This is a genomic window from Hydrotalea sp. AMD, assembly GCF_004100315.1.
GTDB classification, from domain to species: domain Bacteria; phylum Bacteroidota; class Bacteroidia; order Chitinophagales; family Chitinophagaceae; genus Hydrotalea; species Hydrotalea flava.
The window spans coordinates 1-51466 of sequence record NZ_SCKY01000025.1 but is presented as its reverse complement, the minus strand read 5'-3'; the positions used below and the strand labels follow the sequence as shown (position 1 = coordinate 51466).

Genomic DNA, 51466 nt, shown 5'->3' with positions numbered 1-51466 from the left:
GGAGGACAAAGACAAAGAATTGCTATAGCCCGTGTTATATATAAAGATCCAAAAATTATTTTTTTTGATGAAGCGACTAATGCCTTAGATGCCAATAACGAAAAAGAAATTTTAGAAAACCTGCAAAGATTTTTTAAAAACAAAACTGTAATTATTGTTGCACATAGGCTAAGCACAGTTAAAAATGCAGATAAAATTATCGTATTAAATAAAGGTGAAATTGTTGAAGAAGGGAATCACGAAGCATTATCAGCTTTGAAAGGCTACTATTTTGAACTTGTAAAAAATCAGTTAGAACTTGGAAAATAATCAATCAAATTCTTTCCAAAATAACGGAAACAAAATTGAAGCTTACAACAATAAGCTTTTGGCTATTGAAGAAAATAATTCATTAATCGATGAAATTATATCAGAAAAACCATCATTTTTAGTTAGATGGGGAACACTTTTATTTCTTTTCATGTTAATTATATTTTTTATTATTTGTTGGTTTATCCAATATCCAGATGTTATAACAACACCAGCAAAGCTAACATCAATCAATGCACCTAAAACTATTGTTAGTTTAAGCAGTGGAAAACTGATTAAACTACTAAAAAAAGAGGAAAACTATGTTAAAAAGGGAGACATAATAGCTTATATTGAAGCAATAGGGAAACACGAGGAAGTTTTGTATGTGAAAAATGAAATAGAAGAGGCACTTACTGCAATTAATTCAAATGAATTTACCAAAGCAGTTCAATCCTTTAAAATTGATATGGAAAATCTTGGTGAATTACAAATTAGTTATCAAAATTTTGTGCAGTCAAATTTGAGTTTTAAAGCCTATTTACCTAATGGGTTTTATACAAAAAAATATGAAATGTTGGAAAAAGACCTGATTAATATAGAACGTTTACACAATATCTTATTAGACCAAAAAAAATTAATGGAACAAGATTTACAACTCTCCGAAAAAACTTTTCATGCAAATGAATCCCTGAAAAAAGAAAAAGTAATTTCTGATTTTGACTATCGTACTGAATCTAGTAAATTAATAAATAAACAACTAACACTACCTCAAATAAATTCAGCTATTGTTTCAAATGAGTCTTTAAAAATTGATAAACAAAAAGAGTTAGCAGAATTAAGCAATACAATTCAGCAACAAAAAATTTTATACCTACAAACATTAAATACGCTTAAAAGCCAGGTTGATGATTGGATAAAGAAATATATTTTAGTTGCTTCTGAAAATGGTATCTTATCTTTTGCATCATTGACTGAAGAAAATCAGCAAATACAAGCCGGACAAGTAATTTGTTACATTAACCACAATAATAGCAAGTATTATGCCATTATTAATATTCCACAAACAAATTTTGGGAAAGTAAAAACCCGGCAAAAGGTTTTATTGAAGTTAAATGCTTATCCCTATCAGGAATATGGTTATGTAGAGGGTAGAATCTCTTTTATTTCAGCCATTCCAACCGATAGTGGCTATATGGCGAAAGTAAATTTAGTAAATGGCTTAGCAACGAATTACCATGAGGCCTTGCAGTATAGAGAAGGTTTAACTGCACAAGCTTCTATTATAACAGCTGACAAACGCTTGTTACAACGTTTTTATGAAAATTTTTTTAAAATAATCAGTAGAAATTAAAATTGTAGGGCTTCCCCTACACATACTATTCAAAAATTGTTTATATTTTTATGTTACCTATTGCGCAAGGGTTGCCTGTAGAACTATCAGGTATATTGTTAACTTCAAAAATTTTAAAATTATGAAAAAATTGAGTCTCACAGATCTCAGAGGTAAACTCTCAAAAAATGAAATGAAACAAATTAAAGCTGGAAGCGGACCTAGAAAATGTGATGTTTGTTATGGTTATATGGTAGCTTGTTGCTATTCAACAAACAATTGCTGCTATGATAGCGCGGGTAGATGCTGCAGCAATTAATGAAATACAATACAGGTAGCGAAATAGTTAAGCTACCTGTATTTGTATACTATTTTTCAATATTGTCCGTCTAAAATTGTAAACTAATTGTTTAAACCCTTTAAAGAACCATATTTCAGTCGATTTCAAAAAAGGGGTACTCCCTCAAATTTTGAAACAATCATTTTTTAGCCTGTAATTCTTTACAGCAATTTTTATTTTAAGTTTTGCCGGACAAGAATGATTTTTAATCAAAAAATACAGATAACAAATTAACATAAAATGAAAATTTTTTATTATATTTTATTGATATTGATTAACCCTACGTTTTTGTTTGCACAAGTAAAATTCAAAATTGAGCTTGAAGCGCCAACATTTATAAATGATAAATTAATCATTTCACCTCAAATTATCAGAAAGGGGTATGAAGATTTTTATAAATACCATTTAGATACCAATCAATACATTAAGGATTTTGGAAAACAATTTGGCTTTGAACAGTCTGCCTATCAAATCATCATAAAAAACAAAAATTTACTGGAAGGTGAATTTCAATACCCTATCCCATTATCATTTCAATATTTTAACACCAAAACAAAACAGGTATATGTAACTTCTACATTTTTTTTAGATAGTGGTTTCCATAAAATACAATTACCAGATTGCTTTAATGCCTATGAAGTGAATATGCATTCATCGATTAACGATGAATATGCCCATTTTAAAAAATTATTTTCAGATTTATATATTCACATAAACAGAAATAACCTTGACAGTTTAACAGATTTACAAAAAAAAGAAGAGATAATTGGCAATTATATAAAATATAATACCAACTCATATGTTGCATTTTGGGAAATAGTTTATGATTATACGCTATATAATTTTAACCACATCTATTTAGATAACTTATCATTATTCTCTGATAATTTCAAAAAAACCGAACTTTTTAAAGCATTCGAAAAAAAGCTTAGAAACGAAGATTCAACGTTGATTGGCAAAAAGTTTCCTAATATAAATTTTGACGGAAAAAATATTTTAACAAAAAAATATTTTAACAACTATCTATTAACATTCATAGATTATTGGTCTACCACCTGCCTGCCATGTATTAAAGCAATGCCAACAATTGTTGCTATGTATCATCAATATAAAGACAAGGGTATACATTTCATTTCAGTTACTGACGAAAATAAACCGGAAAGAATAAAATTAGCAAAAAATATTTTAATTAAAAATAATGCAAAATGGCCAAATTATTTTGACTACAACAAAAATTTTCGAAATAAAATGAATGCCACCAGTTATCCATTACATTTTTTGATTGATAGAGATGGAAATATACTTTTTAGAAATTCAGGAAACTTAGAAGAAGTTAAGAAATTTATCAATAATTATTTGGAATAATTTCGAATACATCACCAATTATATTCAATGAAACAATTTATTATAACTTTATTGAATGCTTTATGCTGCTTTCAAACAAACATTGCCCAAAAAGCATTTACCATTCGGTATATATATACCTTATCGCCTGAACTAAAAGACTCTATGGCATTTGATATTTTAAAACCGGCCTATTCAGGTTTAATGACCACACCTGATCAATATTTTTAGAAAGACTATTACACAATATGTTACCATCGATAGCATAGCTGCCACTACTTGCAGTTATACTTGTACTGACACATGCAGTGGGTATATTTTTGATGGTAAGGGGCATTACTGTTTCATTATGCCCGGTGATTCTTTAACCATATATATAAAAAATAAGACAAACATATCGTCCCAACAATACAATTTCTATACCTAGCATTTATAATATGCAGGAAAACATGCCCCTGTATATGCCATTATTAATATTCCACAAACAAATTTTGGGAAAGTAAAAACCCGGCAAAAGGTTTTATTGAAGTTAAATGCTTATCCCTATCAGGAATATGGTTATGTAGAGGGTAGAATCTCTTTTATTTCAGCCATTCCAACCGATAGTGGCTATATGGCGAAAGTAAATTTAGTAAATGGCTTAGCAACGAATTACTATGAGGCCTTGCAGTATAGAGAAGGTTTAACTGCACAAGCTTCTATTATAACAGCTGACAAACGCTTGTTACAACGTTTTTATGAAAATTTTTTAAAAATTATCAATAGAAATTAAAATTGTAGGGCTTCCCCTACACATACTATTCAAAAATTGTTTATATTTTTATGTTACCTATTGCGCAAGGGTTGCCTGTAGAACTAACAGGCATATTTTTAACTTCAAAAATTTAAAATTATAAAAAAAATGAGTCTCACAGATCTGAAAGGTAAACTTTCAAAAAATGAAATGAAACAAATTAAAGGTGGAAGCAATGATGCATCAGGTTGTGCAGCAAATTGCATGGGTAGTTGCATGATTGGAAAGCTTGCAGGCACTTGACACTCAAGTCCGTCTACCGGAAAATGCTATTGTGTTTCAGTATATTAATGATTTAAATATTTGCCATAGTATGCAACAAATTGATACTGTGGCATTATATACCTTTGTAAAAGGTAAGTGTATTTTTCCCAAGTTGTTTGAATCAGTAACTGATATTTTCTCTAATCAGCTATACAACTAACCCATGAATTATGCAACTGAAGTTTAATTACCTATCAACAATTATATTATTCATCATGCTGTGGTTCATAAGTGTGAACAGCAGGGCACAAAATATGGATTCAGTTACCCTGAATATTGGCGACCCTGCACCGCCACTTCAAGTAAGTACATGGCTAAAAGGAACTCCGTTTCAAACTTTTGAAACCGGTAAGCTATATGCCATTGAATTTTGGGCAACTTGGTGTAAACCTTGTATAGCTGCTATGCCAAAATTAACTGCATTTGCCAGAAAACACAGGGGTGATATAGAAATTGTATCCATTGCTGTTTATGAAGCCAAAACACCTATAGAAAAAATAAAAAAAATTGTGGATAGCATGGGTAACCGTATGGATTATTCGGTAGCTGTAGATGAAGATGCACAAATTGAAAATAAATGGCTAAAAGCATGTGGTGATGGCAGTATTCCTAAAATTATGGTGGTGAACGGAAGAGGAGCAATTGCCTGGATTGGAGATCCGCAATATTTTGAGCAGGTGGCTACTAAAATCATCCACCAACAATGGAATATTCATCAGGCTCTATATGAAAGAAATATATCCTTTCATATAAAAAGACTAACCGATTCTCTTTACCATGAATTAAGAAATTTTATGGGCAATGAAGATATAGTGAATGAAAATAAAGATTTGAATATTCCACTCAGGAAAGAACAGCCCGACTCTATACTTGCTTATATCAATCATTTCATTGAGAAAGAACCGCAATTAAAATATGAACCGTTGGTGGTAGATTACACATTGTATGTACTGCTACAAACCAATGTTCCGGCTGCCTTAGAGTATGGGAAAAAAGCATTACAAAGTGCAAATGCAGCTGCTATTGCAAGTAGTATTGTGTACAATATTAAAAATTACAAAACGCCGAAAAAATTGCCAACAGCCATGTATGCATTGGGGGCAGAGGCCTATCAATTATACGTTCATCAGTTTCCTTATCCGGAATTAGCGTCCCTACCCAAATATTATGAAGAGATGGCAGAATGGTATTGGCGGGCAAAAAATAAAACAAAGTCCATAGCGTCAGCAGAGAAAGCCATTACATCTTTAAAAGAGCATCCTGATTTTTCACCTGCTGTTTTACATACTTATGAATCAAAGCTGGAATGGTATCAAAAAGCAGTGGTTCAGTAAAGTAACGGTATTCAATTAACAAATTATATTTAAAGTAAATGTAAAAAATTATACAATGGAATCGCTCAACGAATGTTTTGCTTTTGAACATGAATTGGGTGCACATCGGCTAATTCATACACGAAGTAAATAGCAAAAATTCTAAGGATTCCCTAATTGCCGTTTCCATAAAAAACGTATATTATTGTACTGCATTATTTATTGATCGTCCGGAAGGTAAATAGTAATGCATTCAATGGCCATTGAACCGATGTAATATTTTCTTACCGGAGAAAAAAGGAATATTCAATCACATTAAAAATATAAACAAATGAAACCATTAACTAAAGATGAAATGAAACAAATTGTGGGTGGTTATGAAACTGTTTGCCCGTATGTACCGGACCAACTAATCCGAGTATTTGCGGATCGAGCAAAAACTGCACCGCAGAAAACAACGTAGGATTAACTTGTAATGGCAATTTAATTCCTTGTCCAGGTATCAAGTAGTACTATTTTAAATAGGTGATTTAAGTCAACATTAAATAACCTATTTACATTTAAATTTTAAGAACATGAACTTGTATCATCAAAAATGGATAATGTTATGCATAAATTGCTTTTTAATTTATAGTTGCAGTTTGTGGAAGGTCAACTACGCTGTCGCACTAAAACAAGTGCAAATACCCTTTAATCAGTATAACATTCAAACAATTTATCATAGAGGCAACCCATGCAAGGATAAACTTTTATTAAATGAATTAGGTATTGACTCTGCCATTATTTTTACAGAAGTATATAATTTTTTTCCTAAATTAACTATTAATAAAAATTGGAATCAGCATTTACAAAAGCAGATTAAATATGAAATAGAAAAAAATGACTCAACCACTTTTGAAAAGTTACATATCTTATTAGGGAAAAAAATAAATGGAAATTATATTTTAGTAATTGACGCCAACAACAACCAGCAATTTACAGATGACAGAATAATTGACTTATCAGAAAACTATACAAGCCCACTCAATAACAATGTAAATTATTTTACCATACAAAAAATAATAACGCAAACAACAAACATCCCCAACCTTCATCCAATTTATGGTGCTGTTAATATAAAAATGTATGATCGGAATTTGCTACATACCATTATTTCATTGGGCTTCGGAATGGGCTATAGTGGCATATTTAAATATAAAAAAGAAAATTTGAATTTATTATTTGTGAGAGGTTGTTGCACTGACAGCTTTTTAAATACAGGTTATACTACCATCTATATCAACAATAAAAAATCTTTTACCAACCATTTTATTGGCGATACGCTATTACTTGGCCATAGGCATTTTTTAGTGAAATCATTTAATGACAATAAACCCGAAATAAAATTAAAACTATTACGAGGTAAAGTCAATAATAACACTGAGATACAACAAGATAGTGTACCTCAAAACAAAATAGCAGATGGCTCCATTTTTCACACCATGCAGCAGGTTTCCGCAAAAGATACCAAAGACAAAGTTATTTTTGCCAATTATTGGTTTGCTAATTGTCCCCCTTGTATTGCAGAATTTCCGGCATTGAACAAATTATATGCTACCCTACAGGGCAATAAAAACATTCAGTTTTTTTCATTTGCCAGCGAATCAGTAGATACCATAAAAGCATTTATTAAAAGATACCACATACAATTTCCTGTGTATGCTATTGATAGTACTCAAACGGATATTTTATTAAAAGGTATGCCCGTTTATCCAACCAATATTATTTACAATAAAAAAGGTGAAGAAATTTATTTAAAGCGTGGAGGTTCAACCATGCCAATTTATGCAGAGAAAAATATGATGGGAACAATTTTACCCTTGCTTTTAAAAGCCGCTGAAACCGATAGTATTGAAACAAAAAATGAATAATGCTATTGCAGTATTTCATTGCTAAATATTTTTCAGCGTATATAAATGGAGTAATATCAAAAAAAGCCATCCCTACAAATGCAATAACAATAAATAAGGGCAAAGCACCATTTCGGCACTTCGCCCTTGTTGAATAGAATGGTTGCCGTACAAGTGTGCGACGCAACGGAAGCTATATAGTAGTAATGCAGCCGGGTACAAAAACATTACCAGCCCAATATCCAGGCAAACATCAATGGGGCTACGATAGTGGCATCACTTTCTACAATAAACTTAGGCGTATGTATATCTAATTTACCCCATGTAATTTTTTCGTTGGGAACGGCACCGGAATAAGAACCGTAAGAGGTAGTAGAATCGCTGATTTGGCAGAAATAGCTCCAGAAGGGCACATCGTGCCATGCTAAATCCTGGTACATCATGGGTACCACACAAATAGGGAAATCGCCTGCAATACCCCCGCCAATTTGAAAGAACCCTACCCCTTTGCCGCTACTGTTTACGCGATACCATTGGCTTAATGTTACCATGTACTCAATACCGGTTTTCATAGTAGCTGCCTTTAGTTCGCCTTTTATTACATAACTGGCAAAAATATTGCCCATGGTACTATCTTCCCAACCGGGCACAACAATGGGAATATTTTTTTGTGCGGCTGCCAGCATCCAACTGTCTTTCGGATCAATTTCATAATACTGCTCTAATACGCCACTGAGCAGCATTTGATACATGTATTCGTGCGGAAAATAACGTTCGCCTTTTGCATCGGCATCTTTCCATAGTTTAAAAATATGTTGTTGTAAACGGCGGAAGGCTTCTTCTTCCGGTATGCAGGTATCGGTAACGCGGTTGTAATGGTTTTCAAGTAAATCCCATTCTTCCTGCGGACTTAAATCGCGGTAGTTGGGTACCCGTTTGTAATGGCTGTGTGCCACCAAGTTCATAATATCTTCCTCTAAATTAGCGCCGGTGCAACTAATTATCTGCACTTTATCCTGCCGAATCATTTCGGCCAATGAAATGCCCAATTCGGCAGTACTCATGGCGCCGGCTAAAGTAATCATCATTTTACCGCCTTCTAACATGTGCGCTTCGTATGCTTTGGCTGCATCCATTAAAGCGGCAGCATTAAAATGCCGGTAATGGTGTTCTATAAACTGAGAAACGGGTCCTTTTTGCATGATTTGTTATTTTGAGCGGCAAAAATAAATTTTTTGGGTGGTTTTAACTGCGATAATTTACCCGGTGTTGCAGTGTGTAATAAAATCATATACTTTTGGTAACCCTTACCCTACATGAATATGTTGATTAGTGTTATTATCCCGGTGTTTAATGAGGAATTGAATATTCCCATTATCAGCAACAGCATTGCTGCTATTTTTGAACAGCTCCCTTTTGAATATGAGATTATTTTTGTAAATGATGGCAGTGCGGATAATAGTTTACAAGCACTGAAGGAGGCAGAAAAAACAAACAAAAATATTTTCTATATTTCGTTTTCCAGAAACTTCGGGAAAGATAATGCCTTATTGGCCGGTTTTGATTATGCCAAAGGAGATGCGGTTATTACAATGGATGCCGATATGCAGCACCCGCCTGAATTGATTCCGAAATTAATTGAACTTTGGCAGCAAGGCAATGCCGTTGTATACACTTACCGGGAAGAAAAAAATGAACATGCCCAAAAAATGAATCAGCTCTCTTCAACCCTGTTTTACCGGTTAATCAATCATTTATCGGATGTGGAATTAGAAGATGGCATAGCAGATTATCGTTTGCTCGATAAAAAAGTAGTAGCCATTTTAAATAACCTGCACGAAGACAGGCCTTTTTTCAGGGGGTTGATAAAATGGGTGGGCTTTCAACAAACCGGAATACCCTATACCCCGCATGCCAGAGCAGCAGGCACCACCAAATACAACCATAAAGCATTGGTACGTTTGGCCTTACAAGGCTTAACCTCGTTTAGTGTAAAACCCTTAAACATTGCCATTTATTTGGGTTTTAGTTTTTCTGCTTTGTCTATTTGTTATGTACCCTATGTAGTATATAGTTTATGGTACGGCAAAGCCATATCGGGCTGGGCTTCTACTATTGTAACCATTGTTTTTTTTGGCGGCTTACAATTAATGATTTTAGGAATTATGGGAATTTATTTGGGTAAACTGTTTATACAAAGTAAACAAAGGCCTAAATATATTGTAGATGAAACGAATATTCGATAAATATGCAGGCAGAAATACAAAAAAATAAACATCCATATTTTGGGAAACCCTATCAATGGCTAACTGATACAAAGGTATCCATAGTGCTTTGGTTTGGATTATCGCTCACCTCCGTTATTATTCAGGCCATAGGCCATGACCGATTTAATAACTTTGTTATTTTTCGTTATGTATTTTTTCATACCCTGCAACAAACTAATTTATACCTTGAATATCCACAAACCTATGCCGATGTTAATTTATATGGCCCTTTTTTCAGCATTGTAATTGCGCCTTTTGCAGTATTACCCAAAATCTAGGGTGCTATTACATGGGTATTATTTAATACAGGAATTTTATATGTTGCCATTAGAAAATTGCCCATTCAAAAAACGGGTCAGAATTTAATACTAATTTTTTCTTCCGTTGAAATGTTGAATGCATCATCATGGGTACAAAGTAATGCTTTGATAGCTGCCTGCATTATTTTTGGTTTTTCTTTTATTTGGGAAGGGAAAGACAAATGGGGATTATTTTTTATTTTAATTGCCGTATTTATCAAAATTTATGGCATTGTTGGTTTTGCTTTCTTCTTTTTCAGTAAAAATAAAATGCGGTTTATACTTTGGAGTGTAATTTGGTCAGTAATATTTTTTATAGCACCCATGTTGATTGCACCACCACATTTTATTATAAAAAGTTATGCCGACTGGTATCATGGTTTGCAGAAAAAATCGGCTAAAAATATTCGGTTAGATATTCATAATGATTATCAGGACATTTCTGCAATGGGTATTTTACGCCGCTTATTTGGATTGAAATATTTGAAAGATATATGGGTATTGGTACCGGCGGCCCTATTGTTTGTATCGCAATACCTGCCATACCGTTATTTTAAAGATGCACGATTTGGTTTGTACTTATTGTGTTCGGTATTGTTGTTTCCGGTTATTTTTAGTACCGGCTCTGAATCGCCAACTTACATCATTGCATTTCCGGCAGTTTGCCTTTGGTATTGGTTACAACCCAAAAATATTTTCATTCATGTATTATTCATTACCGCATTCCTAATTACCAGTTTCTCCTATTCTGATATACTAACACCATGGTTTCGTGATCATATTGCAAGACCTTATGCCATTAAGGCATTGCCCAACGTTATCATTTGGTGTGTGATTGTAGCACAAATATTGACCCGACAATTTTTAAAAGTATCTACTTCCAAATTGTGGCAACCTAATAACTTTGCAGTATGAGGGATGAAAAATTTATTTTATTAAGTTTTGATGTGGAAGAGTTTGATATGCCCCTGGAATACGGACAGCCTATATCACCGGAAGAACAAATGAATGTTGGTAAAAAAGGGACCGATGTGCTCGAAACCATATTGCAGCAACACAATATTTCCTGTACATTATTTACCACTGCAAATTATGCCATCCATTTTCCGAAACAAATACAACAATTAGCCGGTACACAAGAAATTGCTTCGCATACTTTTTACCATAGTCGTTTTGAAGAGGCAGATTTATTATTATCGAAACAAAGATTAGCAGTCATTTCCGGGCAAACCATTGCCGGATTAAGAATGCCTAGAATGCAGCAGGTAAATATAGCTGCGTTAAAAGCTGCAGGTTACCTGTACGATGCTTCTGTAAACCCCACCTGGATTCCGGGAAGATACAACAACCGCCATTTACCGAGAACATGGTATACAGAACAACACATAGTGCGTATTCCTGCATCAGTTACACCCAACTTACGAATTCCTTTATTTTGGTTGGCATTTAAAAACATGCCGCTATCATTGTTTGTAAAATTTACCTTACAAACCTTGCGGCAAGACGGGTACGTTTCTTTATACCTGCATCCCTGGGAATTTACAGAACTATCCAACTATCAAATTCCGAACTACACCAAAAGATATTCAGGCAAAAGGCTCGAAGACAGATTACATCAGTTCATAGAAACAATGAAACAGGAAGGTCAGTTTATAACAATGCAACAATTTATGGATAAAAAATGCAGGCCAAAACTATAATCAGCCTGCTTTCATAAACACTATAAAGATAACCTTTTAAACTCACTTACATTTCCGTTAGGAGAAATTTCTAAAACAATATTTTCTCTATCAGTTAATAAAGAAACATAGTAATTTGTTTTCCCATTGGGTGTTTGCATCTCAATACAATCGGTTAATTTGTAAAGTGGGAAAGGGTATTTTAACCCAATAGCCATAATGGCACGTTGCGGTAATTTGTCGAACTGCAATTTTGCAGTTACAGCGGTTAATTCGCCGTAGTTATCGTAAAAAGCATTCATTTCTTTGCCATTTAAAATAAAGCTGGCTTTTACAAACTGATCAGTCACTTTCCAATCAACATTTTCAGCTTTTAAAAATTTATCCGTAAAATGGTTCAGCACAGTAAAGCTTACTTTAGAGGCAGGATCGGTGGCGGCTGTAGCTGCGATGGATACAGTTATCAGTGCCAGAGAAATTATTTTTTTCATTGTAATACAATTTTAAGGTTTCTAAAAAAATATTTTTGTTTGATAGGGCAAACCTACGCTGCCCCGAAAATGAAACGAAATAGTTTGTGATTGGTTACAGTAAACACCTGCTGTTTTGTATGAACGGTAATGCCGCTATTTTTAAATGAAATACTTTAATTACACAAAACACTGTATTCATAAATGTTTCAGCCAACATAATTTTTTTTGAAAAGCATTATTTTACTGTGATGAAAGTGTAAAAGAAATGATAAGGAGATGGATGAATGAAATGAAAAAAATGCACATGCAACAGCTATCATACTAAAGAAGTATACAATTCAGAAAACATTAAAAAACTTGTATATATATAAAAAGAAATGCTTATTTTTCATTGCTTTCATGATAATCGCCTTCGGTATTAATGGCCCAAATATTGTCTTTCGTAGTAATACCATTTCTAATATTTTCTACAGCAGTAATGGCCGTTAGCATAGAGTGATCCTGATTATTGTATTTGTGCATTCCATTCCGCCCAATTAAAAATAAGTTAGAAAAAGTATCGGTAAACTGCCGAATAGTATTGAATTGATGATAGGTACCAAAATAAGCAGGATAAGTTTTCGGCATACGAATAATGGTACTGTCAATTACATCATTCCGATCAATAATATCAATTTTATGTAACTCTTCAATAGCAAATTGAATAAAGCTGGCATCATCCATTTGCCAAAGTTTATCGCCTTCATTACAAAAATATTCTAAGCCTATCCATACTTTAGTTTCATCGGCGACCATGTAAGGCGACCAGTTATTAAAAATTTGCAGACGGCCAATTTTTACATCTCTTTCCTGAATATAAATCCAATTATCAGGCACTACATTGTTAATGGTAAGAATGCCTGTTTCGTTTTTAATTTTTAACCGGTTCAATAATAAGCCAACGGTAATAAAATCACGGTACTGTAATCCATCACTAATCTTTTTAACGTCAGCGGGTACTACGTTACCAATACCGGTAATCAGTTCTTTCACCGGCATGGTAGAGAAAAAATAATCACCGGTAATTGTTTTTGTTTCGCCGCTTACTGCATCAGTATAAGCAACAGATTTTACTAAACTATTTTCGGTATGTATAGCAACAACATTGGTGTTCTTCATAATAATACCGCCTTTTTCCTGCACTAAAGCAGCAACGATTTCCCACATTTGTCCGGGCCCGAGTTTGGGATACATGAATTGTTCGATTAAACTGGTAGAAACATTTTTTTGTTCAATAGATTGCTGTTTTTGAAATATCGATTTTATGGCATGCAATATGGCTTGTGAAACAGATAATTCTTTGATGCGTTGTGCACCCCAATCGGCTGCAATTGCACTGCAAGGCACACCCCAAACTTTTTCTGTATAATCTTTAAAAAATGTTTGATACAACTCCGTGCCAAACCTGCTGATAAAAAAATCTTCCAGTGTATGTACCTCTTTCAGTGGAAACAAGCGAATTTTTACATAACTAAAACCAATTTTAATGATGCGGATAATACCTAAATTAGAGAGCGTTTTTGCACTGAGCGTAATAGGATAATCGAAAAACTTACGCAGAAAAAAAATGCGGGATAAGCGTTTTCTAATCAGCATTACTCGATCTGTTTGTTCCGGATCGGGCCCATTGGGCGAAAGCATAACCGTAGTTTTTTTACGCTGATAAAAAATATCTTTTTGTATATCATCTTTTGCCGCAGCCCCCTGAATGGGTAAAATATTTTGCCACCATTGCATCACTACATCTGATTTTGAAAAGAACCGATGCCCGCCAATATCCATTCTGTTTCCTTTGTACACAACAGTTTTAGAAATACCACCCATATCGGTCGACTTTTCTAAAATGATGGGTTGAATATCTGTTTTGGTAACCAGTTCATAAGCGGCTGTTAAGCCTGCCGGACCTGCTCCGATAATGATTGCTATTTTAGGCATATAGGTTACAATAAATTCATTAATATGATTACAATTTTCCCGAAATTCAAAATTGCGTATAAAATGTCATCACAGTACAAAGCACTTCATTCTTAATAAAAAAATATTACTTAACAGATAGAAAAATTAATTTTTCTGTTATTAAAAATATATTATTTTACCATATAAATACCTGCTGATATGAAAAAGATGTCAATAAAACTATGTGCGCTATTATTGTTTGTTAGCCATATTCTGGTAGCACAAAGATCATCTGACTTTGAAAAATACCATTACAAGCCAAAGCTACAAAAAAACCGATTCGGATTTTTGTACAATCGAAAGATTGCGGCATTTGCAATGAAGTGGGAATAGCTGGCTTAATAAAAAATAATGAAATAAAAAATATATTAGAAGAAAAATGTGTTTTTTATCCTACTACTTCCATTCCATCCTACATTCAACCCGATACCAATGTGTTTTATTTTCCTAAATCATTTTTTGGAATGATTATTTTAAATAATGCCGGCAACATCATAACCGTAAATCATGGCACCCGCAATACCGATGGTTATTATACTTTACTCGCTTATAAAGTTTTAAACAACACACTGAACAATGGCAAAAATTTTAAGTGATGAAGCGAAAAAGAATGGAGCTTTCTTTGTAAAACAAACCATTCAAACAGCACCGGGTGGCCAGCGTATTGCCAACGAATTAAACAATGGAGCGTGGCAGGTTTACCGGTTTAGCAACGATCCTTATTTTTTTTGAAAAAAGCGCTGAAGTGGAGTCAGCAATCCATTGCCGCAGCATTATCGCCTGAAAATGCAGATACCCATGCTCATATTTTATACAAATTAGGCAAAACTAAAAAGCTATTACCTGGGAAAATACTGCTATTACTGAGGCACGTAAAAGAAATATTTCTGCCAAACAATTTGAAGCTGTTGTACAAAAAATGCAAAACAGCGAGGTTTTAAACGATTGAGCCCGGTTGATCGTTCATTGCACAATACAATATTACTGTAACTTTAGCCAAATGAATTATCTGGCACATGCATATTTATCATTTGGCCATCCGGATATATTGGCGGGCAATATGATGAGTGATTTTATTAAAGGAAATAAAAAAAATAATTTCCCTATACTGATACAACAGGGTATTAGGTTACATCGTTTAATTGATCAGTATACGGATGAACACCCCGCTACGCTGGCTGCCAAACAATTGTTTAAACCGCAGGTAGGCTTGTATGCCGGCTCATTTATGGATGTGGTGTATGATTATTTTTTGGCCAATGATGAACAGGTATTTGCAGCAGAACAGCAATTAGCGCATTTTAGTGAAACTGTTTATACCGTCTTGCAACAGTATGAATCGGTGTTTCCTGAAAAATTTACACCGGCCTTTCAACACATGCGAACGCATAACTGGCTATTGCATTACAGAAATAAACAGGGTATTGAAAGAACCTTTGAAGGATTGGTGCATCGGGCACAATATTTACAACCACCCATTGCTTTATTACCTGTATTGGAAAACAATAAGGCATTTTTCCAGGAAGCCTATCAACAGTTTTTTCCCGATGTAATTCAATTCGCATCTAAACAATTGGCCATACTTTTAAATGAGTTATAAAGTAATACTGTATTATTGCCCTCCATCATTCAATTTACCTTACGGCATAATCTTTGTTCATTCAACAAAACCCTGCATCTTCGTGCTATAAAAAATTATTCATCCACACATAAAAACAAAACAGTATGAATCGGTTCATTGTTTTTTTTGCCTGCATGCTATTATCGTTACCAATTTGGGCACAACAAAAGCCCACAGATTTAGACAAAAGCCCTATGGACATGAGCTATTGGCCGGATAGTTATCCTTTATTAAAAATGAATGGCAAAGTAAAAGACCTGCCCGTTGCAAGAATTATTTTCAGTCGCCCACAAAAAAACAACCGTACCATTTTTAACGGCATCGTAAAATATGGTGAAATGTGGCGTTTAGGCGCTAATGAAGCCACTGAAATTGAATTTTTTAAGAATGTAAAAATTGGCGGAAAAGTAGTGTCCAAAGGTCGTTACACTTTATACTGCATACCAGAAGCCGATAAATGGACATTAATTGTAAATAAAGACAATTACAGTTGGGGCAACTATACTTACGATATCAAGAAAGACGTAGTTCGTACCACCATTCCAGTAGAAAAATTAAGCAGCCCTATTGAAAATTTTACCATTTACTTTGAAGATGCAAAGAATGGTGCCAATTTAATTATGGAATGGGATGATGTAAAAGCAGCATTGCCCATTACCTTAGCTCCATAAAAAAAATTTGTTTATTGAACACTTACCTCAACCCAAACAGGTTGGGGTATTTTTTTATTATCCCGATTTTAAATACGCATTCGCCAACATTTTGCATCTTTGTTAAATGGCGGCCTAATAAAAGGCATGAAGCCTGTATTTTATTATTCAAAAATGCATATTGTATGGAATTAGCTACCACTTTTATTCATGCCGGGGCAGAACCCGATCCTTCTACCGGCGCTATTATGACACCTATTTACCAAACCTCTACCTTTGTGCAGGAAGCACCCGGTGTACACAAAGGTTTTGAATATGCCCGAAGCCAAAACCCCACTCGCTTTGCTTTAGAAAGTGCATTTGCTGCCATTGAGCAGGGCAAATATGGTCTTGCCTTTGGTAGTGGTGTTGCTGCAACCGATGCTGTTTTAAAATTATTACAACCCGGCGACGAAGTAATTGCAGCCAATGATATGTATGGAGGTACTTACCGGTTATTCACTAAAATATACCAGAAATTCGGCATTCGTTTTTTGTTTACCGATACTACTGTTCCTGAAAACGTACAGCAAGCCATTACCGATAAAACTAAATTAATATGGATAGAAACACCCACTAATCCATTAATGAACATTACCGATATTGCTGCCATTGCTTCTATTGCCAAAAAAGCAAATATTTTATTGTGTGTTGACAATACGTTTGCATCACCTTATTTACAAAACCCGCTTACTTTAGGGGCTGATATTGTAATGCACTCAGCCACCAAATATTTAAGCGGCCATAGCGATGTTATTCAGGGTTGTTTGGTCATGAATGATGAAACCCTGAGGGAACAGCTTTATTTCATCCAAAAATCATGCGGTGCCGTTCCCGGACCCATGGATTGTTTTTTGGTATTACGCGGTATAAAGACTTTACATGTACGTATGCAAAGGCATTGTGAAAACGGACAAGCTATTGCACATTTTTTACGCAATCATCCAAAAGTGGCACAGGTATATTGGTGTGGATTTGAAGACCATCAGGGTTATGCCACTGCATCGAAACAAATGCGTGGCTTTGGAGGCATGATGAGTTTTACTTTAAAAGATGATCGTATTGAAAATGCCAAACGGGTTCTTTCTTCTACCCATCTATTTTCATTGGCCGAAAGTTTAGGAGGAGTAGAAAGTTTAATCAACCATCCCGCCTCTATGACGCATGCTTCCATACCACGTGAAGAGCGCTTAAAAAACGGTTTAACCGATTCATTAATCCGTTTAAGCGTGGGTATTGAAGATGTAAAAGATTTAATAGAAGATTTAAATAAGGCTATTGGCTAATTTTTTTGGTTCATACAATAAATACAATATGCAAATTCTTATAGAAGTAATTGGATGGCTCGGTGCTTTACTGTTATTGGGCTCTTATTATATGAATATGAATGGCAAACTGGCTGCCGCATCTCCATTGTACATCTGGAGCAATATTGTGGGTGGCATTTGTTTTATCATCAATTCATCTTACCACCATGCCTTTCCATCTGTAATGGTGAATATTATTTGGATTGGCATTGCCATTGTGGCACTTATTAAAGCACAGCAACAAAAAAGGGGCACCGTTGGTAAATGATACCCCCTTCTTCAAATAAAAAAATTATTTCAACATAAAATCTTTTTCCAGCACATCTCTGGAATTACCGCCAACAAATACTTTAAAGGCGCCTGCTTCTATATGCACATTTCCTTCACCATCATAAAAAGCCAAATCTTTATCAGTTAAGGTAAAATGCAGCAATTTCTTTTCGCCGGGTTGTAAATACGCCCGTTGAAAAGCTTTTAATGCTTTAACCGGCTGTACAATAGAAGCGCTCATTTCACGAATGTATAATTGTGCAACCTCATATCCGGCTTTGTTGCCGGTATTGGCTACCTGCACTGATACCTGCAACGGACTATCCTTCTGTATAGTGTTGTTATTCAATTCCAAATTACTGTAAGCAAAATTAGTATAGCTTAAACCAAAGCCAAAAGGATACAATGGTTTATTGGGAATATCGCGGTAACGGCTCTTCCAACTCTGATCACCTGAATCGGGTAAAGGCCTACCGGTATTAAAATGATCGTAATACACCGGAATTTGCCCCACGGCATAAGGAAAGCTCATCACGGTTTTACCGGATGGATTATAATCGCCACTCAACACATCGGCAACGGCATGTCCGGTTTCTGTTCCCAGAATCCAGCAATATACAATGGCATTTACATAAGGCTGAATGGCAGTTAATACCAATGGCCTGCCTGCTGATACCAAGGCAACAACCGGCTTACCTGTTGCATGCAAAGCTTTTAACAATGCTACCTGCCCGTCTGAAATAACAGGGTTAGCCAATGAGCGGTCTTCACCGGCTAATTTTCCTGACAATCCTATATTTACTATAATTACGGCAGCATTTTTAGATGTTGCAACCGCTTCGTTGATTAATTGTTCATTGCTGCTGCCATCCGGCAAATAACCATCGCTGTAAGCTATATTGCTATGCTGATACCTTTCAGTAATGCCTTCATAAATATTTACTGCATCAGCAGCTTTTCCATTGGCAATCCAAAAATCAAACAAATCGGCTTTGCTTTTAGCATAGTAGCCAATTAATGCAATGGAAGAATGAGCAGTAGCGTCAATGGGTAATACGTTGTTTTCATTTTTCAACAATACAATTGAGGCATCGGCGGCTTTTCTGGCTTCATTGCGATGGGCTTCTGTAAATTCAGTTGCCTTTTCACGGGCTGCATCAGAAAATTTATAGGGGTCATCAAATAAACCCAATTTAAACTTATAGTATAAAACTCTGCGCACATCATCATCTACTTGTTGCATGCTGATTTTTCCTTCTTTTAATAATTCAGGTAAATAATCTACCACCACTTTCGATTCCATATCCATCATACTACCAGCGCTCAATGCTTTGTAAGCAGCATCTTTTCTATTGGCCGCATAGCCATGTGTAATCATTTCATCAAACGAGTTCCAATCGCTCACCACAATTCCTTTAAAACCCCATTTCTTTTCTAAAATATCGTGTACTAAATATTGATTACCGCTGGCAGGTACACCATCAAAAATATTAAATGCATTCATTAGGGTAGCAGCACCGGCATTTACACCTGCATGGTAAGGCGGCAGGTATTTATTCCATAATGCCACTCTTGAAACATCAACTGTATTGTATTCTCTTCCACCCTGCACTGCGCCATAAGCTGCAAAATGTTTTACACAGGCCATAATATGTTCTGCATCATTCAAATTGCCCTGTAATCCTTTTACCCTTGCTGCTGCTACTACACTGCCATAATAAGGATCTTCGCCTGCTCCCTCCATCACACGCCCCCATCTGGGATCGTTACTAATATCACACATCGGTGCAAAGGTCCAATGCAAACCGGCGGCGGCAGATTCTTTTGCAGCAACAGCTGCATCTTTCTCAATTTGCGCCACATCCCAACTGCAAGCTTCTGCTAAAGGAATGGGGAAAATAGTTTTATAACCATGTATAACATCAAAAGCAAATAACAATGGAATACCCAGTCTGCTTTGTTCTACCGCAATTTTTTGCAAAGCACGGGTTTCATTGGCGCCGGTAACATTTAAGAACGAACCTACTTTACCTTGCTTTGCCATTTCAATTTTAGCCTGTTGGCCGGGATCGTTGGCTGCCGGACCGGTAAAGATGCCGCCATTCAACTGATTCAACTGGCCGGCTTTCTCTAAGGGTGTCATCCGTTTCAACAAATCATTGATCCGGTCTTCAATGGGTGCTTTTGCATTTTTATATAAAGGCTGTTGTGCCTGTACTATTAACGCCACAAATAGCGCTACCGTTAGTATGGTTGTTTTTTTCATATGTGTATATTTATGGAATGATAGATACATTTTTATACAAACAGCCGCATCAGTACAAATAGCATTTTTTAAATAAATGAAAAATAGATTTAAATTTTTCTACAACACTTTATAAAAAGCTTTTGGCAGCTATGCCGATTGAATTAGGTTTGTGGCCTTAAAGTTACAATGCTTTCTGTGTTTACAAACTGCAATGGGTTAATTGGATAAAATAATACCTGAATTATGTCGAAAAAGTCAACATATTATTTGAAAGATTTTCTGGATAGCAAAGTGGCGATATACAACCGTCCCGATTTTATTCCAGGCGATCCCATTTCGATTCCACACAGATATACCCAAAAGCAGGATATAGAAATTGCAGGTTTGTTTGCCGCATTATTTTCATGGGGTAACCGAACCACCATTATTCAAAAATCAATAACATTGATGCAATTGATGGATGATGCCCCTTATGATTTTATCTTCAACCATCAACCCGCTGATTTAAAAAAATTAATGCAATTTCAATACCGCACATTTAATACTACCGATTTATTGTACACTATTTCATTTTTACAACAGCATTACCAACAATACCAAAGTTTAGAACCTGCTTTTAGCCAATGGGGACCAACTGTTGCAGACATGTTGAATGGATTTCATCATTATTTTTTTTCGATGGAAGATGCTCCTACCCGAACCCGAAAACACATTGCAGCACCCGAAAACAAATCGGCCTGTAAACGGCTAAATATGTATTTACGCTGGATGGTAAGGAAAGATAATATGGGCGTTGATTTTGGCATTTGGAAAGAATTGCAGCCTGCACAACTCATTTGCCCATTAGACTTGCATGTAGCCAGGGTTGCAAAAAGACTGAACATGATACACCGCAAACAAACCGACTGGTTAACCGCGATTGAGCTAACGGATTATTTACGCAATTTAGATGCCACCGATCCGGTAAAATATGATTTTGCACTCTTTGGTCTGGGTATCATTGAAAAATATTGATGTAAATTGCAGCATCTTATGCAGGAAAGTCCACAAAATATTGTTACCCGATTTTTGCAAAATAACAGCATTGCAGTTGAGCAGCATACCCCTGCCTTTCAGCAACTGCGAGATGCCATTCAATTTTTAATTGAATCTGATTTTTATGCCTTAGTGCAATTATTATACAGAATAGATGTAGATGAAAAATTATTAAGGCAAACCCTGCATGAACATCAGGAAAATGATGCTGCTGAACTGATTACCCAATTATTGATCGAACGGCAGGCTCAAAAAATTGCCTGGAGAAAAAAAATGAACCAAAACAAAAATATTAGTGAAGATGAGAAATGGTAGTTTGCAACAATGCATTGAATAAACCGGTGGCTATACAAAAACAATACACATGAAATTAATATCGTACTTACGGGATGGACAGGACCAATTGGCATTTTTAGTGCATAATTTTTTATATGATTGCGATGCAGTACATCCGGAATTACCGGGCAGTATGAATATGTTTCTGAATTACTGGGATGATATGTACCCCATTGCTCAAAAAGTAAATCAGGCTTTAACCATGGGAACCATGGGTGCCAACAATGGGGTACCGTTAGAAGGCATTCATTTATTAGCACCGATACCCTTCCCCACCAGTTGCAGAGATGGGTATGCTTTTCGTCAGCACGTGGCAGCTGCACGACGCAATAGAAATGTACCCATGATACCAGAGTTTGATCAGTATCCAATTTTTTATTTTACCAATCACCACAGCATACAAGGCCCCGGCACCATTTATTGCATGCCCGACCATTTTGAGCAATTGGATTTTGAATTAGAAGCAGCGGTTGTAATTTGCAGAAATGGAAGAAATATTGCAGCAGAAGTGGCCGATGAATATATTGGCGGTTTAATGGTGATGAATGATATGAGTGCCCGCAAACTGCAAATGGAAGAAATGCTGTTGAATCTGGGCCCTGCCAAAGGAAAAGATTTTTCTACTGTAATTGGCCCTTGTTTGGTAACCTTAGATGAATTAACCGCTTTTGAAATTCCACCCAAGCCGGGCCATACCGGTAAAAGCTGGAATTTAGGTATGAAATGCTGGGTAAATGGGGTTGAAGTGAGCAATGGCAATTTGGGTGATATGTACTGGACCTTTGCAGAAATTATAGAACGTGCCAGCTATGGCGCCAACCTGTATGCCGGCGATGTAATTGGTTCCGGCACTGTAGGCACCGGCTGTTTTTTAGAATTAAACGGAACTGGCAAACTGAACAATCCCAATTATGAACCACAATGGTTAAAAGAAGGCGATGTGGTTGAAATGGAAATTGAGCATATTGGAAAAATAAGCAATGCCATTGTAAAAGAAGACAGTAGCTTTAGTTTGTTGGCGCAAAAGAAAAATTCGAATACATCCATTTAATCACTTACCATCTGCCATTATCACAATTAGCTAAACATGTTGATAAACATTCAGGAATTATCAGGGTTAGAAAGGCAGGGTTGGTTACAGCATGCCATTGCGCCGCGGCCCATTGCTTTTGCCAGTACCATAGATACTGCGGGCAATGTAAACCTTAGCCCCTTTAGTTTTTTCAATTTATTTTCTACGAATCCTGCCATTGTTATTTTTTCTCCCACCCGAAGTGTGCGGGAAAATAAAGTAAAACATACCTTATTAAACATGCAGGAAGTACCAGAAGTAAGCATCAATATTTGTACTGAAGCCATGGTACAACAGGTTAGTTTAAGTAGTTGCAATTATCCAAAAGGGGTAGATGAATTTATGAAAGCCGGCTTCAACAAAGAAAAAGCCACTTACATACAACCGCCATTGGTAAAAGAATCGCCCATTCAAATGGAATGCAAAGTATTGGAAATAAAAAGTTTGGGCAAAGGGCCCGGTGCCGGGCAATTGGTAATAGCCGAAGTAATTTGCATGCATGTTTCTGAAAATGTTTTGAATGATGCAGGGACTATGATTGACCAACGCAAAGTGCATCACGTTGCAAGATTGGGTGGCGATTGGTATGCCGTTATCAATGAACAAAATTTATTTACGGTTGCCAAACCCAATGCACATTTAGGAATTGGAATAGATGCCCTGCCTTTAGCAATAAAAAATAGCCGTATTTTAACGGGCAACCATTTGGCACAATTGGCCAATGTAAGCAGTATTCCGGCTATTGATGCGGCTTTTGAAGATATGCAACTGAAACAGATTATACAATATTACGCCAACAGCCCTGCAGAAATGGAAGAAGAATTACACCGCTATGCCATTCAATACATTCAAAAAAACGAAATAGAAAAAGCCTGGCAAATTCTGCTAACCGGAACAGATGTTCGATATTCAGATAAAACCGAAAATACTATTTAAACACTTTACAACAATTTAACCAATAGCCCAAACATCTTCTTCATTCAATATGTTCGATAAAGTGTTTTGATTCAACAGTTTGGCTGCTTTGGCGGTTTCCATTACCTGCTGAACAATGGCATAAGTATCATGCGAAAGCGTAAGTTGTTGTTGTGGTAATCCATTCAGCCATGCCTGAACATTTTCAGCAAAATGCTCATCTATTTTTTCAATAATAGGCACATTAAAATGTTGCAGTGCTGCAGCATTACACAACTGCTCATATTGCCCTCTAATGGGCAAACACAGCAGGCGTTTACCTAAGTATAAAGTTTCGGCAGGTGTTTCAAAACCGGCACCGGTAATTACACCATGTGATTGCAACATGCTTTTGGTAAATGAAGCATTATCAATCGGAATAAAAGTAATATTCCCTTTCTGTTCTCTTTGTTTTACCAATTTTGAAAACACTTCAAACCGTATATCGGGTAGCTGACTTAAAGCATTAGCTACTACTGCATCACTATAATGAGAAAGGTATACCGTAACATGGCCTTTATCTTCCGAAATACCATTTAAAATATCGTTTTTAATAACCGGCGGATAAATAAAATGATCGTATCGTTTAAAATGCAAACCCACATAAGCGGTAGTGGGTGCATATTTTTTTAAAACCAGTTCACCGGCAACATTACGTTTAGAAGGCCGGGGGGTATTGGGCGACTTAAACGCAGCCTGATGGCCAAAATTAACACTGGAAATATTCTTGAGATAGCAGCTCAATGCAGTAATACTTTCAAAATCGTTCAGTATCACATCATAATCATCTAACGGTAGTGCATTTGCTTCTTTGTATGCACGAATTGGCGAGCAATATTGCAACATTTTTACATAATCTAATCCACCTTTATTCCCATAAAACAAACTCATGCCCTTACTGGTAAATTTTACGGGAAGATTAGCGTTTAAATGACTATTACTGCCACTTAAAAACACATCTACCTGCCCATATTGCTGTAAATAGGGCAACAACTCTACGGCCCTGCTGATATGGCCGTTACCGGTAGCTTGTATGGCGTAAAATATTTTCATGATGAATGAAATAGGTTTAAAAAGGTTTTGATAAAGCTATTTGTCCGGGTACAGTGTGAAAAGATTGCGATACGGAATGAACAAATAAGGCAATTTCATCGGTAACCACATCCGGACTTGCCAGTTTTTTATTCATATCTACCACTTTAGCGGTTTCAAATGCTTTATCATCGTAGGTATACATGTGCCAGGCATTGTTATAAAATTCTAATGCCGTTAAATGTTCAACCCAATCGCCGCTATTTAAATAGGTAACCTTTCCATTTTCATTTTCCACCACCCGCATTTGTGGTTCGTGAATATGCCCGCAAATAACATATTCATATTTTTTTTCAATAGCTATTTCGGCAGCTGTTTGTTCAAAATTGTTGATTTTAATGACTGCTTTATTTACACGGTTCATTACAGTTTTAGAAAGGCTCATTTTTTCGCGGCCCATCATCTGTAAAAAATGATTAAGCAACCTATTAAAACGAATCAGCAGGTTATAGCCGTGGCTACCCCATTTTGCCAGTAATTTGGCACTGCCTTTGGTGGTATTATCAAACACATCGCCATGAAAAATCCAGCAAAGGTGCCCATTAATTTCCATCACCATTTTATCTACCAACTGAATATTGCCTACATCAAAGTGAGTATAGCGGCGCAAAGCCTCATCATGATTGCCGGTAATATAAATAACCCTTGTGCCTTTGGTAGCTAAGCTTAGAATTTCTTTAATCACCTGCATGTGGGCAAGCGGGAAAAAACGCTTCCGAAATTGCCAAACGTCAATAATATCGCCATTTAAAATTAGAATTTGGGGTGAAATGCTTTTTAGGTAATTAACCAGTTCCTGAGCATGACAGCCGGTAGTACCCAGGTGCAAATCACTCATCACAACAACATCTACAGGTCTTCTGTTCATATCAATTGGTTTACCAAAATTCAAACAGTAGTATTACCTGAATATGAATAGAATATGAATTTATTGTTACTTTAATTTAATTTAAGTTTACTTAACCCGCTTTTTTGGTGTTGGAAAATTTGCTTTTTAACGCCGCTTTTGTTGTTACAAAATGAAGTAAAGCATTGATTTGGTATATCTTTGCCACTAAAATGCATGAATATGAAAATGTGGCGAAGCAAAATATTTTTAGGGCTTGTATTTATCATAGTGGGCACAGCAACAGCTGTAGCGCAATGTTCTATTTGTACCAAAACTGCCGAACAATTAGGAGAAGGACCTGCTAAAGGTTTGAATGCGGGAATTTTATACTTAGCAGCAACACCATTTTTAATTATCGGCTATATTGGTTACCGCTGGTTTCAATCTGAAAAAGAAAAAAACAAGTTGGATGCGCAACAAAGTGAGCAGAGCCAACTATAACGTTACTTTTGAAATTGCTGATGCGTACTATCGCAATAAGGCGGATTTTTTGTATGCTTACAATTGCACAACCATACTTCCGCATCTTCTTCGGCCGTAAATCTTAACGGTTTAAAGGGCATACCCTCAATAGTTTTATGGTGCCCATCGCAAAAAGGATTTTTTTGACTTAATCCGCAGGTACACCAGGCATAGGTTTTCCCTTTTTCAACCATTACTGCAGTTGGTTCTGCTTTAAAAACATGTGGTTCTTGCATGAAAATAATTTAAAATTTAAAATATATTCATACAAAGATATATTCCAAGATGCTAAGTTTGGCATTTCACACAAATGACAATTTTGACTTTAAGGCAATTTTATTTCATATATCTCAGATACTAGACCACCTGAAATATCTGACCATACATGATCTTTTCCTCCAATAAAAGTGGTTTGCCCATTCAATGGATACATGGCATAAAGCATTCTACCTGAACCACTATAGGTAGTATAAGCTCCAATTCCGGCTAATAAGTAACCTGGATCAGTAGATTGAGTTAAGGTTTGCAAATGTTGTACATTAAATGTAGAAGTTATTTTTTGTTGAATATCTAATGGACCAATATATATTAAATTATTATTAACCGACAAAGTAAAAGTTTGTAAAACAGCGGGAGTAGCTGTGATATGATCTTTTCCGGTTGACTCGGTAAAATGAATGGGTGCCCCACCATCAGAAATACCGTTTTCTACTAACATATTACCACCGGAAGGATTTTGCCAGGTCAATAATGCGCCACCGGATAAAACCGAATAACCAGATGGCGCATAACTTATACCATGAGGATGTTGTGCTACTGGAGTGGATGTAGTATTAATTGAAAAATAGGGTAATAATACATTTCTATCGATAGGATAATATGCATGAGATTTCAAACTATAAAGATAAAATTTAATGCCAATAGCATACACCCACAAACGATGATTATAAAATTGAATGTGATCTTTTGATGCTGCATTATAAAAATAAAAAGAATTATCATTAACCGGATATGCAGCTGTCAATAATGCATTAACATTTGAACTATTATTACTTAAATCTGAAACTCTGGCACCGCCACCAACTAGAATATAATCTGAATCTACATTCGTGGTAGCACTATTAATATGCCCATCAACATAATCACCCCAAATATTTACCTCCATTTTAACAGAAGGATAAAATACTCCTCCATTATCGGTAATACCTGATGAAGAATTAACTGTATTTGAACTAATAAGAACCCTTGTGGGTGAATAAGGCAAAAATGACATTGTGCCTATTTTCATTGCCAGAATTGAATCTTTAGTAGAAAAGTTGTTAGCAACTTGTTGTAATCCCATATCTTTATTGCAACTTCCTAAAAAAAAGAGAATTGCAAAAAATGGAAAAATAAATAAATTTTTCATAGTAATTTGGATTTTTTTCAGTAAAATTAAAAATTATATTTAAAAATCAAAAAAAATGTTTCAATATCTTAAACAGTCGTTTGCCAGAAAAAAAGCCAGAAGAGTATTTCAGGAATATGGTACGAAAATAGACCATTTTGAAACCAAAGATTTTGGCGATATTGCTTTTGCAAATTGGCTAAACCCATTAATGCGCAGAAAGGTAGTTACTAATGAAGAAATCCATTTTTTTAAACGTTATATACCAGAAAGCTGTTTGGCAATAGATATTGGTGCAAATATTGGAGATTTAACTGTTGCAATGGGTATCGCTGCAGGTAAATCAGGAAAAGTTTTAGCTTTTGAAGCTAATCCAATAGTTTTTAAAATTTTAAAAGAAAATAGTAATATCAATTTAGAAAATTCAAACATTATACCATATAATCTGGCCATAACTGAAAACGAAGAACTTTTTTATTATGCTTCTTCAGAAGCATCAATGAGTAATGGTGGGCTTATAAAAGAATTATCAGATAATCATCACGGAAAATTCAAATTAAATCATCCAATCAAAGGGGTTCAACTGAAACAATTTTTGGAAGCAAACTATGCGCAAGAAGTTTCGAAATTAAAATTCATAAAAATTGATATTGAAGGATTTGACTTTTATGTATTGCAAACAATTTCTGATTTGATAGAAAAATATCGGCCAACTATCATAATGGAAATATTTTATGATTTAGAAACAGAAGTTAGAAATAACATATTTCAATTTTTAAAGCAATTTAATTACGTTCTTTACAATTTACAAAGTTTTGAAAATGACTTTACAATAAAACCAATTCCAATTCAATCTGAAAAAGATATGCCACAAAAGGGTGTTTCAGAAAACATATTGGCCATAATGGAATAAACATTATTTAACCGGAAATTTTAGCAAATACAGTTCTTCTAATTTTTTTGCAATAGCATTGGGTTCAATGTTCTGCATGCATTCGCAAGAAATTTGTTTCTTACATAAATTACATTCAGTTTGATTACAAAAAGTATAAGCATTCTGGCCAATAGGCTGCCATCTGCCGGGATGTATGGGTTTGATAGAAGGGAAAATTCCTAAAGCATGAATACGCAGAGCAGCAGCTACATGTATAGGCCCGGTTCCGCTTGCTACTAATCCATCACAGTTGGCAATAAACGATACAAACACTTTCAAACTTAATTTACCACACAAATTGATGACCAAATCACCAATTTGGCTAAATAATATTTCAAGCTTTGGTTCCTCCTGTTTGGTTCCTGTAATAAAAACATTAAACTTGTCTTTATCCAATAATTTTGCTAATGCTATATAATGCTCCAATGGCCATTCCTTTCCGTTTCCCTTTGATTTTGGATGAAAAATTACATTAAACTTATCTTTACTAATTTGCGCATGTAAACTTTCAGGCAAAGCTGGTGAAGCACAGAATCCATAAGAGGAATATATTTCCGGGAATGAAAATTGTTGATGAATGGATAAACAACTTAAGAGTTTGAGATTTAATTGCGCTTCATGTAAATCAGAGTTTTTCCTACTTAACCTGATTAATTTATTGCAATATAGCCAATGATAAATTCTATTCGTAGTCCCAATTCGCTGTGGAATTGCAAGAAAGAATGCTCTTTTGGCTATTACGGGATCGGGTAACACATGAATGATTGCTTCAATTCGTTTTCCACAGATACTTACACTTTTATTTAAAAAATCATTAAAATCGATAAACTCGTCTACAAACACACAACTTTCAATAATATCTTTTGTATAAGCCCTACCTAAAAATCCAATAAGTATATCAGGAAAGTATTTTTTTATAATACCGGCCATTGGAAGAGTTAAAACTACGTCTCCAATATTATCCGTTCTGCTTATCAAAATAGTTTTAGGTATTTTCAAAATTTTTAATTTAAAATGTCTATAAAATCTCCTCCACCCATTGATACAAATTAAAACCGGGATGATGCACAAAGTTAGACAAATGTGCTTTTAATTGTTGGCGTTGTATTCCTTTCATACATTTTTGCTGCAACAAGCGGTAGGCTTTATCGGCCATTAGCCATAATTTTCTTTCCGGTGTTTGTAATATAGAACTATGTGCGTTAATAGATGTAATCAATTCAGCAATGCCTGTACCGTTGGTGGCAATGGTACTGATAACAGGTGTTTTCCAACTATTATCGGTTTGTACAGGAGTTAGCATGTGTTGTAAATTTTTTACAAACAAAGCTGCTCCGGGCCTGTCGGCTTTATTCACCACAAAAATATCGGCAATCTCCATCAGTCCCGCTTTCATGGTTTGTATTTCATCACCGGCCTCGGGTACCAATACCACCACCGTTGTATTAGCCAAACCGGCAATTTCAATTTCACTTTGGCCTACACCTACTGTTTCCACAATAATATCATCAAAACGTGCCTCTTTTAAAACATCAGTCATCTCTAAAATTTTAGGATGCAATCCGCCTAAATTACCACGGCTGGCCAATGAACGAATATACACCTGTGGGTGTGCATACCATTGGTTCATGCGTATTCTATCGCCCAGCAATGCCCCCAAATGAAAGGGGGAAGATGGATCAACACACAATACAGCCACTTTTCTTTCCAATGCAACCAATGCCCCAATTAACGCATCCGTTAATGTACTTTTACCGGCACCGGGTGGCCCTGTAATACCAATTACTCTGGCATTGTGCTGCAATTGCAGCGATTGCATAAAACTTAAATAGCCGGGTGTTTCATTTTCAATCAAACTTAATGCCCGTGCCAGTGCTTTTATATCACCGCTTTGAATATCTTTCCGTAAATTTTCCCACATAGAACCCTGTTGATGTGCGTAAAATTACTGTATACCTGTATTGATATGTTTAAAAAAACAACAAATCGTAATTTTTTATGGCAACAGTGCACCATACATTGTCTGCTTACAGGGCTATTTGTACTCATGCTATTGGGTTTGTTATTCAGCAGGGCATTGCTCTCCATAAGCATGGCAGTGTGGCTCATTACTATCATAGCTTTTAGATTACAACATCCATTTCCCAAAGAAAAACACCCATTATTGTATTGGTCGCTAATACCTTTGGTCTTGTTTGTAGTAGGAGCCTGGCAACTTCCTTTTCAAAAAGATACTTACGATTTTTTGTTAAACCTATGTACCTATCCCATTGCTTTTTTTGCTGTACACTTGTTATATGCTTCTATTGATGGAAATAAAATAATTCGTATTTGGATTGTTGTTGCATTTTTGAGTAGTATTTACCCATTGAGTTGGTATGCCACACATTTTCAGGAGGCAGTTATCAAATACGGCAGCGGACAATCCATGCCGGTTTGGATGGATCAAGACCATATTCGGTATAGTATTTTTTTATGCAGTACTTTTGCTTTGCTTTTATTTCATTATCCTTTTTCAAATAAATTCCGCTTACCTGTTGTAGTGGCTACATTTTTATTGATTGTTTTTTTATCGGTAAGAACCGCTTGGATAATACTGGCCATTATGCTACTGTTTATTCCATTTTTAAAAATAATACCTTACCGTAAATGGTTAACCGTTGGTATCATAGCAATAGCCTGTTGCAGTTATTTTATTTTTCCTACAGTACAAAAAAAAATAGCTTATACCCTATATGACTGGCAACAATTTAAGCCTTCTGTTTTTAACAGCAACTATTCAGATGGTGCCCGGCGTAATTTAAATTATATAGCTGTTGAGGCCATACAACATAAATCCTATAACGTTGGATGGGCCGGTGTTGCACCCACCATGCAACAATATGGCGAAAAATATTTTCCACGGCAAACCCTCAAATTTGGATGGCCTTTCAACCAGTGGTTGTTTTGGTTATTGGGTAGTGGATGGTTGGGTGTATTACTTTGGACAATTTGGTTACTTTACCCCATTGTATGGGGATTACAACAACAACAATTAGGAGTAGTGGCTTGGAGTTTAGCCATTACAGCATCCTGTTTGGTAGAAAGCAATTTGAATTTTCAGTTTGGTGTTTTTTTACATGCGTGGCCACTGGCCCTAATGGCCTTCAACCATCAGGATAATAAACGGTAATTCCTGAAATCGAACGGACGAATACCGGTTAATTTTTCGAAATGGTACAACAATCTATCTTTAAACGAAAAACGTTTTTTGTTAATATTTAAATTTATTTGCCAGTTTTTAGCGGCAATACGTTGCTGCATTACAGCCGGATGTGTACCGGTAAATTTTTCAATAGAATCATACTCCTCAAAATTATACACCTGTTGTGGCGAGTTGGCAATAGCCTGAATAGAGGCATGATTCCAATAAGCAGCCATATTTTTATTTTTACGCATCATTTGTTCGGGGCTTTTTACCCAACCATAATGATATACATAAGCATTGGCAGGCTTTACCCATAATTTCTCGGTACCAATTCTAAAACCCTGCGCATCTTTGTAGGCAGTAATTCTTTTATCGTTGCGTATAATGCGTACTTCATGATCGTACCAGGTGCGGCTATCGCCCACATAATCATAAGTTCCATAAAAATGCAGGTATTGAAACAATAAACCTTCTACTTTAATATTGTATTGATGTTCCTTGCAGGCTGCCAAAATAGCTGCATGGTATTTTTCATGCACACATTCATCGGCCTGAATATAAAATGCCCAGGTGCTTTCCGGATCTATTAGTTGAAATGCTTTATTGGTTTCAACTGCCAACACAGTTCCGCCGGCACGTAGCGTTTTATCCCAAACAGAATGATGAATTTTGATTTTAGGATCGGGTATTGATTCAATTAAACGCAACGTATCATCCTCACAATCGCCCACTAATACTATCATTTCATTTACCACCGGCAAAATAGAGGTAATGGCTTCCACAATGGGATAATCGTTGATAATGGCATTTTTAATAATGGTAAACCCAGATATTTTCATAAATACATGCAACTTGAAATGAATAAAATAAAACAACTTTTAATGAACACCGGTATTCACAATTTCAAAATTGATTACAAAGAACCGAAAAAAATCATTAACCATTACTTTTGACAAATGAGTGCGTCTATCAATTATTTTCTCAATTTTACAAAATGACCAATTTTATTCCCATTTTCCCTTTAAACATAGTTGTTTATCCGGATGAAATACTGCATTTAAAAATTTTTGAACCGCGTTACAAACAACTGATAACAGAATGTTATGCAGACAATAAACCATTTGGTATACCTGTTGTAGCTGATAACAAAATTACCGACTCTGGTACCTTGGTTGAAATAAAAGAAATTGTAGCGGTATATGAGGATGGTAAAATGGACATTGTTACCAAAGGCGTTGCTGTATTCAAAATTCTGGAATTTATTCAACAAGTACCCGACAAATTGTATAGTGGCGCCATAGTTACCTATCCAACCAACCAAATTACGCCAATGTACACCTATTTAAAACCCGTACTCAGCAATATTCGTGAACTATTTAAACAATTACAGGTAACCAAAGATTTTAAAAAGAAAGAAGAAGAACTACTGAGTTATGATGTTGCCCATCATGTTGGGCTTACACATGAGCAGGAAATAACCTTACTCTGCCTGTTTAAAGAATTGGAACGCATTGAATTTTTACGCAGGCATTTATTGCAAATTTTACCTTTGGTACAGAGCATGGAATTATTAAAAGAAAAAATAAAATTAAACGGCCATTTTAAAGAACTGAAAGGATTTAATTTTTAACCACTAAACCCATTACATATGTCGGTTATACTCTGCTTAGATTTTGGCAATACCCGTTTAAAAGGCGCTATTTTTATAAATGATACTTTAACAACTGTTGTTCCATTAGCCGATGACAGTGTACCAACGATACTACATTTACTGGATACTTATCAGCCTTCACATAGCATTTTATCCTCAGTTATTCAACATAATACCGCTATTAACGATTTGCTTAGCCACTACACCAAATTTCATTTATTAAATCACGAAAGTAAATTGCCTATTTCCACCCCTATAGGCAAACCTGCTACCATTGGTGCCGACCGGCTGGCTATTTGCAGTGCAGCCGTTCATTTATTTCCACAACAACACAATTTAGCAATAGGCTTGGGTACCTGTGTTACGTACAATTATATTAACCCGTTCAATGAGTTTTTAGGTGGCGCCATTTCACCTGGTATGCACATGCGCTTTAAAGCCATGCATGAACAAACAGCCAAATTACCGTTAGTACAAGCCGACAGTAATTTCCCGTTGATTGGGTATGATACCAGAACTAATTTATTAAGTGGCGTACTGATGGGTTTGGCAAAAGAAATTGATGGTATGATTGATGCCTACAGCGAAAAATTTTCTAATTTAAAAGTGAGCATGACAGGTGGAGATATGAATTTTTTTAAAAGCTATTTAAAAAATCCGGTGTATACCGATGAAGATTTGTTATTTAAAGGTTTATTCTACATTAACCGTTTAAATAATCCTTAGATATGGGCATCAAATTGTAATTTTGCCATTCATTTATGCAGGGAGGTGCACTATGTTTTACATCAAAAAATGGTTTACTATTTTATTCATTAGCTCATTGGCCATTTCCTGCGAAAATGATATTCATGAAGTAGAAAATTTAGGAAAAAAAAAATTAGGGGTTGAAGAAGGTACGGGTATTGTAAGCCAGTTTAGCCAGGCAGGCCGCATTAAAGCTGTTTTAAAGGCCCCCTACATGCTGCGCTATCAATATGATACTGTAAAAATTGAATTTCCCCGAACACTACATGTAGATTTTTATGATAGCACCGCAAAAATTGACAGTCGTTTATTTGCCCGATTTGGTTCTTATTTAGAAAATGAAAATAAAGTGTTGTTGCGTGATAGTGTCATTGTTTTTAATGTTAAAGGCGATACCTTGTTTACCAATGAATTGTTTTGGGATCAGTTAAAAGGAACCTATTATACTGATAAACCGGTAATTATCAGTCAAACCAACCCCATTCGTCAAAAATTATACGGTACAGGTTTTTCTTCCAATCAGGATCTTACCAATATAAAAGTGTACAAAGTAGGTTATGGCAATGCCGGGCAAAGCAGTTTTTTAAATGTACCGGATAGTTCTTTATAATTAAAGATTCAATCACCATAAAAACGTAATATATGGAATACAGAAAAATGGGCCGCACCGGCTTACAATTAAGTGTTTTAAGCTTTGGCAGTTGGGTTACTTTTCACAAACAAATTAATGATGGCATTGCCGATGAGCTAATGGGTGTAGCTTACGACAATGGCATTAATTTCTTTGACAATGCAGAAGCCTATGCATTGGGCGAAAGTGAAAAAATGATGGGCAGGGTGCTAAAAAATAAAGGATGGGACAGAACATCTTACATCCTATCATCTAAAGCGTTTTTTGGATGGCGTGGTAAAAACAACAAACCCAACCAAACCGGTTTAAGCAGAAAACATTTAACCGAAGCTTGCCATGAAGCATTGCACCGACTGCAAACAGATTATCTCGATTTATATTTCTGTCACCGCCCCGATAAAACTACTCCTATTGAAGAGGTAGTATTAACCATGAATACTCTTATTAACCAGGGCAAAGTTTTATACTGGGGTACCAGTGAATGGAGTGGGGTTGAAATTATGGAAGCCCATCGAATAGCACGTGATTACCGCCTCATTGGCCCTTCCATGGAGCAACCTCAGTACAATTTATTTGAAAGAAATAAATTAGAAAACGAATATCTTGAAATCTTTAAAAATGTAGGTTTGGGTACTACTATCTGGAGCCCATTGGCTGCAGGCTTATTAACCGGTAAATACAACAATGGCATACCCGAAGGCAGCCGCTTAAGCATTGAAGGTTTTGAATGGTTAAAAGACCGATTAATGGTTACTGAAAAAATAGAAAGAGTAAAGCAACTCACCGCATTTGCTACAGAATTAGGCGTTTCAGTAGCTGCACTCAGTATTGCATGGACCATTAAAAATCCGCATGTAACCACAGCTATTTTAGGTGCCACCAAAACCGAACAATTAACAGACAATTTAAAAGCATTGGACGTATTGCCTTTGTTAACAAATGAGGTAATGGAAAAAATTGACAACATTATGCAAACCAAACCTGTTGTTCCTGAATTCTAATCATTCCTTTTATAATAGACAGAGGCTGCTTCATTATTGAAACAGCCTCTTTTCATGTAAGGGATTGCCATTCAGCAATTTATCCAAACAGTGAATGTTTAACTCATTTTAGCATCTTCTGCCATTCTGTGATACGAATTTTTACTGGCTTCCACTAATTTTAAAATTCTTTCCCTTACGTCATCACGCAAACCGCTGGTTTCATTTTCAAGCACGGCTTTTAATTCATCCAATTCGTTATTCGCCTGTCCGCGTAAATGCCGAAGTTTTCGTTTCATATCATCTGCAGTATCTGCAATTTTTTTACGGGTATCACTGCCCTTGGCGGGAGCAGTTAATAACCCAATGGCAACACCAGCCACTAACCCGGATAAAACGCCAATTAAAAATTTTTGTGCACTCATAAACTATATTTTTATTGTGAAGAAATCATTTTTAGTAGCTATACAAGTTACCAACAGATGGCCTAAAAAGAAAGTTAAACAACAAATAATTAATATATTTTAACACTACATACTTTTAAATTTTAACATTCCATACCACCAAATAATGAGCGGATAATTACTACACACAAAAAGTTTACCGAATATTTTATACAATAGTTCTGAATTGCGCTTATTTTTGAATACATGCTACCCATCGCAAAAAAAATATAGAACATGTACCCATTGCTTCCCCTGGCGTTTGGAAGTATGCGCTACAATTTTTAGGGTGGTTTATTTTACTGGGGTACAAAAATGATATGGAGACTTACTACACCCTATCATTATTTCAATTAATTATATTCAACTGAATAGAACTGTTGTTTTAGAAAGTAGCAGAAAAATTTTAGAAGCTTCGGGATATTATATATACAGTCCGCAGCCGGATGTGTTAACCATTAGCGGTGAATATGGCATTATTTTAAATTACTCCTATTTTGGTTTTGCGGTTATCAGTTTTTGGCTGGCATTTGTTATTACGCATCATGGCCGTTGATAGTTTAAAATAATTTGGGCTATAACTTAGTTTGGCTATCATCATTGCCTGCAATATTGCACGGGTTTGTTTGGTTTTATTATCGGGTTTAGAGCATTGGTCATTGCCATTTGGATTGGAGCACCATACCTGGTTTAATATAGTGACCTATGCTGCTATTATAGTGCTTGCTGTTTTTTACAATTATCTCGTTACTAAAAACAGTGTTCAATAACAATCAGTTGCAGAAAAGAAATTGGAATAAATATCAATAACCCATCTAAAAAAATGCATAAAAAAAGCGGTAAAATTTCACATTCTTTTACCGCTTTTTTACTAAAGTATACCACCTGTTATTTTATGCAAATTTAAATGCTTTCATATAAGCAGCATCTGCTTTAGCACTCAATAAAGGCGTGGTACCGGTAAAGGCTTCCTGCTCAACAATATAATATTTCATACCATTTTCTCTGGCTGTTTTTAAAATAGCAGGATAATCAATAGTACCCTTGCCTAGAATGCAGGATTCGTGGCCACCATTTGCAGTTTTTGCCAAATCTTTTACATGGCATAAACGGAACCGATGACTGTATTTTTTAAGCCACTTCTGCGGATTTTCGCCGGCAGCTACTACCCAGTAAATATCCATTTCAAAATCTACCAAATGTGGATCTGTTTCATCCATCATAACAACCTGAGGCACTTGTCCATCTACAGGTTTAAACGAATAATCGTGATTATGATAGGCAAACCTAATTCCGTTTTTCTTACAAATTTCACCGCATTGATTAAACTGCTCTGCTATTTTTTTAAAGCTGTCAATATCTTTTTGTGGTCCTTTGTAAGGGCAAATTAAATAGTCCATACCAATTTCGGCAGCTTCAGCAGCTTTTTGCTCAAAGTTGGTATTGATATCGCAATGCGAGGAAATAATTTTTGTACCCACGCTGTCGCAATATTTTTTGAATTCTTTATTTGTCATTCCCCAAAATATGCCCATTTTTCCTTCAAAACTTTCTAATTGCTTATAGCCATAAGATGCCACAGCTTTGAGTGTTTGTTTAGGATCTTTGGCTAAATCTTCTTTTACTGTCCATAATTGCAACCCAAATTTAGAAAGATCGCCTTCAGTATGGTTGGAAACATCGGTTAATATATTAGTGGCCATTTTTTTTACAGGGGCTGCCAATGCCAGCGCAGAAAGGCCGCCCATTTTTAAAAAATTTCTACGATTGGTTGACATGTTGTTTTTTTTAAAGGTAATTGATGGTATAATATTTCATTAAAACAATGTTGGATAAATGCACCATCTACTAAGTAGCCCAGGCTTTATCGCCTTTTTTATAAGGCATACAACCATCATAATGACCGGGCACTGCCACATAGCGCAAAGCTTGGGTAGCACCGGGTTTAGAAGTAAAATACCCGAATAGGGTAAGCTGCTTCATCATTGTAAAATAATGGTTGGGCGACAAAGCAATGGTTTTGTTTCTTTCCTTTGCTGCTTCCTCTTTTAATTTCGCTTCTTTTTCATTTTTTTCTTTCTGATAGGCTTTTGCTTCAGCATCAATTTTTTCTAACAACGCAGTTCTTTGCTGCGGTGTTGCCTGCATGAAGCCGATACCGTTCTCTTTTTTGCAGAATTCATTTAATTGGCTGATGCCTTCCATGAATACTTTTTGATCGGGTTCCGTGTAGCAGTCAGTCACCATCACTTTCATAAAATTACCAATTCCGGCTGCTTTTGCTCCGGGAGAAGAAGTAGTTGGAATAATGGTTTCACCTACTTCATCTAAGAAAGCAATATCATCCGGTTTAAAGGCTACCACACCGGATTTTTCATTTTTGCAGCCGCTGAGTAAAAACTCACCACCAACCATTACACCGCCGGTAGCCAGTGCAACCATTTTTAAAAGTTCTCTTCTATCCATAGCTTGTATTTTAAAAGTTTAATTATATATTGTTTTTTTTCAATTGTTCAACTGCATAATTGGCCGCCCGTGCAGTAATGGCCATATAAGTTAATGAAGGGTTTTGCGTACTGGTGCTTACCATACAAGCCCCATCAGTAACAAATACATTTTTACAATGATGCATTTGATTCCATTCATTTAGCAAAGCAGTTTTGGGGTCTTTACCCATTCTTACGCCACCCATTTCATGAATATCTAAGCCGGGGGCTTGTTTGCTGTCGTGTGTTTGTATATTGGTACAACCGGCAGCTGCCAACATTTCACTACCCTGAGTTAGAAAATCTTTCAATAATTTTTCATCATTGTCATCATAGGCAACCGAAGTAATTAATTGTGGAATGCCCCATTCATCTTTTTCAGTAGTACTTAAACGTACGTGATTGGTTTCTTTGGGAATGGTTTCACCCTGCATCATCATGCTTACATACCAGTTACCGGCTTCGGTAATGGCATCTTTGAATGCAGCGCCGATACCATCGGCTGAAGCCCTTGCCCGGCCTGCACTGTAGTGCACCATATAGCCTCTTAAAAAATCAGTTTCCTGATGGTATACATTTCTAAAATTAGGCATCATGGCTTGTGTTGGCCTGCGCCCATAATAATATTTATCCTGCGGTCCTTCAAACGAAGCTGTAACGTGCCCTCTGTAATTGTGAAAGGCAATAAATTTGCCCAGCAATCCACTATCGTTACCCAATCCATTTGGAAAACGATTGGAAACAGAATTCAACAAAATTAAATTGGTATTGATGGTAGATGCATTTACAAAAATAATTTTGGCATAATATTCCGTTGCTTCTTTTGTAACAGCATTAATTACTCTAACGCCGGTGGCTTTCTGTAGTTTTTCATCATAAATAATAGAGTGAACAACACTTTCGGGCACTAATGTAAGATTACCTGTTTTTTGTGCCCAGGGAATGGTACTAGCATTTGAACTGAAATAACCGCCAAACGGACAACCACGTTCACACAAACTACGGGCCTGGCATTGCGTACGCCCCTGTTCCACATGAATGGGATTGGGTTTGGTTAAATGCGCACACCTGCCTTGCACTACATAGCGATTTTTATATTGTTGCATAATGCGCTGTTGAATGGTTTTCTCCACACAGTTCAAATCCCAGGGTGGCAAAAACTCTCCATCCGGCAATGTTTCCAGCCCATCTTTATTACCACTGATACCGGCAAATTTTTCTACATGCGAATACCATGGCGCAATTTCATTATAAGTAAAAGGCCAGGGAACGGCAAAAGCATCCCGCTCCGGACCTTCAAAATCGAATCGGCTCCAACGTTGGGTTTGCCTTGCCCACAATAAACTTTTTCCACCTACCTGATACCCTCTAATCCAATCAAATGGTTTTTCCTGAACATAAGGATGTTCGGTATCTTTTACAAAAAAATGTTGCGAAGCTTCCCCAAATGCATAACAGCGGGCAACTACCGGATTTTCAGTGGTTACATTTAAAGGCATGCGACCCCGGTGCGTAAAATCCCATGGATTTAATGTAGCGGTGGGATAATCTTTAATATGTACCACATCTCTACCTCTTTCTAACAAAAGTGTTTTCAATCCTTTTTCTGTTAATTCTTTAGCAGCCCATCCACCACTAATACCAGAGCCAATTACAATAGCATCGTAGGTATTGTTTTGTTTACCTGTTGTATTCAAATGAATATTTGATGTATCCTGTGGCATATTTTATTTTTTTGTTACCGGCTATTGATACTTTGTGTAACACCGGTTGTGTCACTCACTTGTACGTTCTTATCATTATTCAGCACCATTCATTCCCGAATTTAAATATTGTTTTTTTTAAGTTCATTTACAGCAAAATCAACAGCCCTTGCCGTAAAGGCCATATACGTTAACGATGGATTAACACAGGCAGAAGAAACCATGAAAGAACCATCGGTAACAAATACGTTTTTGGCATCCCAAACCTGATTGTATTTGTTTAATACCGAAGTTTTAGGATCGTTACCCATACGGGCAGTACCCATTTCATGTATACCGTGGCCCATGGCATGGCCATTGTCCCAGGTAGTTACCTGCGTAGCACCTACTGCTGTTAACATTTGTGCCATTTCGTTTACCATATCTTTTCGCATGGCTTTTTCATTGTCTTTAATTTCAGCATCCATTGCTAAAACAGGTAAACCCCATTTGTCTTTTTTGTTGGGATCTAAGGTTATTTTATTTTCATGATAGGGTAAAATTTCACCAAAAGCAGTAGCGCCAATAGTCCAGGTACCCGGTTGTGTTAATGCCTCTTTAAAATTGGCACCGATGTTTAATTCAGCCACTTCCCGGCTCCAGCCTTCGCGGCTGGCACCACCCTGGTATCCAAAACCACGCAGGTAGTTTCGTTTGTCATTAAACAAATTTGCAAAACGGGGAATATAGAAACCGGTAGGCCTTCTGCCCCCATCATAATAAACATCTTCAAATCCCGGCATAACACCCGATGCACCACAGTTGTAATGATGATCCATGATATTATGCCCTAATTCGCCACTACTACTACCTAAGCCATCGGGCCAGATATCGGCTGCAGAATTCATTAATACCCAGGCAGAATTTAAGGCAGATGCATTGAGAAACACAATTTTTGCATAATAGGTATAGGTTTGATTGGTTTCGGCATCTAATACTTCTACACCGGTGGCTTTTTGGGTATTTTTATCGTAAATAATCCGGGTAACAATACTAAAAGGGCGTACCGTTAGTTTGCCGGTTGCCATAGCTGCCGGAAGAGTAGATGATTGTGTACTAAAGTATCCGCCAAAAGGGCATCCTTCCCAACAACGATTTCTAAACTGGCAATTGGTGCGGCTTTGAATAGGCTTTGTAATATTGGCCACCCTGCCTATAAATAAATGGCGTTGATTGTTGTATTGTTTTTTTAAACGGGCAGCCACTTCTTTTTCTACACAGTTTAGCGGTATAGGAGGTAAATATTGCCCATCGGGTAATTGCTGAAGCCCTTCCAAAGAACTACTGATGCCGGTAAATTTTTCAACATAATCGTACCAGGGTGCAATTTCTTTATAACGAACCGGCCAGTCAATCGCAATCCCGTCTTTGGCATTGGCTTCAAAATCAAAATCACTCCAGCGATAGCTTTGGCGGCCCCACAATATGGAGCGACCACCTAACTGGTAAGAACGCCACCAGGTAAATGGTTTTATTTCGGTATAGGGGCAATCCTGTTCATTGGCCCAATAATCCATCACTGCTTCATTAGCTGCCCATCCGCGATGTATAACGGGGTAGGCCTTACGTTGTGCTTCGGTGGTCCTTCCGCGATGCGGAAAATCCCAGGGATCCCATTGCGCAGTTTTATAATCTTTAATATGCTCAAAATTGCGGCCACGTTCCAGCATAATGGTTTTCAATCCTTTTTCAGTTAACTCTTTAGCAGCCCATCCACCACTAATACCTGAGCCAATTACAATGGCATCATATGTATTGGCCTCTGTTGCTTTTGTTGCGATATTGGGTTGATTGCCCGGCATGTGATAACTGTTTAAAAAGTTGAAAAATATAACTTCAACAGATTATTAAATATTTCCTTTTTTCAATTCTTCTACTGCATAATTGGCAGCACGAGCTGTAAATGCCATGTACGACAAAGAAGGATTTACGCAAGCTGCAGATACCATAAAAGAACCATCGGTAACAAATACATTTTTCGCATCCCAAACCTGGTTGTATTTGTTCAACACAGAAGTTTTAGGATCATTACCCATACGGGCGGTACCCATTTCATGGATGCCTCTTCCGGGTGTACCATCACCATCCCAGCCCTGTACATTTTTAACGCCGGCAGCTTCTAACATTTCAACTGCATCATTCAGCATGTCTTTACGCATCTTCAATTCATTCTCTTTCAATTCGCAATCAATAGCCAATACCGGTAAACCCCATTTATCTTTTTTATTTTTATCTAATGTTACTTTGTTTTCATGGTAAGGTAAAATTTCACCGAAGCCACCCATGCCCATTGTCCATGTACCGGGTTCAGTTAATGCCTCTTTAAAAGCAGCACCAATACTTAATTCCGGAATATTACGGCTCCAGCCTTCACGGCTTCCGCCGCCCTGGTAACCAAAACCTCTTAAATAATCACGTTTATCACCAAATAAATTTCTGTAACGAGGTATGTAAATGCCATTGGCTCTTCGGCCATAGATGTATTTATCTTCATACCCTTCTACAATACCCGATGCACCTACGCCTAAATGGTGATCCATTAAATTATGACCCAGTTCTCCACTACTGCTACCCAAACCATCGGGCCAAATATCGGTTGCAGAATTCATGAGTACCCAGGCGCTGTTTAAGGTAGAGGCATTCAGAAATACAATTTTAGATTTATATTCATAGGTTTGATTGTTCACTGCATCTAATACTTCAACACCGGTGGCTTTTTTGGTATCTTTATCGTATAGAATTTTTGTAACAATACTCCAGGGTCTTAATGTAAGGTTGCCTGTTTTTTGCGCAGCCGGCAAGGTGGCCGACTGTGTGCTGAAATAGGCGCCGAATGGGCATCCCAGCCAGCATTTGTTTCTGTATTGGCAATTGGTTCTGCCTTCATGTGGCACGGTAATATTGGCAGTACGCCCAATAATCATACTACGAGCACCTTTATAATGGTCTTTAATGCGGGCAGCAACATCTTTTTCTACACAGGTCATTTCCATGGGGGGCATAAATTCCCCATCGGGCAACTGCGCAAGACCGTCTCTGTTGCCACTAATGCCTGCAAATTTTTCAACATAATCATACCAGGGGGCAATTTCTTTATAACGCACCGGCCAGTCAATCGCAATCCCATCTTTGGCATTGGCTTCATAATCAAAATCGCTCCAGCGATAGCTTTGTCGGCCCCACAATAAGGAACGACCACCTACATGATAGCCTCTGAACCAGTCAAAACGCTTCACTTCAGTGTAGGGCGACTCCTGTTCGTTTACCCACCAGTCTACATTAAATTCATTCAGTACATAATCGCGTTTTAAAACAGGATGATCTTTAATCATTTGCTGAGTAGGCCTTCCCCGGTGCGGAAACTCCCAGGGATCTTTATTAGCGTTTACATAATCTTTAATGTGCTCAATGTTTTTACCACGTTCCAACATCAACACTTTTAAACCTTTTTCGGTTAATTCTTTAGCAGCCCATCCGCCACTAATACCCGATCCGATTACAATTGCATCAAAATAATTGTCAGCCATAATAAAATGTATAAATTATAATGTGAAAAATCAATATTATTTGTCCAAATTCATTTATTGCTAAAGCTATTCTTTTTCTGCGCCCTATGTGAACCGTTGTTCCTTTTTACCAATATTTTAATGCAAACGTTTACACATCGCAAATAGCAACGGCTTTTTTTAGTGATTCAATTTTATCATTACCGGTAGGTATAAACTCCTGTGCCACAAAATCGTTAAAGCCTGTGGCAACAATGGCTTTCATAATAGCCGGATAATACAATTCCTGTGTGTCATTAATTTCGTGCCTGCCCGGAACACCGCCGGTATGGTAGTGTGCAATGTAGGGATGATACTCCTGAATGGTTCTTATCACATCGCCTTCATCTATCTGCATGTGATAGATATCGTACAGCAATTTAAAATTAGGAGAACCTATTCTTTTACACAATTCTACCCCCCATTTGGTGTGGTCGCACATATAATCCTTATGATCTATTTTGCTGTTCAGCAATTCCATTACAATGGTTACATTGTTTTTCTCTGCATCGCCCATAATTTGTTTCAAACCCTGTACACAATTATTCCAGCCTGTTTCATCATCCATACCTCTTCTGCTACCACTAAAACAAATTAAATTTTTATATCCAGCTTTAGCAACCAGTGCAATATGTTCTTTATAACGGGAAATTAAAGCTGCATGAAATTTAGTATCGGCCCATCCATCGGTAAGGTTAAGTTCTGCGCCATTACACATAGAAGAAGTAAGGCCATACTTTTTTAAAACCGGCCAATCGGCAGGCCCCACCAAATCAATGCCTTTAATACCAATTTGTTTGGCAGTAGTACACAAAGTATCTAAAGGCAAGTATTGATACGTCCACCTGCACACGGCATGATTGATATTGCCTTTTAATGATGAGGAAGCAATATCAAAAGCAGTATTTGATTTCATTTGTAATAAAAAAGGAGCAGCGGCAACAGTTGCCGTTCCGGTAAATAATGTTTGAATTGCTTTGCGCCTGTTATACATGCTGCTATTTTAAGGGATAAGGAAAAAATGAGAAGTGCTACTATGATTGTGCAACGATCATTGTTTTATTTTTTTGATTTTTTTTATAGAAAAACAATGCGGTAAATGCCACAATTAAAATAACAGGAATTACAAAAGTAGTATTAATAATAGCCGGGCCTGCTGCTTTTTTGGCTTCAATTAACTGATTGGCCATATCTGAACCGGGAGGCGCTTCCATAAACGCTTTAATATCGGCATTTACCGGTAATTGCGCAGCCAGTAGATTGTCGTAATGGCTACCCATAAAAATGGTATATATCGAAACGGCAAACATACCTGCACCGCCCATTAAATTAATACCAACAGCACCGGTTTCAGGCAGGTTTTCAGAAACAAAACCCAACATGGTTGGCCAAAAATAACACACCCCCAAACCAAATACCAATGCACCTATAAACAATAAATTACCGGTTGTATGTCCCAGTATATACAAACCCAAGGCCGAAAATATGGCCGAGAATAATAGCACACCTGCAGGTGATAAACGATGTACTACCGGTCCTGCAAAACCACGGCCCACCACCATCACACCAGTTTCAATGGTTAAGAGCAAAATAGCGTTATCACTTACATTTTTTAATAATACGTCAATCCATTGTCCAGTAAATAGTTCAGTAATAGCTGTACCAAACATTAAAATAATCATAATAATGAATAAAGGGTTCAATAAAGAGCGGTACATTTTTGCAGTACTAACTCCTTTTGCCACCCGTTCAGTTACAGGGAATTGCAATTTGCTGAATAAGTAACCATATATTAATGTAGGTACAATCATTAAGCCCACTTGAATTTGCCAGCCAATACCTATTTTATTTAATAAAAAAACCAGTAAAGTACCAATTACGATACCCCCTGGAAACCACAAATGAAAGTGGTTGAGTTTGGTAGTTTTATTATCAGGGTATAACGAAGTAATTAATGGATTACATGCCGCCTCTACAGTTCCATTGGCAAGGCCAATTAACAAAGTAGAAATAAATAAAGCAGCATAAGGGCTACCAAATTTCCCTGCATAAATGGTTAAAATAATACCTGCTAAATGAAATACAAATGCAAGAATTAATAAACGCTTCATGCCAATAACATCTACCACAATGCCGCCAAAAATAATGGCCAGTGGGAAACCCCAGAATGCAGTAGCAGCAATAGCGCCCAACTCGGCTTTATTGAGTTGAAACTGGGTCCCCAGAGTATCTAAAATACCCGCTCGAATACCAAAGGAAAGAGATGTTACCAATAAGGCTAAACAACTGGCAACAAATAATTTGTTTTTTTGAATGTTGGCTTGCATAATCAATCGTTAGGTATAAATCGTTTGAAGGTTAAATGTAAAAGTAATTTTTTAACCAGCAGCATTTGTAATGGATTTTGATAAAAATCAATTCTTTTTTAACCCTTTGTAAATGTGTTTTTTTATAGTACACAAAGCTTACATTTGATTGCAGTTGAAATGAATGTTTGCCAAAACAAATTTCATTTATCCAAGCAGCCCTATTGCATTGCCTGTTGTTTCCAGTTATCTTTTTGTAGAATAACAACGTGAATATCCGGCCAATATGGCTCATTTTTTACAGCAAAAAAATAAAGAAATCATGAAAAGAAAATTACGAATGGGTATGATTGGTGGCGGAAAAGATGCTTTTATTGGCGCCATCCACCGTATAGCAGCCAATATGGATGGATTGATTGAACTGAGCTGCGGTGCATTGAGCATTCATCCGCAAACAGCAATTGAATCGGGGGAAATGCTTTTTTTGCCCAAAGAAAGAACCTATTTAACCTACGAAGAAATGCTGCAGGCCGAAAGCAAAATGCCTGCCAATGAACGAATAGATTTTGTTACCATTGTTACCCCCAACTTTGCACATTTTGCACCCGCCATGATGGCATTGGATCTAGGCTTTCATGTAGTAATTGAAAAACCCATTACTTTTTCGTTAGATGAAGCCAAGCAACTGAAAGAAAAACTGGCTACAACGGGATTGCATTTGTGTTTAACACATACATACTCAGGTTATCCCATGGTGAAGCAGGCAAAAGCCATGATTCAGGCAAATACTTTAGGTAAAATCAGAAAGGTTTGGGTAGAATATCCGCAGGGATGGCTTAGCAAATTATCTGAACGCGAAGGCAATGCACAAGCAGCCTGGCGCACCGATCCTAAAAAGAGCGGTAAAAGTGGTGCCATGGGCGATATTGGAACCCATGCTGCCCATTTAGCAGAATACATTACCGGCTTAAAAATTACACATTTGTGTGCCGATTTGAATGTAATGGTAGAAGGCAGGGCATTAGATGATGATGGTAATGTATTATTGAAATTTAACAACGGTGCAGCAGGAGTTTTAATGGCATCGCAAGTAGCTGCAGGCGAAGAAAATGCACTGAAAATAAGGGTTTATGGTGAAAAAGGAGGCATTGAATGGGCACAACAGGAACCCAATACCTTAATGGTAAAGTGGTTAGATGCACCTACACAAATATTGAGGGCAGGCAGCAATTATACCGAGCGCCTCTCTTCTTTTGCTACACAAAATTGCCGCACTCCGGGTGGGCATCCCGAAGGCTACTTAGAAGCATTTGGCAATATTTACCGAAATTTTGCACGCACACTTTTAGCAGAACAACAAGGCGAAACACCTACACCTGAAATGCTTGATTTTCCTTCAGTTGCCGAAGGAGTTAGAGGTATGGCATTTATTGACAGTGTGATAGCCTCTGCTCATTCATCGGAAAAATGGACGCTATTTACGGAGTAGTATTGACGAATAGTATTACCGAACGTACAAGTGTGCGACGCAACAACAGTCCCATACTTGTACAATTGCTGACTACAAAAAAAATATCACCATGCAAACAATAAAAGGGCCCGGAATTTTTTTAGCACAGTTCATGGGTAATGAACCTCCCTTTAACAGCCTGCCTGCTATTTGCGAATGGGCCGCCGGATTGGGTTATAAAGGCATTCAAATACCTACTTGGGATGCCCGCTGCATTAATTTACAATTAGCTGCCGAAAGTAAAACCTATGCCGATGAATTGAAAGGATTGGTAAACAGTTATGGCCTGGCTATTACCGAGCTATCCACGCATTTACAAGGGCAGTTAATGGCCGTGCATCCTGCTTATGATGCTTTGTTTGATGGCTTTGCACCTGCCGAAGTACATGGCAATAGCAAGGCACGCACCGAATGGGCAGCCCAACAACTGCGCTATGCAGCCAAAGCATCGCAACACTTAGGATTGAGTGCCCATGCTACTTTTAGCGGTGCATTGGCCTGGCCAATGATGTATCCCTGGCCACAAAGACCGATAGGTTTGGTTGAAACAGCCTTTACAGAACTGGCAAACCGTTGGTTGCCCATATTGCGTTATTTTGATGAGTGTGATGTGGATATTTGTTATGAAATACACCCCGGCGAAGATTTGCACGATGGTGTTAGCTACGAAATGTTTTTAGATGCAGTTGAACAACACCGCAGAGCATGTTTGTTATATGACCCATCTCATTTGTTACTGCAATGTCTGGATTATTTAACTTATATTGATTACTACCATGAACGCATACGGGCTTTTCATGTAAAAGATGCAGAATTTAATCCAACCGGAAAACAGGGCGTATATGGTGGTTTTCAAAGCTGGGTAAACCGTGCCGGCAGGTTTAGATCGCTTGGCGACGGGCAGATAAATTTTAAATCTATTTTCAGCAAATTAGCTACTTACGATTATAAAGGATGGGCAGTATTAGAATGGGAATGTTGTATTAAAAACGCAACAGATGGTGCCAAAGAAGGAGCTCCTTTTATCAGTAACCATATTATTCATGTTACCGAAAAAGCATTTGATGATTTTGCAGGCACTGCTGCTTCAGAAGATTTTAACCGTTCGGTATTGGGATTGAAATAACTTTGCACCATTATTTAAAAAATTTATTTTTTATGAAAAAAATGTCAATCGTAATCAGCATGGCTTTTCTGGCCTATGCCTGTGGAAACAGCAATCAGAATAGTGGCGATCAGTCAGCCGCTGCAAGCACTTCTACCCCACAAACTGAAGCAGCTTCACCTGCACCCGCAACTGCATCAACCGATTTATCAGACAATCCAGATTATAAAAAAGGCTTGGCACTGATAGCAAAAAATGATTGTTTAACCTGCCATAAAGTAGACGAAAAATTAATTGGCCCTGCTTACCGCGATGTTGCCAATAAATATACCGATAAAGATATACCTATGCTGGCCGCAAAAATTATTAAAGGTGGGTCAGGTGTTTGGGGCCAGGTACCTATGACACCACATCCTAATTTATCTGTTGCCGATGCAGAACAAATGGTTAAATATATTTTGTTATTGAAAAAATAATAATAACGTATTTGTATTGACGTATAAAGAAATGTGCAGTGCCGATATGCCGATAAGCAATTCATCATTTAAAATATATTATATGCTACCAAAAAAATTAACTGCGGCGCTGATTATCATGAGCGCATTGTTTGTTTCTTTTGCGTTTACAAAGAAAACTTTTGAGATACCCATCCTAAATGCTCAACATGGATGGGTGTCTTTATTTGATGGCAAAACCTTTAACGGTTGGCATAGTTATGGCAAAACCACTGTAGGTAATGCCTGGAAAATTGAGGATGGGGCAATTCATTTAAATGCTGCCGATAAAAAAAGCTATCAAACAGAAGGTGGTGGCGATTTGGTTACCAATAAAGCCTTTACTAATTTCGATTTTAAAGCTGAGTGGAAAATATCGAAAGATGGCAACAGCGGTATTTTATTTTTTGTTCAAGACAATCCGGCCAAATACAACGAAACATGGAATACGGGATTAGAAATGCAGGTTTTAGATAATGATGGCCACCCCGATGGCAAAATTCATAAACATCGTGCCGGCGATTTGTATGACTTAATTGCCTGTAGTAAAGAAACGGTTAAACCCGTTGGTGAATGGAATAAAGTAGAAATTATTGCCAACCACAGTACATTACAACTTATTTTAAATGGTACAGTTGTAGTAAAAACAACCTTATGGGACAATAACTGGCAAGACATGATTGCCCATAGCAAATTTAAAAACATGCCGGGCTTTGGGATGTTTAAAAAAGGCCATATTGCCCTACAGGATCACGGAAATGATGTTTGGTTTAGAAATATTCAAATCAGACAATTACCTTAAACCATTAAATCAGTCATTGTATTACTTCAAACCCTTTTACGAGGGTTTGTTTTTTTATACGCTACTTTGCATTTGGGAAATAACAAAACAATGGTATCATTCAATTTTTTTTATGGATATATTAAAAGATGATGCTTATTATATGCGAAAGGCATTAGAGCAGGCTGAATTAGCCTTTGATGCAGATGAAGTGCCTGTTGGGGCCATTATTGTACAGCACAATGAAATTATAGCACGTGGATATAACCAGGTGGAGTTATTGAAAGATGCCACAGCACATGCAGAAATTATTGCATTAACAACGGCATTTGGCGCATTGGGTTCGAAGTATTTACCGGAAGCCACACTGTATGTTACCTTAGAGCCTTGCCTGATGTGTGCCGGTGCTTTGTATTGGAGTAAAATTGGGCGGATTGTATATGGCGCAGCCGACGAAAAAAATGGTTATAGCCGGTACTTTCCTCAACAATATCCTTTTCATCCCAAAACCACCCTTACACAAGGTGTATTGGCAGATGAAGCTGCTTTTTTAATGAAGGCATTTTTTAGAAGAAAAAGGTGAATGTACAAAAAGATTGATCCGTGTTTTTTAAGGATTCAATGGTGTAATCAAAGACTTGAGAAATGGTGTTTTACCTATTTATAACTTATCTAATTTTTTAGTTTTACAGCATAAAAAAAGCCAGCTTAGTATTATCTAAGCCGGCTTTAAGATAAATACGGCAGCTACCTACTCTCCCAGGGACAAGGCCCAAGTACCATTGGCCATGAGGGACTTAACTTCTCTGTTCGGAATGGGAAGAGGTGAACACCCTCGGTATAACCACCATAAACTCTTCAATAAGTTAACATATTGGGAAGTGTTTTGTGTAAATAAAAAAAATAAAGCTTACGGGTAATTAGTACTACTCGACTTTGCTGTTACCAGCTGTACATCTGTAGCCTATCAACGTCATCGTCTCTGACGACCCTTAAAAGTAAACTCATCTTGTGGAAGGTTTCACGCTTAGATGCTTTCAGCGTTTATCCTGACTGTACATAGCTACTCAGCATTGCACCTGGCGGCACAACTGATACACCAGCGGTACATGCAACCCGGTCCTCTCGTACTAAGGTCACGTCCACTCAATTTACTAACGCCCACCACAGATAGGGACCGAACTGTCTTGCGACGTTCTGAACCCAGTTCACGTGCCACTTTAATCGGCGAACAGCCGAACCCTTGGGACCTTCTCCAGCCCCAGGATGTGACGAACCGACATCG

The 51466-nt window shown here is 36.8% G+C and carries 55 protein-coding genes and 2 rRNA genes; 36 read left to right on the top strand and 21 right to left on the bottom strand.

The window, feature by feature from the left end; translation table 11 throughout:
• The 9 genes from EO766_RS15420 to EO766_RS15380 all read left to right on the top strand — a co-directional run.
• Window positions 1-309: ATP-binding cassette domain-containing protein (locus EO766_RS15420; RefSeq protein ID WP_287101476.1), on the top strand; the 309-nt coding region annotated here is incomplete at its 5' end.
• Window positions 299-1642: an HlyD family secretion protein gene (locus EO766_RS15415; RefSeq protein WP_287101475.1), complete on the top strand. Its 1344-nt coding sequence runs from the start codon at window positions 299-301 to the stop codon at window positions 1640-1642. The genes EO766_RS15420 and EO766_RS15415, both read left to right, overlap by 11 nt.
• A gap of 559 nt (window positions 1643-2201) precedes the next feature.
• Window positions 2202-3326 (top strand): TlpA family protein disulfide reductase, encoded by a 1125-nt coding sequence (locus EO766_RS15410; RefSeq protein WP_074417643.1) that lies wholly within the window; start codon window positions 2202-2204, stop codon window positions 3324-3326.
• 27 nt (window positions 3327-3353) lie between these two features.
• The gene (locus EO766_RS15405) at window positions 3354-3536 is read left to right on the top strand and encodes a hypothetical protein (protein ID WP_074417644.1); all 183 of its coding nucleotides are present in this window, start codon (window positions 3354-3356) and stop codon (window positions 3534-3536) included.
• 235 nt (window positions 3537-3771) lie between these two features.
• Window positions 3772-4077 (top strand): beta-barrel domain-containing protein, encoded by a 306-nt coding sequence (locus EO766_RS15400; protein ID WP_081299090.1) that lies wholly within the window; start codon window positions 3772-3774, stop codon window positions 4075-4077.
• Between the two features lie 117 nt (window positions 4078-4194).
• Window positions 4195-4341 (top strand): TIGR04149 family rSAM-modified RiPP, encoded by a 147-nt coding sequence (locus tag EO766_RS15395; protein WP_353744842.1) that lies wholly within the window; start codon window positions 4195-4197, stop codon window positions 4339-4341.
• Between the two features lie 236 nt (window positions 4342-4577).
• Window positions 4578-5696, top strand: coding sequence for a TlpA family protein disulfide reductase (locus tag EO766_RS15390; RefSeq protein WP_179855950.1), 1119 nt, complete (start codon window positions 4578-4580; stop codon window positions 5694-5696).
• Between the two features lie 310 nt (window positions 5697-6006).
• On the top strand, window positions 6007-6138 hold the full coding sequence (locus EO766_RS15385) for a bacteriocin (RefSeq protein WP_141676732.1): 132 nt from the start codon (window positions 6007-6009) through the stop codon (window positions 6136-6138).
• 214 nt (window positions 6139-6352) lie between these two features.
• Window positions 6353-7585: a TlpA family protein disulfide reductase gene (locus EO766_RS15380; RefSeq protein ID WP_074417647.1), complete on the top strand. Its 1233-nt coding sequence runs from the start codon at window positions 6353-6355 to the stop codon at window positions 7583-7585.
• 206 nt (window positions 7586-7791) lie between these two features.
• Here EO766_RS15380 and EO766_RS15375 read toward each other — a convergent pair whose 3' ends face one another.
• Entirely contained in the window at window positions 7792-8766 is a 975-nt protein-coding gene (locus tag EO766_RS15375; RefSeq protein WP_074421179.1) for a deoxyhypusine synthase family protein, read from the bottom strand.
• Between the two features lie 114 nt (window positions 8767-8880).
• Here EO766_RS15375 and EO766_RS15370 point away from each other — a divergent pair, with 114 nt between their 5' ends.
• The 4 genes from EO766_RS15370 to EO766_RS15355 are packed head-to-tail and all read left to right on the top strand — an operon-like array spanning window position 8881 to window position 11830.
• Window positions 8881-9810: a glycosyltransferase family 2 protein gene (locus EO766_RS15370; RefSeq protein ID WP_074421178.1), complete on the top strand. Its 930-nt coding sequence runs from the start codon at window positions 8881-8883 to the stop codon at window positions 9808-9810.
• A gap of 2 nt (window positions 9811-9812) precedes the next feature.
• Window positions 9813-10109, top strand: a complete 297-nt coding sequence (locus EO766_RS15365) for a hypothetical protein (protein ID WP_081301427.1) — start codon at window positions 9813-9815, stop codon at window positions 10107-10109.
• A 6-nt stretch (window positions 10110-10115) separates the two neighbouring features.
• On the top strand, window positions 10116-11045 hold the full coding sequence (locus tag EO766_RS15360; RefSeq protein WP_081301426.1) for a glycosyltransferase 87 family protein: 930 nt from the start codon (window positions 10116-10118) through the stop codon (window positions 11043-11045).
• A complete protein-coding gene (locus EO766_RS15355; RefSeq protein WP_074417650.1) occupies window positions 11042-11830 on the top strand; it encodes a polysaccharide deacetylase family protein in 789 nt (262 codons plus the stop codon). The genes EO766_RS15360 and EO766_RS15355 overlap by 4 nt, the downstream gene beginning before the upstream one ends.
• Window positions 11831-11850: 20 nt before the next feature.
• Here EO766_RS15355 and EO766_RS15350 read toward each other — a convergent pair whose 3' ends face one another.
• Complete coding sequence (locus EO766_RS15350) at window positions 11851-12300, bottom strand: hypothetical protein (RefSeq protein WP_074417651.1); 450 nt, start codon at window positions 12298-12300, stop codon at window positions 11851-11853.
• Between the two features lie 363 nt (window positions 12301-12663).
• Window positions 12664-14268: an NAD(P)/FAD-dependent oxidoreductase gene (locus EO766_RS15345; protein WP_287101477.1), complete on the bottom strand. Its 1605-nt coding sequence runs from the start codon at window positions 14266-14268 to the stop codon at window positions 12664-12666.
• A 332-nt stretch (window positions 14269-14600) separates the two neighbouring features.
• Between EO766_RS15345 and EO766_RS15340 the strand changes: the two genes are divergently transcribed.
• The 6 genes from EO766_RS15340 to EO766_RS15315 all read left to right on the top strand — a co-directional run bounded on the left by EO766_RS15340 (window position 14601) and on the right by EO766_RS15315 (window position 18162).
• A complete protein-coding gene (locus EO766_RS15340) occupies window positions 14601-14873 on the top strand; it encodes a hypothetical protein (RefSeq protein ID WP_074417653.1) in 273 nt (90 codons plus the stop codon).
• Complete coding sequence (locus tag EO766_RS15335; RefSeq protein ID WP_176712974.1) at window positions 14854-15009, top strand: hypothetical protein; 156 nt, start codon at window positions 14854-14856, stop codon at window positions 15007-15009. Before EO766_RS15340 ends, EO766_RS15335 begins: the two co-directional genes overlap by 20 nt.
• A gap of 268 nt (window positions 15010-15277) precedes the next feature.
• On the top strand, window positions 15278-15877 hold the full coding sequence (locus tag EO766_RS15330) for an acyl carrier protein phosphodiesterase (protein ID WP_287101474.1): 600 nt from the start codon (window positions 15278-15280) through the stop codon (window positions 15875-15877).
• Window positions 15878-16002: 125 nt separating this feature from the next.
• A complete protein-coding gene (locus tag EO766_RS15325) occupies window positions 16003-16569 on the top strand; it encodes a DUF2911 domain-containing protein (protein WP_074417656.1) in 567 nt (188 codons plus the stop codon).
• A gap of 164 nt (window positions 16570-16733) precedes the next feature.
• Window positions 16734-17873: a cystathionine gamma-synthase gene (locus EO766_RS15320; protein WP_287101473.1), complete on the top strand. Its 1140-nt coding sequence runs from the start codon at window positions 16734-16736 to the stop codon at window positions 17871-17873.
• A gap of 28 nt (window positions 17874-17901) precedes the next feature.
• Window positions 17902-18162: a CBU_0592 family membrane protein gene (locus EO766_RS15315; RefSeq protein ID WP_074417657.1), complete on the top strand. Its 261-nt coding sequence runs from the start codon at window positions 17902-17904 to the stop codon at window positions 18160-18162.
• Window positions 18163-18186: 24 nt separating this feature from the next.
• Here EO766_RS15315 and bglX read toward each other — a convergent pair whose 3' ends face one another.
• Window positions 18187-20430, bottom strand: coding sequence for a beta-glucosidase BglX (gene bglX, locus EO766_RS15310; protein WP_074417658.1), 2244 nt, complete (start codon window positions 20428-20430; stop codon window positions 18187-18189).
• A gap of 225 nt (window positions 20431-20655) precedes the next feature.
• Between bglX and EO766_RS15305 the strand changes: the two genes are divergently transcribed.
• From EO766_RS15305 to EO766_RS15290, 4 genes are read left to right on the top strand one after another with little or no spacing between them, the layout of a single operon-like run.
• The gene (locus EO766_RS15305; RefSeq protein WP_074417659.1) at window positions 20656-21426 is read left to right on the top strand and encodes a TIGR02757 family protein; all 771 of its coding nucleotides are present in this window, start codon (window positions 20656-20658) and stop codon (window positions 21424-21426) included.
• Between the two features lie 18 nt (window positions 21427-21444).
• The gene (locus tag EO766_RS15300) at window positions 21445-21762 is read left to right on the top strand and encodes a hypothetical protein (RefSeq protein ID WP_074417660.1); all 318 of its coding nucleotides are present in this window, start codon (window positions 21445-21447) and stop codon (window positions 21760-21762) included.
• A gap of 49 nt (window positions 21763-21811) precedes the next feature.
• On the top strand, window positions 21812-22834 hold the full coding sequence (locus EO766_RS15295) for a fumarylacetoacetate hydrolase family protein (protein ID WP_074420967.1): 1023 nt from the start codon (window positions 21812-21814) through the stop codon (window positions 22832-22834).
• A gap of 36 nt (window positions 22835-22870) precedes the next feature.
• The gene (locus EO766_RS15290) at window positions 22871-23791 is read left to right on the top strand and encodes a flavin reductase family protein (RefSeq protein WP_074420968.1); all 921 of its coding nucleotides are present in this window, start codon (window positions 22871-22873) and stop codon (window positions 23789-23791) included.
• A 15-nt stretch (window positions 23792-23806) separates the two neighbouring features.
• On the opposite strand, the gene EO766_RS15285 is transcribed toward EO766_RS15290, so the two are convergent.
• Window positions 23807-24862 carry a glycosyltransferase family protein gene (locus tag EO766_RS15285; protein ID WP_074420969.1) on the bottom strand — a complete coding sequence of 352 codons (1056 nt, stop codon included), beginning with the start codon at window positions 24860-24862 and terminating at the stop codon, window positions 23807-23809.
• Between the two features lie 16 nt (window positions 24863-24878).
• The gene (locus EO766_RS15280; RefSeq protein WP_074420970.1) at window positions 24879-25769 is read right to left on the bottom strand and encodes a UDP-2,3-diacylglucosamine diphosphatase; all 891 of its coding nucleotides are present in this window, start codon (window positions 25767-25769) and stop codon (window positions 24879-24881) included.
• 201 nt (window positions 25770-25970) lie between these two features.
• Here EO766_RS15280 and EO766_RS15275 point away from each other — a divergent pair, with 201 nt between their 5' ends.
• Window positions 25971-26231 carry a CAMCR motif-containing small membrane protein gene (locus EO766_RS15275; RefSeq protein ID WP_074420971.1) on the top strand — a complete coding sequence of 87 codons (261 nt, stop codon included), beginning with the start codon at window positions 25971-25973 and terminating at the stop codon, window positions 26229-26231.
• A 2-nt stretch (window positions 26232-26233) separates the two neighbouring features.
• Here EO766_RS15275 and EO766_RS15270 read toward each other — a convergent pair whose 3' ends face one another.
• Together EO766_RS15270 and EO766_RS15265 are read right to left on the bottom strand one after the other, a co-directional pair.
• Entirely contained in the window at window positions 26234-26488 is a 255-nt protein-coding gene (locus EO766_RS15270) for a CDGSH iron-sulfur domain-containing protein (RefSeq protein ID WP_074417664.1), read from the bottom strand.
• A gap of 89 nt (window positions 26489-26577) precedes the next feature.
• Window positions 26578-27660, bottom strand: coding sequence for a hypothetical protein (locus EO766_RS15265; protein ID WP_074417665.1), 1083 nt, complete (start codon window positions 27658-27660; stop codon window positions 26578-26580).
• Window positions 27661-27715: 55 nt separating this feature from the next.
• On the opposite strand from EO766_RS15265, the gene EO766_RS15260 reads away from it, so the two are divergent.
• Window positions 27716-28552, top strand: coding sequence for an FkbM family methyltransferase (locus tag EO766_RS15260; RefSeq protein ID WP_074417666.1), 837 nt, complete (start codon window positions 27716-27718; stop codon window positions 28550-28552).
• 3 nt (window positions 28553-28555) lie between these two features.
• Here the strand turns inward: EO766_RS15260 and EO766_RS15255 are convergent, their stop codons facing one another.
• Both EO766_RS15255 and meaB read right to left on the bottom strand, forming a co-directional pair.
• Window positions 28556-29572, bottom strand: coding sequence for a glycosyltransferase family 9 protein (locus EO766_RS15255; RefSeq protein ID WP_074417667.1), 1017 nt, complete (start codon window positions 29570-29572; stop codon window positions 28556-28558).
• 19 nt (window positions 29573-29591) lie between these two features.
• On the bottom strand, window positions 29592-30494 hold the full coding sequence (meaB, locus tag EO766_RS15250; protein ID WP_074417668.1) for a methylmalonyl Co-A mutase-associated GTPase MeaB: 903 nt from the start codon (window positions 30492-30494) through the stop codon (window positions 29592-29594).
• Window positions 30495-30539: 45 nt separating this feature from the next.
• On the opposite strand from meaB, the gene EO766_RS15245 reads away from it, so the two are divergent.
• Entirely contained in the window at window positions 30540-31745 is a 1206-nt protein-coding gene (locus tag EO766_RS15245; RefSeq protein WP_143439116.1) for an O-antigen ligase family protein, read from the top strand.
• Here EO766_RS15245 and EO766_RS15240 read toward each other — a convergent pair.
• On the bottom strand, window positions 31727-32599 hold the full coding sequence (locus EO766_RS15240; RefSeq protein WP_074419320.1) for a glycosyltransferase family protein: 873 nt from the start codon (window positions 32597-32599) through the stop codon (window positions 31727-31729). The two genes, EO766_RS15245 and EO766_RS15240, sit on opposite strands and share 19 nt — an antisense overlap.
• A 155-nt stretch (window positions 32600-32754) precedes the next feature.
• Here EO766_RS15240 and EO766_RS15235 point away from each other — a divergent pair, with 155 nt between their 5' ends.
• Genes EO766_RS15235 through EO766_RS15220 form a run of 4 tightly spaced genes read left to right on the top strand, consistent with a single transcriptional unit; the run spans window position 32755 to window position 35790 of the window.
• Window positions 32755-33390 (top strand): LON peptidase substrate-binding domain-containing protein, encoded by a 636-nt coding sequence (locus EO766_RS15235; RefSeq protein ID WP_074419314.1) that lies wholly within the window; start codon window positions 32755-32757, stop codon window positions 33388-33390.
• Window positions 33391-33408: 18 nt separating this feature from the next.
• The gene (locus EO766_RS15230) at window positions 33409-34137 is read left to right on the top strand and encodes a type III pantothenate kinase (RefSeq protein WP_074419313.1); all 729 of its coding nucleotides are present in this window, start codon (window positions 33409-33411) and stop codon (window positions 34135-34137) included.
• Window positions 34138-34189: 52 nt separating this feature from the next.
• Window positions 34190-34768, top strand: a complete 579-nt coding sequence (gene lptC, locus EO766_RS15225; protein ID WP_074419312.1) for an LPS export ABC transporter periplasmic protein LptC — start codon at window positions 34190-34192, stop codon at window positions 34766-34768.
• Between the two features lie 32 nt (window positions 34769-34800).
• Complete coding sequence (locus EO766_RS15220) at window positions 34801-35790, top strand: potassium channel beta subunit family protein (RefSeq protein WP_074419311.1); 990 nt, start codon at window positions 34801-34803, stop codon at window positions 35788-35790.
• 98 nt (window positions 35791-35888) lie between these two features.
• Here EO766_RS15220 and EO766_RS15215 read toward each other — a convergent pair whose 3' ends face one another.
• Window positions 35889-36194 (bottom strand): YtxH domain-containing protein, encoded by a 306-nt coding sequence (locus tag EO766_RS15215; RefSeq protein ID WP_074419310.1) that lies wholly within the window; start codon window positions 36192-36194, stop codon window positions 35889-35891.
• Window positions 36195-36799: 605 nt separating this feature from the next.
• Between EO766_RS15215 and EO766_RS15210 the strand changes: the two genes are divergently transcribed.
• The gene (locus tag EO766_RS15210) at window positions 36800-36982 is read left to right on the top strand and encodes a hypothetical protein (RefSeq protein ID WP_143439567.1); all 183 of its coding nucleotides are present in this window, start codon (window positions 36800-36802) and stop codon (window positions 36980-36982) included.
• Window positions 36983-37105: 123 nt separating this feature from the next.
• On the opposite strand, the gene EO766_RS15205 is transcribed toward EO766_RS15210, so the two are convergent.
• The 7 genes from EO766_RS15205 to EO766_RS15175 form a co-directional block, all read right to left on the bottom strand.
• Window positions 37106-37990, bottom strand: a complete 885-nt coding sequence (locus EO766_RS15205; protein WP_074419309.1) for a sugar phosphate isomerase/epimerase family protein — start codon at window positions 37988-37990, stop codon at window positions 37106-37108.
• 70 nt (window positions 37991-38060) lie between these two features.
• Entirely contained in the window at window positions 38061-38678 is a 618-nt protein-coding gene (locus EO766_RS15200; protein ID WP_074419308.1) for a gluconate 2-dehydrogenase subunit 3 family protein, read from the bottom strand.
• 22 nt (window positions 38679-38700) lie between these two features.
• A complete protein-coding gene (locus EO766_RS15195) occupies window positions 38701-40422 on the bottom strand; it encodes a GMC oxidoreductase (RefSeq protein ID WP_074419307.1) in 1722 nt (573 codons plus the stop codon).
• Between the two features lie 101 nt (window positions 40423-40523).
• Window positions 40524-42242, bottom strand: coding sequence for a GMC oxidoreductase (locus tag EO766_RS15190; protein WP_074419306.1), 1719 nt, complete (start codon window positions 42240-42242; stop codon window positions 40524-40526).
• A 45-nt stretch (window positions 42243-42287) separates the two neighbouring features.
• Window positions 42288-43967 carry a GMC oxidoreductase gene (locus EO766_RS15185; RefSeq protein ID WP_074419305.1) on the bottom strand — a complete coding sequence of 560 codons (1680 nt, stop codon included), beginning with the start codon at window positions 43965-43967 and terminating at the stop codon, window positions 42288-42290.
• A 130-nt stretch (window positions 43968-44097) separates the two neighbouring features.
• Window positions 44098-44979, bottom strand: a complete 882-nt coding sequence (locus tag EO766_RS15180; RefSeq protein WP_074419304.1) for a hydroxypyruvate isomerase family protein — start codon at window positions 44977-44979, stop codon at window positions 44098-44100.
• Window positions 44980-45019: 40 nt separating this feature from the next.
• Window positions 45020-46312: an MFS transporter gene (locus EO766_RS15175; protein WP_074419303.1), complete on the bottom strand. Its 1293-nt coding sequence runs from the start codon at window positions 46310-46312 to the stop codon at window positions 45020-45022.
• A 301-nt stretch (window positions 46313-46613) separates the two neighbouring features.
• Between EO766_RS15175 and EO766_RS15170 the strand changes: the two genes are divergently transcribed.
• From EO766_RS15170 to EO766_RS15150, 5 genes are all read left to right on the top strand, one after another.
• Entirely contained in the window at window positions 46614-47780 is a 1167-nt protein-coding gene (locus tag EO766_RS15170; RefSeq protein WP_074419319.1) for a Gfo/Idh/MocA family protein, read from the top strand.
• A gap of 91 nt (window positions 47781-47871) precedes the next feature.
• Window positions 47872-48927, top strand: coding sequence for a sugar phosphate isomerase/epimerase family protein (locus tag EO766_RS15165; protein WP_074419301.1), 1056 nt, complete (start codon window positions 47872-47874; stop codon window positions 48925-48927).
• Between the two features lie 32 nt (window positions 48928-48959).
• Window positions 48960-49382 carry a c-type cytochrome gene (locus EO766_RS15160; RefSeq protein WP_074419300.1) on the top strand — a complete coding sequence of 141 codons (423 nt, stop codon included), beginning with the start codon at window positions 48960-48962 and terminating at the stop codon, window positions 49380-49382.
• An 82-nt stretch (window positions 49383-49464) separates the two neighbouring features.
• On the top strand, window positions 49465-50202 hold the full coding sequence (locus tag EO766_RS15155) for a 3-keto-disaccharide hydrolase (RefSeq protein ID WP_081298658.1): 738 nt from the start codon (window positions 49465-49467) through the stop codon (window positions 50200-50202).
• Between the two features lie 112 nt (window positions 50203-50314).
• Complete coding sequence (locus EO766_RS15150) at window positions 50315-50764, top strand: nucleoside deaminase (protein WP_074419317.1); 450 nt, start codon at window positions 50315-50317, stop codon at window positions 50762-50764.
• Between the two features lie 155 nt (window positions 50765-50919).
• Here EO766_RS15150 and rrf read toward each other — a convergent pair.
• Window positions 50920-51033: ribosomal RNA gene (gene rrf / locus EO766_RS15145) — 5S ribosomal RNA — on the bottom strand.
• 47 nt (window positions 51034-51080) lie between these two features.
• Window positions 51081-51466, bottom strand: a 23S ribosomal RNA gene (locus EO766_RS15140); the annotation flags it as partial.

What these genes read in the sequence shown, in the direction of transcription:
- EO766_RS15410 (WP_074417643.1), top strand. Translation starts at nt 2,202, where the DNA reads ATGAAAATTTTTTATTATATTTTATTGATATTGATTAACCCTACGTTT.
- EO766_RS15405 (WP_074417644.1), top strand. Translation starts at nt 3,354, where the DNA reads ATGAAACAATTTATTATAACTTTATTGAATGCTTTATGCTGCTTTCAA.
- EO766_RS15390 (WP_179855950.1), top strand. Translation starts at nt 4,578, where the DNA reads ATGCTGTGGTTCATAAGTGTGAACAGCAGGGCACAAAATATGGATTCA.
- EO766_RS15385 (WP_141676732.1), top strand. Translation starts at nt 6,007, where the DNA reads ATGAAACCATTAACTAAAGATGAAATGAAACAAATTGTGGGTGGTTAT.
- EO766_RS15375 (WP_074421179.1), bottom strand. Translation starts at nt 8,766, where the DNA reads ATGCAAAAAGGACCCGTTTCTCAGTTTATAGAACACCATTACCGGCAT.
- EO766_RS15370 (WP_074421178.1), top strand. Translation starts at nt 8,881, where the DNA reads ATGAATATGTTGATTAGTGTTATTATCCCGGTGTTTAATGAGGAATTG.
- EO766_RS15365 (WP_081301427.1), top strand. Translation starts at nt 9,813, where the DNA reads ATGCAGGCAGAAATACAAAAAAATAAACATCCATATTTTGGGAAACCC.
- EO766_RS15355 (WP_074417650.1), top strand. Translation starts at nt 11,042, where the DNA reads ATGAGGGATGAAAAATTTATTTTATTAAGTTTTGATGTGGAAGAGTTT.
- EO766_RS15350 (WP_074417651.1), bottom strand. Translation starts at nt 12,300, where the DNA reads ATGAAAAAAATAATTTCTCTGGCACTGATAACTGTATCCATCGCAGCT.
- EO766_RS15335 (WP_176712974.1), top strand. Translation starts at nt 14,854, where the DNA reads ATGGCAAAAATTTTAAGTGATGAAGCGAAAAAGAATGGAGCTTTCTTT.
- EO766_RS15330 (WP_287101474.1), top strand. Translation starts at nt 15,278, where the DNA reads ATGAATTATCTGGCACATGCATATTTATCATTTGGCCATCCGGATATA.
- EO766_RS15325 (WP_074417656.1), top strand. Translation starts at nt 16,003, where the DNA reads ATGAATCGGTTCATTGTTTTTTTTGCCTGCATGCTATTATCGTTACCA.
- EO766_RS15320 (WP_287101473.1), top strand. Translation starts at nt 16,734, where the DNA reads ATGGAATTAGCTACCACTTTTATTCATGCCGGGGCAGAACCCGATCCT.
- EO766_RS15315 (WP_074417657.1), top strand. Translation starts at nt 17,902, where the DNA reads ATGCAAATTCTTATAGAAGTAATTGGATGGCTCGGTGCTTTACTGTTA.
- bglX (WP_074417658.1), bottom strand. Translation starts at nt 20,430, where the DNA reads ATGAAAAAAACAACCATACTAACGGTAGCGCTATTTGTGGCGTTAATA.
- EO766_RS15305 (WP_074417659.1), top strand. Translation starts at nt 20,656, where the DNA reads ATGTCGAAAAAGTCAACATATTATTTGAAAGATTTTCTGGATAGCAAA.
- EO766_RS15300 (WP_074417660.1), top strand. Translation starts at nt 21,445, where the DNA reads ATGCAGGAAAGTCCACAAAATATTGTTACCCGATTTTTGCAAAATAAC.
- EO766_RS15295 (WP_074420967.1), top strand. Translation starts at nt 21,812, where the DNA reads ATGAAATTAATATCGTACTTACGGGATGGACAGGACCAATTGGCATTT.
- EO766_RS15290 (WP_074420968.1), top strand. Translation starts at nt 22,871, where the DNA reads ATGTTGATAAACATTCAGGAATTATCAGGGTTAGAAAGGCAGGGTTGG.
- EO766_RS15285 (WP_074420969.1), bottom strand. Translation starts at nt 24,862, where the DNA reads ATGAAAATATTTTACGCCATACAAGCTACCGGTAACGGCCATATCAGC.
- EO766_RS15280 (WP_074420970.1), bottom strand. Translation starts at nt 25,769, where the DNA reads ATGAACAGAAGACCTGTAGATGTTGTTGTGATGAGTGATTTGCACCTG.
- EO766_RS15275 (WP_074420971.1), top strand. Translation starts at nt 25,971, where the DNA reads ATGAAAATGTGGCGAAGCAAAATATTTTTAGGGCTTGTATTTATCATA.
- EO766_RS15270 (WP_074417664.1), bottom strand. Translation starts at nt 26,488, where the DNA reads ATGCAAGAACCACATGTTTTTAAAGCAGAACCAACTGCAGTAATGGTT.
- EO766_RS15265 (WP_074417665.1), bottom strand. Translation starts at nt 27,660, where the DNA reads ATGAAAAATTTATTTATTTTTCCATTTTTTGCAATTCTCTTTTTTTTA.
- EO766_RS15260 (WP_074417666.1), top strand. Translation starts at nt 27,716, where the DNA reads ATGTTTCAATATCTTAAACAGTCGTTTGCCAGAAAAAAAGCCAGAAGA.
- meaB (WP_074417668.1), bottom strand. Translation starts at nt 30,494, where the DNA reads ATGTGGGAAAATTTACGGAAAGATATTCAAAGCGGTGATATAAAAGCA.
- EO766_RS15245 (WP_143439116.1), top strand. Translation starts at nt 30,540, where the DNA reads ATGTTTAAAAAAACAACAAATCGTAATTTTTTATGGCAACAGTGCACC.
- EO766_RS15240 (WP_074419320.1), bottom strand. Translation starts at nt 32,599, where the DNA reads ATGAAAATATCTGGGTTTACCATTATTAAAAATGCCATTATCAACGAT.
- EO766_RS15235 (WP_074419314.1), top strand. Translation starts at nt 32,755, where the DNA reads ATGACCAATTTTATTCCCATTTTCCCTTTAAACATAGTTGTTTATCCG.
- EO766_RS15230 (WP_074419313.1), top strand. Translation starts at nt 33,409, where the DNA reads ATGTCGGTTATACTCTGCTTAGATTTTGGCAATACCCGTTTAAAAGGC.
- lptC (WP_074419312.1), top strand. Translation starts at nt 34,190, where the DNA reads ATGTTTTACATCAAAAAATGGTTTACTATTTTATTCATTAGCTCATTG.
- EO766_RS15220 (WP_074419311.1), top strand. Translation starts at nt 34,801, where the DNA reads ATGGAATACAGAAAAATGGGCCGCACCGGCTTACAATTAAGTGTTTTA.
- EO766_RS15215 (WP_074419310.1), bottom strand. Translation starts at nt 36,194, where the DNA reads ATGAGTGCACAAAAATTTTTAATTGGCGTTTTATCCGGGTTAGTGGCT.
- EO766_RS15205 (WP_074419309.1), bottom strand. Translation starts at nt 37,990, where the DNA reads ATGTCAACCAATCGTAGAAATTTTTTAAAAATGGGCGGCCTTTCTGCG.
- EO766_RS15200 (WP_074419308.1), bottom strand. Translation starts at nt 38,678, where the DNA reads ATGGATAGAAGAGAACTTTTAAAAATGGTTGCACTGGCTACCGGCGGT.
- EO766_RS15195 (WP_074419307.1), bottom strand. Translation starts at nt 40,422, where the DNA reads ATGCCACAGGATACATCAAATATTCATTTGAATACAACAGGTAAACAA.
- EO766_RS15190 (WP_074419306.1), bottom strand. Translation starts at nt 42,242, where the DNA reads ATGCCGGGCAATCAACCCAATATCGCAACAAAAGCAACAGAGGCCAAT.
- EO766_RS15185 (WP_074419305.1), bottom strand. Translation starts at nt 43,967, where the DNA reads ATGGCTGACAATTATTTTGATGCAATTGTAATCGGATCGGGTATTAGT.
- EO766_RS15180 (WP_074419304.1), bottom strand. Translation starts at nt 44,979, where the DNA reads ATGTATAACAGGCGCAAAGCAATTCAAACATTATTTACCGGAACGGCA.
- EO766_RS15175 (WP_074419303.1), bottom strand. Translation starts at nt 46,312, where the DNA reads ATGCAAGCCAACATTCAAAAAAACAAATTATTTGTTGCCAGTTGTTTA.
- EO766_RS15170 (WP_074419319.1), top strand. Translation starts at nt 46,614, where the DNA reads ATGAAAAGAAAATTACGAATGGGTATGATTGGTGGCGGAAAAGATGCT.
- EO766_RS15165 (WP_074419301.1), top strand. Translation starts at nt 47,872, where the DNA reads ATGCAAACAATAAAAGGGCCCGGAATTTTTTTAGCACAGTTCATGGGT.
- EO766_RS15160 (WP_074419300.1), top strand. Translation starts at nt 48,960, where the DNA reads ATGAAAAAAATGTCAATCGTAATCAGCATGGCTTTTCTGGCCTATGCC.
- EO766_RS15155 (WP_081298658.1), top strand. Translation starts at nt 49,465, where the DNA reads ATGCTACCAAAAAAATTAACTGCGGCGCTGATTATCATGAGCGCATTG.
- EO766_RS15150 (WP_074419317.1), top strand. Translation starts at nt 50,315, where the DNA reads ATGGATATATTAAAAGATGATGCTTATTATATGCGAAAGGCATTAGAG.